Annotated in this window: 52 protein-coding genes, 3 tRNA genes and 1 rRNA gene (1 of these 56 cut by a window edge); 36 read left to right on the top strand and 20 right to left on the bottom strand. The window is 73.9% G+C overall.

Going from position 1 to position 56,413, the window contains the following annotated elements; all coding sequences use genetic code 11:
- Positions 1-3: 3 nt before the first annotated feature.
- From rrf to KZX45_RS15975, 5 genes are all read left to right on the top strand, one after another.
- Positions 4-120: ribosomal RNA gene (gene rrf, locus KZX45_RS15995) — 5S ribosomal RNA — on the top strand.
- Between the two features lie 482 nt (positions 121-602).
- Positions 603-2,312 (top strand): dihydroxy-acid dehydratase, encoded by a 1,710-nt coding sequence (gene ilvD, locus KZX45_RS15990; RefSeq protein ID WP_248258747.1) that lies wholly within the window; start codon positions 603-605, stop codon positions 2,310-2,312.
- Between the two features lie 419 nt (positions 2,313-2,731).
- Positions 2,732-3,913: a DUF1611 domain-containing protein gene (locus KZX45_RS15985; protein WP_248258746.1), complete on the top strand. Its 1,182-nt coding sequence runs from the start codon at positions 2,732-2,734 to the stop codon at positions 3,911-3,913.
- Positions 3,910-5,634, top strand: a complete 1,725-nt coding sequence (locus KZX45_RS15980; RefSeq protein WP_248258745.1) for an ABC transporter ATP-binding protein — start codon at positions 3,910-3,912, stop codon at positions 5,632-5,634. The genes KZX45_RS15985 and KZX45_RS15980 overlap by 4 nt, the downstream gene beginning before the upstream one ends.
- Positions 5,631-5,834: a DUF4177 domain-containing protein gene (locus KZX45_RS15975; protein ID WP_248258744.1), complete on the top strand. Its 204-nt coding sequence runs from the start codon at positions 5,631-5,633 to the stop codon at positions 5,832-5,834. The genes KZX45_RS15980 and KZX45_RS15975 overlap by 4 nt, the downstream gene beginning before the upstream one ends.
- Before the next feature lie 148 nt (positions 5,835-5,982).
- On the opposite strand, the gene KZX45_RS15970 is transcribed toward KZX45_RS15975, so the two are convergent.
- Positions 5,983-7,554 (bottom strand): aspartate:alanine exchanger family transporter, encoded by a 1,572-nt coding sequence (locus KZX45_RS15970; protein ID WP_248258743.1) that lies wholly within the window; start codon positions 7,552-7,554, stop codon positions 5,983-5,985.
- A gap of 237 nt (positions 7,555-7,791) precedes the next feature.
- Here KZX45_RS15970 and KZX45_RS15965 point away from each other — a divergent pair, with 237 nt between their 5' ends.
- The 10 genes from KZX45_RS15965 (at position 7,792) to KZX45_RS15920 (ending at position 20,981) form a co-directional block, all read left to right on the top strand.
- Entirely contained in the window at positions 7,792-8,463 is a 672-nt protein-coding gene (locus tag KZX45_RS15965) for a 4a-hydroxytetrahydrobiopterin dehydratase (protein ID WP_248258742.1), read from the top strand.
- 284 nt (positions 8,464-8,747) lie between these two features.
- The gene (locus tag KZX45_RS15960; protein WP_248258741.1) at positions 8,748-10,595 is read left to right on the top strand and encodes an acetolactate synthase large subunit; all 1,848 of its coding nucleotides are present in this window, start codon (positions 8,748-8,750) and stop codon (positions 10,593-10,595) included.
- A 10-nt stretch (positions 10,596-10,605) separates the two neighbouring features.
- Positions 10,606-11,133, top strand: coding sequence for an acetolactate synthase small subunit (gene ilvN / locus KZX45_RS15955; protein ID WP_248258740.1), 528 nt, complete (start codon positions 10,606-10,608; stop codon positions 11,131-11,133).
- 21 nt (positions 11,134-11,154) lie between these two features.
- Positions 11,155-12,222 carry a ketol-acid reductoisomerase gene (ilvC, locus tag KZX45_RS15950; RefSeq protein ID WP_282453802.1) on the top strand — a complete coding sequence of 356 codons (1,068 nt, stop codon included), beginning with the start codon at positions 11,155-11,157 and terminating at the stop codon, positions 12,220-12,222.
- A 187-nt stretch (positions 12,223-12,409) separates the two neighbouring features.
- Entirely contained in the window at positions 12,410-13,969 is a 1,560-nt protein-coding gene (locus KZX45_RS15945; protein ID WP_248258738.1) for an HD domain-containing phosphohydrolase, read from the top strand.
- A gap of 55 nt (positions 13,970-14,024) precedes the next feature.
- Positions 14,025-15,224, top strand: coding sequence for an MFS transporter (locus tag KZX45_RS15940; RefSeq protein ID WP_248258737.1), 1,200 nt, complete (start codon positions 14,025-14,027; stop codon positions 15,222-15,224).
- Positions 15,225-15,362: 138 nt separating this feature from the next.
- Positions 15,363-16,424 carry a 3-isopropylmalate dehydrogenase gene (locus KZX45_RS15935; protein WP_248258736.1) on the top strand — a complete coding sequence of 354 codons (1,062 nt, stop codon included), beginning with the start codon at positions 15,363-15,365 and terminating at the stop codon, positions 16,422-16,424.
- Between the two features lie 119 nt (positions 16,425-16,543).
- Positions 16,544-17,701 carry a branched-chain amino acid aminotransferase gene (locus KZX45_RS15930; protein WP_248258735.1) on the top strand — a complete coding sequence of 386 codons (1,158 nt, stop codon included), beginning with the start codon at positions 16,544-16,546 and terminating at the stop codon, positions 17,699-17,701.
- 426 nt (positions 17,702-18,127) lie between these two features.
- Positions 18,128-19,780: a citramalate synthase gene (gene cimA / locus KZX45_RS15925; RefSeq protein WP_282453783.1), complete on the top strand. Its 1,653-nt coding sequence runs from the start codon at positions 18,128-18,130 to the stop codon at positions 19,778-19,780.
- A gap of 151 nt (positions 19,781-19,931) precedes the next feature.
- Positions 19,932-20,981 carry a lipoate--protein ligase family protein gene (locus tag KZX45_RS15920; RefSeq protein WP_248258734.1) on the top strand — a complete coding sequence of 350 codons (1,050 nt, stop codon included), beginning with the start codon at positions 19,932-19,934 and terminating at the stop codon, positions 20,979-20,981.
- 3 nt (positions 20,982-20,984) lie between these two features.
- Here the strand turns inward: KZX45_RS15920 and KZX45_RS15915 are convergent, their stop codons facing one another.
- Positions 20,985-21,788 (bottom strand): YggS family pyridoxal phosphate enzyme, encoded by an 804-nt coding sequence (locus KZX45_RS15915; RefSeq protein WP_248258733.1) that lies wholly within the window; start codon positions 21,786-21,788, stop codon positions 20,985-20,987.
- 32 nt (positions 21,789-21,820) lie between these two features.
- Entirely contained in the window at positions 21,821-22,669 is an 849-nt protein-coding gene (locus tag KZX45_RS15910; RefSeq protein WP_248258732.1) for an endonuclease/exonuclease/phosphatase family protein, read from the bottom strand.
- A 59-nt stretch (positions 22,670-22,728) separates the two neighbouring features.
- Between KZX45_RS15910 and KZX45_RS15905 the strand changes: the two genes are divergently transcribed.
- The gene (locus KZX45_RS15905; protein ID WP_248258731.1) at positions 22,729-23,451 is read left to right on the top strand and encodes a hypothetical protein; all 723 of its coding nucleotides are present in this window, start codon (positions 22,729-22,731) and stop codon (positions 23,449-23,451) included.
- Between the two features lie 25 nt (positions 23,452-23,476).
- Here KZX45_RS15905 and KZX45_RS15900 read toward each other — a convergent pair whose 3' ends face one another.
- Positions 23,477-24,688, bottom strand: coding sequence for a TIGR04053 family radical SAM/SPASM domain-containing protein (locus tag KZX45_RS15900; RefSeq protein ID WP_248258730.1), 1,212 nt, complete (start codon positions 24,686-24,688; stop codon positions 23,477-23,479).
- Positions 24,689-24,809: 121 nt separating this feature from the next.
- Between KZX45_RS15900 and KZX45_RS15895 the strand changes: the two genes are divergently transcribed.
- From KZX45_RS15895 to KZX45_RS15880, 4 genes are all read left to right on the top strand, one after another.
- The gene (locus KZX45_RS15895) at positions 24,810-25,391 is read left to right on the top strand and encodes an HhH-GPD-type base excision DNA repair protein (protein ID WP_248258729.1); all 582 of its coding nucleotides are present in this window, start codon (positions 24,810-24,812) and stop codon (positions 25,389-25,391) included.
- Between the two features lie 83 nt (positions 25,392-25,474).
- Entirely contained in the window at positions 25,475-26,017 is a 543-nt protein-coding gene (locus KZX45_RS15890) for a universal stress protein (protein ID WP_248258728.1), read from the top strand.
- The gene (locus KZX45_RS15885; protein ID WP_248258727.1) at positions 26,008-26,466 is read left to right on the top strand and encodes a CrcB family protein; all 459 of its coding nucleotides are present in this window, start codon (positions 26,008-26,010) and stop codon (positions 26,464-26,466) included. Before KZX45_RS15890 ends, KZX45_RS15885 begins: the two co-directional genes overlap by 10 nt.
- Complete coding sequence (locus KZX45_RS15880) at positions 26,463-26,828, top strand: CrcB family protein (protein ID WP_248258726.1); 366 nt, start codon at positions 26,463-26,465, stop codon at positions 26,826-26,828. The genes KZX45_RS15885 and KZX45_RS15880 overlap by 4 nt, the downstream gene beginning before the upstream one ends.
- Positions 26,829-26,892: 64 nt before the next feature.
- On the opposite strand, the gene KZX45_RS15875 is transcribed toward KZX45_RS15880, so the two are convergent.
- The 5 genes from KZX45_RS15875 to KZX45_RS15855 are packed head-to-tail and all read right to left on the bottom strand — an operon-like array spanning position 26,893 to position 32,487.
- On the bottom strand, positions 26,893-27,657 hold the full coding sequence (locus KZX45_RS15875) for an ABC transporter permease (RefSeq protein ID WP_248258725.1): 765 nt from the start codon (positions 27,655-27,657) through the stop codon (positions 26,893-26,895).
- Positions 27,626-28,603 (bottom strand): ABC transporter ATP-binding protein, encoded by a 978-nt coding sequence (locus KZX45_RS15870; RefSeq protein WP_248258724.1) that lies wholly within the window; start codon positions 28,601-28,603, stop codon positions 27,626-27,628. The genes KZX45_RS15875 and KZX45_RS15870 overlap by 32 nt, the downstream gene beginning before the upstream one ends.
- 40 nt (positions 28,604-28,643) lie before the next feature.
- Positions 28,644-29,342, bottom strand: coding sequence for a pentapeptide repeat-containing protein (locus tag KZX45_RS15865; protein WP_248258723.1), 699 nt, complete (start codon positions 29,340-29,342; stop codon positions 28,644-28,646).
- Entirely contained in the window at positions 29,339-29,833 is a 495-nt protein-coding gene (gene ybaK / locus KZX45_RS15860; RefSeq protein WP_248258722.1) for a Cys-tRNA(Pro) deacylase, read from the bottom strand. Before ybaK ends, KZX45_RS15865 begins: the two co-directional genes overlap by 4 nt.
- Entirely contained in the window at positions 29,830-32,487 is a 2,658-nt protein-coding gene (locus tag KZX45_RS15855; RefSeq protein ID WP_248258721.1) for an RNA helicase, read from the bottom strand. The genes ybaK and KZX45_RS15855 overlap by 4 nt, the downstream gene beginning before the upstream one ends.
- A gap of 130 nt (positions 32,488-32,617) precedes the next feature.
- Between KZX45_RS15855 and KZX45_RS15850 the strand changes: the two genes are divergently transcribed.
- The 3 genes from KZX45_RS15850 (at position 32,618) to KZX45_RS15840 (ending at position 36,281) form a co-directional block, all read left to right on the top strand.
- A complete protein-coding gene (locus KZX45_RS15850) occupies positions 32,618-34,084 on the top strand; it encodes a sodium:alanine symporter family protein (RefSeq protein ID WP_248258720.1) in 1,467 nt (488 codons plus the stop codon).
- A gap of 185 nt (positions 34,085-34,269) precedes the next feature.
- Positions 34,270-35,724: a sodium:alanine symporter family protein gene (locus KZX45_RS15845; RefSeq protein WP_248258719.1), complete on the top strand. Its 1,455-nt coding sequence runs from the start codon at positions 34,270-34,272 to the stop codon at positions 35,722-35,724.
- Positions 35,721-36,281 carry a DUF1697 domain-containing protein gene (locus KZX45_RS15840; RefSeq protein WP_248258718.1) on the top strand — a complete coding sequence of 187 codons (561 nt, stop codon included), beginning with the start codon at positions 35,721-35,723 and terminating at the stop codon, positions 36,279-36,281. Before KZX45_RS15845 ends, KZX45_RS15840 begins: the two co-directional genes overlap by 4 nt.
- A 19-nt stretch (positions 36,282-36,300) precedes the next feature.
- Here the strand turns inward: KZX45_RS15840 and KZX45_RS15835 are convergent, their stop codons facing one another.
- The 3 genes from KZX45_RS15835 to KZX45_RS15825 all read right to left on the bottom strand — a co-directional run bounded on the left by KZX45_RS15835 (position 36,301) and on the right by KZX45_RS15825 (position 39,408).
- Positions 36,301-37,458, bottom strand: a complete 1,158-nt coding sequence (locus KZX45_RS15835) for a heparan-alpha-glucosaminide N-acetyltransferase domain-containing protein (protein ID WP_248258717.1) — start codon at positions 37,456-37,458, stop codon at positions 36,301-36,303.
- On the bottom strand, positions 37,455-38,786 hold the full coding sequence (locus tag KZX45_RS15830) for an APC family permease (protein ID WP_248258716.1): 1,332 nt from the start codon (positions 38,784-38,786) through the stop codon (positions 37,455-37,457). Before KZX45_RS15830 ends, KZX45_RS15835 begins: the two co-directional genes overlap by 4 nt.
- 73 nt (positions 38,787-38,859) lie before the next feature.
- Positions 38,860-39,408, bottom strand: coding sequence for a hypothetical protein (locus KZX45_RS15825; RefSeq protein ID WP_248258715.1), 549 nt, complete (start codon positions 39,406-39,408; stop codon positions 38,860-38,862).
- Positions 39,409-39,659: 251 nt separating this feature from the next.
- Here KZX45_RS15825 and KZX45_RS15820 point away from each other — a divergent pair, with 251 nt between their 5' ends.
- Positions 39,660-40,472 (top strand): alpha/beta fold hydrolase, encoded by an 813-nt coding sequence (locus KZX45_RS15820; RefSeq protein WP_248258714.1) that lies wholly within the window; start codon positions 39,660-39,662, stop codon positions 40,470-40,472.
- A gap of 47 nt (positions 40,473-40,519) precedes the next feature.
- On the opposite strand, the gene KZX45_RS15815 is transcribed toward KZX45_RS15820, so the two are convergent.
- Entirely contained in the window at positions 40,520-41,530 is a 1,011-nt protein-coding gene (locus tag KZX45_RS15815; RefSeq protein WP_248258713.1) for a 3-methyladenine DNA glycosylase, read from the bottom strand.
- Between the two features lie 42 nt (positions 41,531-41,572).
- On the opposite strand from KZX45_RS15815, the gene KZX45_RS15810 reads away from it, so the two are divergent.
- Positions 41,573-42,346: a fumarylacetoacetate hydrolase family protein gene (locus tag KZX45_RS15810; protein ID WP_248258712.1), complete on the top strand. Its 774-nt coding sequence runs from the start codon at positions 41,573-41,575 to the stop codon at positions 42,344-42,346.
- A gap of 23 nt (positions 42,347-42,369) precedes the next feature.
- Here KZX45_RS15810 and KZX45_RS15805 read toward each other — a convergent pair whose 3' ends face one another.
- Complete coding sequence (locus tag KZX45_RS15805; protein ID WP_248258711.1) at positions 42,370-43,536, bottom strand: MalY/PatB family protein; 1,167 nt, start codon at positions 43,534-43,536, stop codon at positions 42,370-42,372.
- Between the two features lie 139 nt (positions 43,537-43,675).
- Here KZX45_RS15805 and gltX point away from each other — a divergent pair, with 139 nt between their 5' ends.
- Positions 43,676-45,202, top strand: coding sequence for a glutamate--tRNA ligase (gltX, locus tag KZX45_RS15800; RefSeq protein WP_248258710.1), 1,527 nt, complete (start codon positions 43,676-43,678; stop codon positions 45,200-45,202).
- A gap of 42 nt (positions 45,203-45,244) precedes the next feature.
- Here the strand turns inward: gltX and KZX45_RS15795 are convergent, their stop codons facing one another.
- Together KZX45_RS15795 and KZX45_RS15790 are read right to left on the bottom strand one after the other, a co-directional pair.
- On the bottom strand, positions 45,245-45,853 hold the full coding sequence (locus tag KZX45_RS15795) for a hypothetical protein (RefSeq protein ID WP_248258709.1): 609 nt from the start codon (positions 45,851-45,853) through the stop codon (positions 45,245-45,247).
- 128 nt (positions 45,854-45,981) lie between these two features.
- A complete protein-coding gene (locus KZX45_RS15790; protein WP_248258708.1) occupies positions 45,982-46,602 on the bottom strand; it encodes a hypothetical protein in 621 nt (206 codons plus the stop codon).
- A gap of 206 nt (positions 46,603-46,808) precedes the next feature.
- Here KZX45_RS15790 and KZX45_RS15785 point away from each other — a divergent pair.
- Together KZX45_RS15785 and KZX45_RS15780 are read left to right on the top strand one after the other, a co-directional pair.
- Positions 46,809-46,880: transfer RNA gene (locus KZX45_RS15785), tRNA-Gln, on the top strand.
- Between the two features lie 48 nt (positions 46,881-46,928).
- Positions 46,929-47,001 (top strand) — tRNA-Glu (locus KZX45_RS15780).
- Between the two features lie 90 nt (positions 47,002-47,091).
- Here the strand turns inward: KZX45_RS15780 and KZX45_RS15775 are convergent.
- Complete coding sequence (locus tag KZX45_RS15775; protein ID WP_248258707.1) at positions 47,092-47,574, bottom strand: SRPBCC family protein; 483 nt, start codon at positions 47,572-47,574, stop codon at positions 47,092-47,094.
- A gap of 231 nt (positions 47,575-47,805) precedes the next feature.
- Between KZX45_RS15775 and KZX45_RS15770 the strand changes: the two genes are divergently transcribed.
- Positions 47,806-47,881 (top strand) — tRNA-Glu (locus KZX45_RS15770).
- 220 nt (positions 47,882-48,101) lie between these two features.
- On the opposite strand, the gene KZX45_RS15765 is transcribed toward KZX45_RS15770, so the two are convergent.
- A complete protein-coding gene (locus tag KZX45_RS15765; protein WP_248258706.1) occupies positions 48,102-48,824 on the bottom strand; it encodes an IclR family transcriptional regulator in 723 nt (240 codons plus the stop codon).
- Positions 48,825-48,906: 82 nt separating this feature from the next.
- Between KZX45_RS15765 and leuC the strand changes: the two genes are divergently transcribed.
- The 4 genes from leuC to KZX45_RS15745 all read left to right on the top strand — a co-directional run bounded on the left by leuC (position 48,907) and on the right by KZX45_RS15745 (position 53,170).
- Positions 48,907-50,334, top strand: coding sequence for a 3-isopropylmalate dehydratase large subunit (gene leuC, locus KZX45_RS15760; protein WP_248258705.1), 1,428 nt, complete (start codon positions 48,907-48,909; stop codon positions 50,332-50,334).
- Positions 50,335-50,348: 14 nt separating this feature from the next.
- The gene (leuD, locus tag KZX45_RS15755) at positions 50,349-51,032 is read left to right on the top strand and encodes a 3-isopropylmalate dehydratase small subunit (protein WP_248258704.1); all 684 of its coding nucleotides are present in this window, start codon (positions 50,349-50,351) and stop codon (positions 51,030-51,032) included.
- Positions 51,033-51,219: 187 nt separating this feature from the next.
- Positions 51,220-52,557, top strand: coding sequence for a UDP-N-acetylglucosamine 1-carboxyvinyltransferase (gene murA / locus KZX45_RS15750; protein WP_248258703.1), 1,338 nt, complete (start codon positions 51,220-51,222; stop codon positions 52,555-52,557).
- Between the two features lie 106 nt (positions 52,558-52,663).
- A complete protein-coding gene (locus tag KZX45_RS15745; protein ID WP_248258702.1) occupies positions 52,664-53,170 on the top strand; it encodes a DinB family protein in 507 nt (168 codons plus the stop codon).
- Here the strand turns inward: KZX45_RS15745 and KZX45_RS15740 are convergent.
- Positions 53,167-53,412 (bottom strand): hypothetical protein, encoded by a 246-nt coding sequence (locus KZX45_RS15740; protein WP_248258701.1) that lies wholly within the window; start codon positions 53,410-53,412, stop codon positions 53,167-53,169. The genes KZX45_RS15745 and KZX45_RS15740 overlap by 4 nt on opposite strands.
- A 136-nt stretch (positions 53,413-53,548) precedes the next feature.
- Here KZX45_RS15740 and KZX45_RS15735 point away from each other — a divergent pair, with 136 nt between their 5' ends.
- The 3 genes from KZX45_RS15735 (at position 53,549) to KZX45_RS15725 (ending at position 55,815) form a co-directional block, all read left to right on the top strand.
- Positions 53,549-54,409: a lysophospholipid acyltransferase family protein gene (locus tag KZX45_RS15735; protein ID WP_248258700.1), complete on the top strand. Its 861-nt coding sequence runs from the start codon at positions 53,549-53,551 to the stop codon at positions 54,407-54,409.
- Positions 54,410-54,495: 86 nt separating this feature from the next.
- A complete protein-coding gene (locus tag KZX45_RS15730) occupies positions 54,496-55,494 on the top strand; it encodes an NAD(P)H-dependent glycerol-3-phosphate dehydrogenase (protein ID WP_308221753.1) in 999 nt (332 codons plus the stop codon).
- Between the two features lie 111 nt (positions 55,495-55,605).
- Positions 55,606-55,815 carry a dodecin gene (locus tag KZX45_RS15725; RefSeq protein WP_248258699.1) on the top strand — a complete coding sequence of 70 codons (210 nt, stop codon included), beginning with the start codon at positions 55,606-55,608 and terminating at the stop codon, positions 55,813-55,815.
- A gap of 60 nt (positions 55,816-55,875) precedes the next feature.
- Here KZX45_RS15725 and KZX45_RS15720 read toward each other — a convergent pair whose 3' ends face one another.
- Positions 55,876-56,413 carry the 3' portion of a hypothetical protein gene (locus tag KZX45_RS15720; protein WP_248258698.1) on the bottom strand. 155 nt of this gene lie beyond the right edge of the window, so 538 of the gene's 693 nt are visible here — the last part of the coding sequence; its start codon lies beyond the right edge, outside the window — the gene reads right to left on this strand; its stop codon occupies positions 55,876-55,878.

Here is a 56,413-nt window from a genome sequence, read left to right as displayed (position 1 = left end):
AGTTACGGCGGTCATAGCGAGGGGGAAACGCCCGGTCCCATTCCGAACCCGGAAGCTAAGCCCCTCAGCGCCGATGGTACTGCACGGGAGACTGTGTGGGAGAGTAGGACACCGCCGAACACCCATTAAAGGAATGGCCCCCACCACCGGTGGGGGCTATTCCTGCATTCCCGGACGGGGCGAGCCGGGCTGGGCATTTCTTGCTGCGCGGCTCGCGTGCACCGTTCGGGCGGCAGGCCACTTGTCAGCACCTTCCGGGCCGATTCTTCGACGGTGCGGCCCCACGTCCTGCGGTTCTTCCTCGCGCGGCCGGCACGGGGAGTCTCGCAGGCACGGGCGATCGTCGGCACGAGCATTCGCCGGCAGATCGTTTTCCGCTGGGCAGGAGGCTTTCTCCGCATTCGCCGGCGGATGACATTCTGCGCCCAGACCAGGCCCGTTTTGAACGCCGCGACCGCCACATGCTCGAGGGTCCACCATGACGATCTTCGGGGGACAGAGACGGTGCCCGCTGGCCGATCGATCTTTTCCTGATTCTGCGGCCGTCCCGCAGTTCGGCCCGGTGAGGTGGCCGGGAACGGACGGGTCCTAGACTCGAGCGCATGAGCACTGATGCCATGTCCGGCCCGGACATCAAGCCCCGCAGCCGCACCGTCACCGACGGCCTCGAAGCGACCGCCGCCCGCGGGATGCTCCGCGCCGTCGGCATGGGCGACGAGGACTTCGCCAAACCGCAGATCGGCATCGCCAGCTCGTGGAACGAGATCACCCCCTGCAACCTCTCGCTCGACCGGCTCGCACAGGCCGCCAAGGAAGGTGTCCACGCCGGCGGCGGCTACCCGCTGCAGTTCGGGACGATCTCGGTCTCGGACGGCATCTCCATGGGTCACGAGGGGATGCACTTCTCGCTCGTCTCCCGCGACGTCATCGCGGACTCGGTCGAGACCGTGATGATGGCGGAGCGGCTCGACGGCTCGATCCTGCTCGCCGGGTGCGACAAGTCGCTGCCGGGGATGCTCATGGCCGCGGCCCGGCTGGACCTGGCGAGCGTGTTCATCTATGCCGGCACCATCATGCCCGGCTGGGTGAAGCTCTCCGACGGCACCGAGAAGGACGTCACCATCATCGATGCGTTCGAGGCCGTCGGCGCGTGTTCCCGCGGCCTCATGAGCCGGGAGGACCTCGACCGCATCGAGCGGGCCATCTGCCCGGGCGAGGGCGCCTGCGGCGGGTACTACACCGCGAACACCATGGCTACCGTGGCCGAGGCGATCGGGATGTCGGTGCCGGGTTCAGCGTCCCCGCCGTCGGCGGACCGTCGCCGCGACGCCGATGCGCGCCGCGCCGGTGAGGCCGTTGTCGAGATGCTGCGGCTGGGGATCACCGCTCGCGACATCATGACGAAGGACGCGTTCGAGAATGCGATCGCCGTCGTGCAGGCCTTCGGTGGGTCGACCAATGCGGTGCTCCACCTGCTCGCGATCGCCCACGAGGCGGACGTCGATCTCACGCTCGAGGACTTCTCCCGTATCGGCGCGAAGGTTCCGCACATCGCTGACCTGAAGCCGTACGGCAAGTACGTCATGAACGACGTGGACCGCGTGGGTGGCATCCAGGTGGTCATGAAGCAGCTCCTCGAGGCCGGCCTGCTCCACGGGGACTGCATGACCGTGACGGGGAAGACCGTCGCCGAGAATCTTGAGAAGCTCAACCCGCCGGCCCCGGACGGGCGTGTGCTGCGTCCCGCATCCGAGCCGGTGGCCGAGACGGGCGGCATCACGATCCTGCACGGCAGCCTCGCCCCCGAGGGCGCCGTCGTGAAGTCGGCCGGGTTCGAGTCTGACGTCTTCGAGGGGACCGCCCGCGTGTTCGACCGGGAGCGGGCCGCGATGGACGCGCTCGAGGACGGCACGATCACCCACGGCGACGTCGTCGTGATCCGTTACGAGGGGCCCAAGGGCGGCCCCGGGATGCGCGAGATGCTCGCCATCACGGGTGCCATCAAGGGCGCGGGCCTCGGTAAGGACGTCCTGCTCATGACCGACGGGCGGTTCTCCGGCGGAACCACCGGGCTGTGCGTCGGTCACATCGCGCCCGAGGCCGTTGACGGCGGCCCCATCGCTTTCGTCCAGGACGGCGACCGGATCCGTCTCGACGTGGCGGCGGGCCGGCTGGACCTGCTCGTCGACGAGGAGGAGCTTGCCCGACGCGGAGCGGGGTGGGCGCCGCTCCCGCCCAAGTTCACCCGCGGTGTGCTGGGCAAGTACACCAAGCTGGTGCAGTCCGCCTCCCGCGGCGCGATCCTCGAGTAGAGCGAGCTGAAAGATTGGAACGGAAGGCCCGCCCCTGAGGGGGCGGGCCGTCCGTCCCCTTGCGCCTGCCCGCCGAGCTGACCGACTCCGGCACGGCGGGCTGCCAGCGCCGGCGGCCCGCCTAGGGGTGAGTCACCCGACGAGGGAGCGGCCCGCCTAGGGGTGAGTCACCCGACGAGGGGGCAGCCCGCGGATAGAGGTGGCCACCGACGAGGCGGCCCGCCGGGGCGGGTGGGCCGCCCGACGGGCGAGTCACTCGTGGCCCCGTCGGCGGGTGAACGTGAGGTGTCCAGGCGATGAGGGTCCTCTCATGGCGCCATCATCTGCTCTTCACCGGCCCTGCCTAACGTCTTTCCGGACAGCACCGGCCGCAATCCGCCGTCGGGAGAGCTGTCGACGTCGGCTCGGAGGGAACCACCATGACTGTCACCGCCTCGACCACCCCGTTCACGGGCAGCCCGTTCGCCGGCGACGAACCGGGCCTCTCATCTGAACCGGGGGCCGCAGCCCTGCCTCCAGGGGGCGCACGCCAGGAGATCCCGGAGCTGAGGCTCAGGTGGGCGAAGAAGGCCTACACCACCCGGTACCTCGCGGAGCGCCTGGCTGCGGACGCGCGAGGCTACGGCCTGCTCACCGGCGCGGAGGTCCGGCCCTCGGCCGGCGACGTCGTGCTGGCGCGGGTGGTCCGGCTCGGCCAGCACAAGCGGCTCGAGGGCCCCGGGAGCCGGCGCCAGACCCTCTTCGTCGGTGACGAGGTCCTGGTCGCCTACGGGCACCGCTACGCCCCTGACCAGTTCGAGGCCGAGGTCCCCGACGATCTGCGGCACACGCACCTCGTGGCGGCCGGCGGCCTCACCGGCGTGGTCACGGGACAGCACGCGCGCATGGAGGACGCCACGACCCTCGAGCCGCTCGGGCTCCTCGCCGACGACCAGGGTGTCGTCACCCTCGGCCGGCTCGCGCCGCAGCGGCTGCTCCCCGACGTCCCGGGCGCCCCGCACGGGCGCTTCCCGACCGGACGGCCCACTGTCATCGCCGTGCTCGGCACGTCCATGAACTCCGGCAAGTCCACGACGCTCGCCTGCCTCGTGCGCGGGCTGGTCTCGTCCGGCCTGGCCGTCGCCGCGGGCAAGGTGACTGGCACCGGCGCCGGGGGAGACCCGCGCCTCTTCGCCGACGCCGGAGCATCCGCGGTCCTCGACTTCACCGACTTCGGCCTCCCCTCCACCTTCCGCCTCGACCACGGCCGGGTGCGCGCGCTCCTTGCCTCGCTCGTCCACGCCCTTGCCGCCACGGGGCCCGACGTCGTCGTCGTGGAGATAGCCGACGGCATCTACCAGGCCGAGACGGGGCGACTGCTCCGCGACCCGCTCTTCCGAGCCGTCGTGGACCGGGTGGTCTTCGCCGCGGGTGACGCTCTCGGCGCGACCGCGGGCGTCGGGCTCCTGCGGGCGGCGGGGATCGACGTCGCCGCCGTCAGCGGCGTCCTGACCTCCTCGCCCCTGGCCACGCGCGAGGCGACGGCGGCCGTCGACGTGGCCGTGCTGCCGACCTTCGACCTGACCGAGCCGGAGGCCGCGACCGCACTCCTCCCGCGATGACCGCGGGTCGGGGAGACGGGTTCCCGCCGCTGTGGCACGGACGCCGGCGCCGTCGGCTGCTCGGGCTCGTGGCCACCGGGGCGGGGCAGGCGGCGTGCGCCGTCACGACGGCCCTGGCGCTGTCCGCGCTCCTTGCGACGGACAGCGAGCGGGAGCGGCTCACCATGACCGTGGTGCTCTTCGTGGCCGCGGTCGGTGTCGGGGTGCTGCGGGCCCAGGAGAAGGTCCGGGCCGAGCGGCTCAGCCAGGACTACGTGCGCGAGCTGCGCCGCGGTCTGCTCGGCGCCGCGCTGACCACGCACCGGGGACCGGGGCTGGGCATCACGGTCGCCCGGACGACGAACGACCTCTCCGCCGTCCGCAACTGGGTGGCGCTCGGCATCACGCCGCTGGTGGTCGGGGTGCCCACGATCCTCGGCGCCACGGTGGCCCTGGCGGTCCTCGACCCGGCGCTCGCCGTCGCGGTCGCCGCGCCGATGCTCGTGCTGGGCGCCGCGCTGGCCGCACTCGCCGGGCCGGCGTTCCAGCGCTCGCACGAGCTGCGCCGTCGTCGGGGCCGTCTCGCCACCGCGGTGTCCGAGACGGTCACGGCCGCCCGGACGATCCGCGCCGCCGGCGGGGAACGGCGCGAGCTGCGGCAGCTCGACAAGCTCAGCGCCGCCGTCGCCGAGGCCGCCGTGGAGCGGTCGCGGGTGGCCGGGGCGCTTCGCGGTGCCGCGGCACTCGCCTCCGCGCTCGCGCTCGCCGCCGTGGCCGCCGTCGGCGCCTGGTTCGAGACGTCGGGGGCCGCCGTCGCCGGGGCGCTGACGATCGTCGGGCTGGTCGCCGGTCCGGTGACCGACCTGGGCAGGGTGGTGGAGTACCGCCAGGCGTTCCTGGCCGCCCGCCGCATCCTCGCGCCGGTGCTTGCCGACGGCAGGGCGCACCGGGCCCGGGAGCTTCGCCTGCGGCGCCGGTACGGCCCGCACCCGCCGGTGACGGCGCGGACCCGGAGCCAGCACGGCGTGGTCCACGTCGGTGACCTGGTCGTGCGCGGCGTCCGGGCGCCCGAGCTGGTCGCCCTGCCGGGCTCGCGGGTCCTGGTGCGCAGCTCCGACGCCGGCCGGGAGGACGAGACGCTGGCCGTCGTGGCAGGAGTGATGCGCATCCCGGAGGCGTGGGTGCGCGTCTCGGGCTATCCGCTCGAGGGGCTGCCGGCCACGCAGCGCCGGCTGCTCGTCGGGACCGCGGCCAGCACGGACGTCCTCGAGCGCGGGACGCTCGCGCGGGCGGTGCGCTACCGCGCCCCGGAGAGCACGGCGCCGGTGGGCGAGGTGCTCGAGTCGGTGGGCCTGGCGGCCCGGGTCGCGGCGCTCGAGCGCGGTGAGCGGACCGTGCTGCGCCGTGGGGGCGAGCCGTTGACGGCCAGCGAGCGCATGCGGGTGCTGCTGGCCCGGGCGATCTACGGGGAGCCGGCGCTGGTGGTCCTGGACCGGGTGGACACGCGGCTGGGCCAGGGAGGCCGCGAGGTGGTCGACCGGCTCTGGCGCGACTACCCGGGCGTGATCGTGGCAGCGAGCGACGAGCCCGACGCGCTGCCGGGCGCCGTGACCGTCTGGGACCTCGACGGCTCCGCGGCCGCCGGCGGCCGGCCGGTGCTCGCCCGGCCGGGCGCGGGCGCGGGAACCCCGGGCCCCGTCGTTCGTTCCACCGGTGGAGAGCGACAGAGGGAGAACGCATGAGCTACGAGTACAAGGTGGTCCAGCTCCGCGAGGGGATGATCGGCGGGAAGATCTCGGCCGACAAGCTCGAGAAGCTTCTCAACGACCACGCCCGCCAGGGGTGGCAGCTCAAGGCCATCACCTCGACCGACGTCAAGGGACGCGTGGGGCCGGGCGGTGTGGAGGGCCTCCTCGTGACCTTCGAGCGACCGGCGGGCTGAGGCGGCGGCGCCCGCCGAGGGGCAGCACGGCCGGCTGAGGAGGGGCGGTCACCCGGCTGAGGAGGGGCGGTCACCCGGCTGAGGAGGGGCGGTCAGGCGCGCAGGGGGCGCGTGACCGCCCCGGCCGCCGCACGAGCAGCCGAGGACCTCACGCCCCGCCGAGCACCTGGGCCAGCAGGATCTTGACGACCATCGCCGTCGGGTAGACGAGCGCGTAACCCAGGGCGACCCGCGGGTCGTGACCGGTGCTGCCGTTGGCGAAGGCCAGCAGGGCTGGCTGCGTCTGCGCGCCCGCGATGATCCCCGACAGGCGGGTACCGCCGCTCCGGAAGCCCCACCGCATCACCGCGTACAGGCCGACCCCCACCACACACGTCACGGCCGCGCCGAGCACCAGGATCGTCACGACGTCCCCGGAGGCGAACGCGTTCAGGATCTGGCCCCCGGCGTTGGCCCCGGCGTAGGCGAGGAAGACCAGCAGGCCGATCTCCGAGAGCACCGCGGTCGCCGTCTGGGGCAGCGACGTGACCACCGGCCCGACCCGGCCCACCCGGCCCATGACCAGCCCGACGAGCAGCGTGCCGGCGGCCGCGCCGATCGAGAAGGAGTCACCGCCCGGGACCGGGATCGGCAGCTCGCCCAGCAGCAGCCCGGCGACGAGCCCGAGACCGAGGGCGGCGGGGTTGATGTCCGACAGCCCGCGCGCGGAGTCGCCGAGGTACGCCGTCACCTCGCCGATCCGCTCGCGCGGCGCGACGACCCGGACCCGGTCGCCCAGCTGGAGCGGCATGCTCGGCACCGCCACCTGGTCGACGTCCCCGCGCCGCACCCGCACCACGGTCGCCTGGAACTTCTCCTCCAGGCCCAGCTGCGCGACCGTCCGCCCCGCGTGCGCCAGGGTCGAGATGGTGATCCGCCGGTTGTCGAGCCGGCTGCGGTCGGCGACGAGGTCGTGCGAGGAGAGGTGGCCGAGCTCCGCGACCGCAGCCTCGACCACCGGGGCGGGACCGACCACCGTCACGACGTCGCCGCGCGCGAGAACGTCGCCCGCGCCGACGGGCTCGGCCGGTCCCTCCTCCGTGTGCCGGATGCGGGAGAACCGGAGCTCCTCGCCGTGCCGGTGCTGGATCTCCGCCACGGTCGGCCGGTCGTCGCGGTCCACCCGCACCGTCCGGTCGACGACGGGGGAGGGGGCGTCCGTGTCCTCCCCCCGGTAGCGCAGCGCGAGCGAGGAGATCACGAGCATCCCGAGCACGCCGAAGAGGTAGGCCACGGAGTACCCGACGGTCGCCTCCGGGGTTCCGCCGGCGGCGGCGAGGGCCGGGGTGTTCGTCAGTGCGCCCGCGAAGGTGCCCGCCACGGTCTCGCGCCCGAGCCCGAGCGCGTTCCCGAGCCCGACGGCGGTGCCCGCCCCCGCCACCAGCGCGAGGGCGACGGCGAGCATCAGCGGCCAGGCGGTGCGCAGCGAGTGGAAGAAGTTCGGGCCCGAGGAGATGCCGGTGACGAACGCGAAGAGGGCCAGGCCGAGCGAGCCGACGACCGGGGGGATGGCGAGTGCGACACCGTTGCTCGCCCCCCACGCGCCGAGACCGATGGCGGTGAACAGGACCGCCGCGGCCCCCAGGGAGACGCCGCGGACGCTCACGCGGCCGACCAGCGCCCCGACACCGATGACGAGGAAGAGCAGGACGAGCGGCTGGGCGGCGAGCGTCTCGAGCATGGGTTGGCTCCCTGGGCCGTGCGGTGAACGCGGCGGTCACCGACCGCGTCGGTACGACGGTATCCGGCGGTTCGTCCGGTGCGCCGGGCCGGACGTCACGGGTGCGGTGTCGGCTGGGTCACCGGGCCTGTGCTCGTCCCGCCGTTGCCCGGCGCCGGCGGCGCAGCCGGAGTGAGGGGGGCGCGAACGACTCGCGCGCCCCTCGACGGTCCATCGCGCGCGTGCCAGGCTGCACACATGAAGGTGCTCAGGGACGAGGACGTCCAGTCGCGCCCGGGTCTGCAGGACTGGCGGGTGCTGGCGGGCCGGCTGCACGCGACGTTCCGGTCGGGCTCGATGACCCGCGGCATCGAGCTGGTCCGGCGCATCGGCGAGGTGGCCGAGGAGATGAACCACCACCCGGACGTCGACCTGCGGTACTACCGCGTGCACGTCGCGCTCACCACGCACGCCGCGCACGGGCTCACCGAGCGGGACGTCTCCCTCGCCGGGCGCATCGGCGCCGCCGCGGCGGAGCTCGGGATGCCGGCCGAGCCCGGCCGTCCGCGTGCCGTGGAGATCGCCGTCGACGCGCTCGACATCCCCGCGGTGCTGCCGTTCTGGCAGGCGGTCCTGGGCTACCGCACGAGGGTGGGTCCGGAGCAGGACGAGGCCGGCGCCGTCGACCTGGAGGATCCCGACGCGCGCTCGCCCGGCCTGTGGTTCCAGCAGATGGATCTGCCCCGCCCCGGGCGGGGGCGCATCCACGTCGACGTCCACCTGCCGCACGACGAGGCGGAGGCGCGCGTGCGGGCGGCGCTCCAGGCGGGCGGGCACCTCGTCAGCGACGTCTACGCGCCGTCGTGGTGGGTGCTCGCGGACGCCGAGGGCAACGAGGCCTGCGTGCGCACGTGGCAGGGTCGCGACTGACCGTCGCTCCGCCCGGCGGGTGAGGCGACGGTGGGGCGCCGGACGTCCCACTGGGCGGATCCGTGCTCCACGATGTGAGACGAGCGACCTCGGGCGTGACGCGCGCCGCACGCCGGGCTATGGTGAGGACCATGCAGTTCCGGACCGTAGTACTTACCCAGCGCGTCGCAGCCCGCTGACGGGACCTGCTGCGCGCACCCCCTCGACATCCCCGCCCGGGACGAGGGGTTTTTTCATGCCCGGCACCGCACCAGCACCGCACCACCCGACCCAGGAGGCACAAGATGGCCAAGGCACCGCACCCGGCGCCCCCTCGCCCCGCCGCGCCGGCGGCCCCTGCTGTCCGGGCGGCGCCGGCCGTAGCGCCACGGGCGACCGTCACCGAGCGCTCGACGGGCGCGCGCAACATCGTCCGCGCGCTCGAGGAGCAGGGCGTCGACACCATCTTCGGCATGCCGGGCGGTGCGATCCTGCCCACCTACGACCCGCTGTTCGACTCCACGAAGCTCCGCCACATCCTCGTGCGCCACGAGCAGGGAGCCGGCCACGCCGCAACCGGCTACGCCGCCGCCACCGGCCGCGTGGGCGTGTGCATGGCGACCTCCGGCCCGGGCGCGACGAACCTCATCACGCCGCTGGCGGACGCCCACATGGACTCCGTCCCGCTGGTCGCGATCACCGGGCAGGTCGGCGCGTCCATGATCGGCACCGACGCCTTCCAGGAGGCGGACATCGTGGGCGCGACGATGCCCGTGACGAAGCACTCCTTCCTCGTGACGGACGCCGACGAGATCCCGGCCCGCATCGCCGAGGCGTTCCACATCGCCTCCACCGGCCGGCCCGGTCCCGTCCTCGTCGACATCGCGAAGTCGGCCCAGCAGGCGGCGTCCCAGTTCGTCTGGCCTCCCGAGATGGACCTGCCCGGCTACCACCCGGTCACCAAGCCCCACGCCCGCCAGGTGCGCGAGGCCGCCCGCCTGCTCGCCACGGCGCGCAAGCCCGTCCTCTACGTCGGCGGCGGCGCCATCCGCGCGAACGCGGCCCGCGAGCTGGCGGAGCTGGTCAACGTCTCGGGTGCCGCCGTCGTCACCACGCTCATGGCCCGCGGCGCGGTCCCCGACTCCCACCCGCAGAACCTGGGCATGCCGGGGATGCACGGCACGGTGCCCGCGGTGGCCGCGCTCCAGCAGGCGGACCTGATCGTCGCGCTCGGCGCCCGCTTCGACGACCGTGTGACGGGCAGGCTCGACAGCTTCGCGCCCAGGGCGACGATCGTCCACGCGGACATCGACCCCGCCGAGATCTCGAAGAACCGCACGGCGGACGTGCCGATCGTCGGCGACCTGAAGGAGGTCGTCGCCGACCTGACCGTCGAGCTCCGGGCGGCCCACGCGCAGCACGGGCTGCCGGACCTGGAGAAGTGGTGGAAGCAGCTCGACGAGCTGCGCCACACCTACCCGCTCGGGTGGGCGCCGACCGAGGACGGCCTCATGGCCCCGCAGCACGTCATCTCCCGGCTCGGAGAGATCTCGGGGCCCGAGAGCGTCTACGTCTCCGGCGTCGGCCAGCACCAGATGTGGGCGGCGCAGTTCATCAGCTACGAGCACCCCCGGACGTGGCTGAACTCCGGCGGCCTGGGGACCATGGGCTACGCGGTCCCTGCCGCGATGGGCGCCAAGGTCGGCCGCCCCGACGCCACCGTGTGGGCCATCGACGGCGACGGCTGCTTCCAGATGACCAACCAGGAGCTGGCCACCTGCGCCCTGGAGGAGATCCCGATCAAGGTCGCCCTGATCAACAACTCCTCCCTCGGCATGGTGCGCCAGTGGCAGACCCTGTTCTACGAGGGCCGCTACTCCCACACGGACCTGCACACCGGTCACGAGACCAAGCACATCCCCGACTTCGTCAAGCTCGCCGAGGCCTACGGCTGCGTCGGCCTGCGCTGCACCTCCACCGCCGACGTCGACGCCACGATCAAGCGGGCCATGGAGATCGACGATCAGCCCGTCGTCGTCGACTTCGTGGTCAGCCGGGACGCGATGGTCTGGCCGATGGTGGCGGCCGGCGTGAGCAACGACGACATCCAGTACGCGCACGGGATCACCCCGGCGTGGGACCGCGACGAGTGAGGAGCAGCAGATGAGCACCAGGCACACCCTGTCCGTGCTGGTGGAGAACAAGCCGGGCGTCCTCACGCGCGTGGCCGCCCTCTTCGCCCGCCGCGCCTTCAACATCCACTCCCTGGCCGTGGGGCCGACCGAGCACCCGGAGATCTCCCGCATCACCGTGGTCGTGGACGCCGCCGAGCTGCCGCTGGAGCAGGTGACCAAGCAGCTCAACAAGCTGGTGAACGTTCTCAAGATCGTCGAGCTCGAGCCCGACGTCTCCGTCCAGCGCGAGCTGCTGCTGGTCAAGGTGCGCGCCGACGACGCCTCCCGGACCGCCGTCCTCCAGGTCGTCGAGCTCTTCCGGGCGCACGTCGTCGACGTCGCCCCGGACGCCGTGACCATCGAGGCCACCGGGTCCGAGAACAAGGTCCGCGCCCTGCTCACGGCCCTCGAGCCGCACGGCGTGCGTGAGATCGTCCAGTCCGGCGCCGTCGCCATCGCGCGCGGCTCTCGCTCGATGACGGACCGTGCCGTCGAGCGCAGCGTCCGGCCGGCCTGACCCGACGGCGCCCCAGAAGTCCTGACGAACACCCGTAAGTCCAACCGAAGGAGAACTACCGTGGCCGAGCTTTTCTACGACGACGACGCCGACCTGTCCGTCATCCAGTCCAAGAAGGTCGCCATCATCGGCTACGGCAGCCAGGGGCACGCGCACGCGCTGAACCTGCGCGACTCCGGCGTCGACGTCGTCGTCGGCCTGCGCGAGGGCTCCACCTCCCGCGCCAAGGCCGAGGAGGAGGGCCTGAAGGTCGCCACCGTGGCCGACGCCGTCAAGGAGGCGGACGTGGTCATGATCCTCGCCCCGGACCAGGCCCAGCGCGGCCTCTTCGCCGACGAGATCGAGCCCAACCTCAAGGACGACGCCGCGATCTTCTTCGCGCACGGGTTCAACATCCGCTTCGGCTACATCAAGCCCTCCGCCGGGCACGACGTCGCCATGGTCGCCCCCAAGGGTCCGGGCCACACCGTGCGCCGCGAGTACGAGGCCGGCCGCGGCGTGCCGGTGATCGTCGCCGTGGAGCAGGACGCCTCGGGCCACGCCTGGGAGGTCGCGCTGAGCTACGCCAAGGCGATCGGCGGACTGCGCGCGGCGGGCATCAGGACCACCTTCACCGAGGAGACCGAGACCGACCTCTTCGGCGAGCAGGCCGTGCTGTGCGGCGGCGTCTCGGCGCTCATCCAGAACGGCTTCGAGGTCCTCACCGAGGCGGGCTACCAGCCCGAGATCGCCTACTTCGAGGTGCTCCACGAGATGAAGCTGATCGTCGACCTCATCTGGGAGGGCGGCATCTCCAAGCAGCGCTGGTCCGTCTCCGACACCGCGGAGTACGGCGACTACGTCTCCGGCCCGCGCGTCATCACTCCCGAGGTGAAGGAGAACATGAAGAAGGTTCTCGCCGACGTCCAGTCCGGCGCCTTCGCCGAACGGTTCATCAAGGACCAGGACGCCGGCGCGCCGGAGTTCAAGGAGCTGCGCGCCAAGGGTGAGAACCACCCGATCGAGACCACCGGCCGCGAGCTGCGCAAGCTGTTCGCCTGGACCGACTCCCGCGACGCGGACTACGTCGAGGGCCACGTCGGCCGCTGACGACCTCGTGCGACGGTGAGGACCCTGCCCGGGTCCTCACCGTCGCGGCGTCTCCGGCGTCGACGGCGCGTTCATCGGCACTGCCCACGCCGATCCCCGGTGAGCGCCCCCGATGACCCCGCGGCGTAGGGCCCTCCCCGGACCGCGGACCGTTGCGGTGGGCGCCGGCGCCTGTCATCGTGACGGCGTGATCCGACTCCTGGGGATCCTCGGCGGCCTCTCCGGCGCGATGGACCTGGGGACCGGTGCTCCGCCGGACGAGTCTCTCGTCCGCTGCGTGGTGGCGGTCCGGCTGGCCCGTGCCGTCGGCTGCCCGGACGATGACGTCCGCACGGTCCTGTACGCCTCGCTCCTCGAGCACCTCGGCTGCACCGCCGCCTCGGTGGAGGCCGCGCACCTCTTCGGTGACGACATCTCCGTCGTCCGCTACAGCTTCGTCGCGGACCTGACCCGCCCGGGCGACGTCTTGCGCACCTTCGTGCCGGGCGTGGCCGCCGCGTCCGGGCGGGGGCGGGGACGGACCCTGCTCTCGGCGGTGCGGGCCGCGCGCGACGACGGCCCACCGCGGGCGACGTGCGAGGTCGCCAGCGACGCCGCCCGGCGTCTCGACCTCGGCGACGGCGTCGTCCGGGCGCTCGCGCACGTCACCGGCCAGTGGGACGGGAAGGGCTACCCGGCGGTGGCGGGGGAGGACATCCCGCTGGCGACGCGGATCGTTCACGTCGCAGGGGCCGCCGTGCTGCTGGCGCTGCTCATGGACCCACGGTCAGCTCTCGCCGAGCTGCGGCGGCGTGCGGGGACGCTGCTCGACCCCCGCCTGGTCGAGGCGTGCACGGCGGAGCTGCTCGGGAGCGCCGTCGACGACGGCGGGGCGGGGGCCGGCGGGGCGGGCGCCGTCGGGGCGGGGGCCGTCGGAACGGGCGACGGCGGGACTGCGGACCCCCTCGACGTCGTGCTCGGTCTCGAGCCGGACCCGGTGCGCCACGTCGACGACCGCGCGTTCGCGGACGTCGCCCGTACCTTCGGCGATCTCGTGGACCTCAAGAGCCCGCGACTGCACGGCCACTCCGCCGCGGTGGCCGGTCTCGCCGCCGACGCGGCGGGCCACCTGCGGCCGGCCGACGCCGGGCGGCTGCGGCTCGCCGGGCACCTCCACGACCTCGGCCGCATCGCCGTCTCGGGCCGCATCTGGAACAAGGTCGGCCCGCTCACCCGGGCCGAGGACGACCAGGCGCGTCTGCACCCCTACTTCACGGAGCGGATCCTGGCGCGTGCGCCCGCACTGGCGGGCGTCGCCACGATCGCGGCAGCGCACCACGAACGGTGCGACGGGAGCGGCTACCACCGCGGGCTGCGCGCGGCGGACCTCTCCCTCGAGGCGCGGATCCTCGCCGCCGCGGACGCGTACCGCACGCGCGTCGAGGCGGGCGGGGAGGACGCCGCCGACCACCTCGCGGCGCAGGCCCGGTCGGGCCGGCTGGACCCGGACGCCGTCGCGGCGGTCCTGCAGGCGGCCGGGCGGCGCACCGCGCGCGTCGGAGGGGTCGCCGGCCTCACCGAGCGTCAGGTCGAGGTGCTCCGCCTGGTGGCCCAGGGCCGGACCAACCGGGACATCGCCGACCTGCTCGTCATCTCCCCGCGGACCGCCGAGCACCACGTCCAGGACATCTACGTCCGCATCGGTGCCAGCACGCGGGCGGCCGCGGCGCTGTTCGCCATGGAGCACGGACTCCTCGAGCGCCGCTGAACCCGTGCGTAGATCTACCCATGTACGCCCGGCCGCCCGCGCCGACAATGGCCGCATGGACATCGAGTCCGGGCGGACCGCACAGAGACAGCGGCTGTTCACGAGGCCGTTCGTCCTGCTCTCCCTGGCCGAGCTCGCCTACTTCAGCGCCACCGGCGTCGCCATCTACACCCTCCCCGTCTACGTCACCGGACCGGTCGGCTCCGACGCCGCGGGCGTCGGGCTGGCCTTCGGCGCCTTCGCCGTCGTCGCGCTGATGCTGCGGCCCCTCGCCGGCCGCGTGGCCGACGTCCGGGGCCGACGTCCGATCATGGTCGCCGGCGCGCTGCTCTGTGCCGTGTGCCTGGCGCTCACGGCCCAGGCGGCGACGCTGGGCGGTGTCGTCGCGCTGCGCCTCCTGCTGGGCGCGGCCGAGGCCGCCTTCTTCGTCGCCGCCGTCGCGGCGCTCGTGGACCTGGCGCCGCAGAGCCGGATGGGGGAGGCCCTGAGCTACAACTCTCTCGGCCTCTACCTCGGGCTCACCGCCGGTCCGCCGCTGGGCGAGCTCCTGGTGCGGACCGTGGGGTTCGCCGCCGCCTGGGTGGGGGCGGCGGTGCTGGCCGCTGGTGCGGCGGCGCTCGTGCTGGGTATCGGCGAGACGCGACCGCCCGGTCCGCTCGGGCAGGGCGCCCGTCACCTCATCCACCGGGCATCGCTCCCGGTGGGGCTGGCGTTCCTGGCCTCCACCGTCGCCATGGGCGGGTTCTTCGCGTTCGCAGCGCTCCACGCCGCCGATGTGCGCCTGACCACCACCAGCCTGCCCCTGCTCACCTACGGCGCCGTGGTCGTCGTCGTCCGGATTGCCTGCGCGCGGGTGCCGGACCGCGTCCCGCCGCTCCCGCTCGGCGCCTGCGCGATCCTGACGATGGCCGTCGGACTGACCGTGCTGGCGCTGTGGACCTCCCCGGCCGGCGCTGTGATCGGAGCGGGGGTCATGGGGCTTGGCATCGCGTTCAGCACGCCCGCCCTCTTCGCTGCCGCCTTCGCGAGGGCCAGCGCGGACGCGCGGGGCGCCGCCTCCGGCACGCTCAGTGCGTTCCTCGACCTGGGGATCGGCGGTGGACCGATCCTGCTCGGCCTGGTCGCGCGGTCGAGCGGCATCCCGGCGGCGTTCAGCGTCGCCGCGGGGGTCGCGCTCCTGGGCGGCGTGCGGGCGATCGTGCTGGCTGTGCGGGAGCGGCAGAGCGCCGCCGGCGCGGCGGCGGTCGCCGCGTGACGGGGGACCTCCGGGATGCGGGGATTGCTCCCGTGCGGGGCGGGAGCCGCCGGAGGAGCGGACCCACGCAGCCTTGGCCATGTTCGGATCGTGAGATCCGGGTCCCGCTCAGTGGACGGACCGAGTAGTTTCGCCTTCATGACGCGCACGATCAAGCTGGCAGTGGTGGCGGGCGACGGGATCGGCCCGGAGGTGGTCGCCGAGGGCCTCAAGGTGCTCGACACCGTCCTCGCCGGCTCGGGTGTCGCGGTGGAGCGCACCGCCTTCGACCTCGGCGCCCAGCGCTGGCACCGGACCGGGGAGACCCTCACCGACGAGGACCTCGCCGCGATCCGTCAGCACGACGCCATCCTGCTCGGCGCGATCGGTGACCCGTCCGTCCCGTCCGGCGTCCTCGAGCGAGGCCTCCTCCTCAAGCTCCGGTTCGCCCTGGACCACTACGTCAACCTTCGCCCCTCGCGCCTGTACCCCGGCGTCCCGACCCCGCTGGCGAACCCCGGCGACGTGGACTTCGTCGTCGTCCGGGAAGGCACCGAGGGCCCCTACGTCGGCAACGGCGGCGCGATCCGCGTCGGCACCCCGCACGAGGTGGCCAACGAGGTCTCGGTCAACACCGCGTTCGGCGTCGAGCGCGTCGTGCGGGACGCGTTCGCCCGCGCCCAGGCCCGCCCGCGCAAGAAGCTCACGCTCGTGCACAAGCACAACGTCCTCGTGCACGCCGGGCACCTCTGGCGGCGCACGGTCGAGGCCGTCGGGGCCGAGTACCCGGAGGTCAGCGTCGACTACGCGCACGTCGACGCCGCGACCATCTACCTGGTGACCGACCCGTCCCGGTTCGACGTCATCGTCACCGACAACCTCTTCGGCGACATCCTCACCGACCTCGCGGCGGCCATCACCGGCGGCATCGGGCTGGCCGCCTCCGGCAACGTCAACCCCGAGCGCACCACCCCGTCGATGTTCGAGCCGGTGCACGGGTCCGCGCCGGACATCGCCGGCCAGGCGAAGGCCGACCCCACCGCCACGGTGCTCTCGGTCTCCCTCATGCTCGAGCACCTCGGCCTGACCGAGGAGGCGCGCCGCGTCGCCGACGCGGTCGCCGCCGACATCGCCGAGCGCGACGGCACGCCGCGCTCCACCAGCGCGGTGGGCGACGCCCTCGCGGCGCGGGTAGCCTCCGGCGCCCGAGTATCGGGCTGACCGAGAGCAGCGTCCCGCCGCCCCGCGCGGCCCCGTCACGAGCCCGTCGGCCCTCCCGCCGACGGGCCGTCGGCGATACCGTCGTCCCCAGCACTCGCACCCGAGAAGGGTTGTCCCCCATGAGCACCTCGTCCGACCAGCTCTCCACGCTGACCGGGCCCACCGCGGCCGAACTGCCGGCCGCGGCCGACCTCGCCCCCCGCTTCCCCCTGACCGTCAACGCCGCGCCGGCGGGCGAGGACGCCTTCAGCGCCGTGATGGACAACCTCAGCTTCGGGGTCTCCTTCACCGACCACATGGCCCGCGCCACCTGGACCCCGCGCGAGGGGTGGCACGGCCACCGGGTGGAGGCGTTCGGCCCGCTCACTCTCTCGCCCGCCGCCGCCGTCCTGCACTACGGCCAGGAGATCTTCGAGGGGCTCAAGGCGTACCGGCACGCGGACGGGTCCGTGTGGACCTTCCGGCCCGGCTTCAACGCCGCCCGCTTCAACGCCTCCGCGCGGCGCCTGGCCATGCCGGAGCTGCCCGAGGAGGACTTCGTCGCCTCCCTCGCCGCACTGGTCGCGGCCGACGCCCGCTGGGTCCCGTCGGTCCCCGGCTCGAGCCTGTACCTGCGCCCGTTCGCGATCGCGACCGAGCCCTTCCTCGGTGTGCGCTCCGCCCACCAGGTGGAGTACCTCCTCATCGCCTCGCCCGTGGGTCCGTACTTCGCTCACGGCTTCGAGCCGGTCGCGATCTGGGTGGCGGAGGACTACCACCGCGTGGGGCCGGGCGGCATGGGTGCGGCCAAGACCGGCGGAAACTACGCCGCGTCCCTGCTGCCGCAGCAGGAGGCCTACGAGAAGGGCTTCGAGCAGGTCTGCTTCCTCGACGCCGCCACAGGCACCAAGCTCGAGGAGCTCGGGGGCATGAACGTCTTCGTCGTCGGGGCCGACGGCGCCGTGCGCACCCCGTCGCTGACGGGGACCATCCTCGAGGGCGGCACCCGCGGCGCCATCCTGCAGCTGCTGCGCGAGTCCGGGCGCAAGGTCAGCGAGGAGACGATCAACCTCACCGAGCTGCTGGAGCAGATCCGCTCCGGCGAGGTCTCCGAGATGTTCGCCTGCGGGACCGCCGCAGTCATCACGCCGATCGGCCGGCTCGCGGGCAGCGGCTTCGACGTCACCGTGGCCGACGGACGGCCCGGTGCGGTCACCAGCGGCCTCTACGGCGAGCTGACCGACATCCAGTACGGGCTCCGGCCCGACACCCACGACTGGATGTACCGGCTAGCCTGACCGGGCCGCCGGTGCCTCGCGCCGAGAACGCCCTCCGTGCCCGTCCGCACCAGCCGACGGGCACGGAGGGCGTTCTCGCCGGGCCTGCGGCTCGTGGGCCGACTCGACCCGCAGGGACGGGCGGTCGGCGCGGACCGCATGGTGGTGGTCCGCATCCTGAGCGCATGGTCCGCGCTCCGGCCGGTGTGGCACACTGTGAGGCGTGACGCAGTCCCAGCTCATTATCGGCTAGCGCATCAGGCACACCCGCCCGATGCGCATACCTCCCGTACCCCGGGAGGTTTTTTGTTGCCGGGACCACCACCTCCGGCAGCGCCGGTCAGGAAGGTCCTGGACGGCAACCGGTACCGGCACCACCCACGTCGGGGAGCAGGGGCACGTCGGATCCACGGCCGTGCCCGCACGGCCTCTCGCGAGGAGCACCGTATGACCAGCACCACCGGGCCCACCGCCGTCACCGACCCGGGCGTCCCGCGGCGCCCAGGCGCGCCGGCGGCCAGCGTCCAGGTCTACGACACGACGCTGCGCGACGGCGCCCAGCAGGAGGGGATGAACCTCTCCGTGGCGGACAAGCTCGCCATCGCGGCCCTGCTCGACGAGCTGGGCGTGGGCTACATCGAGGGCGGCTGGCCGGGCGCGATCCCCAAGGACACCGAGTTCTTCGCCCGTGCGGCGAAGGAGCTCGACCTGCGCCACGCGCGCCTGGCGGCGTTCGGGTCCACCTGCAAACCCGGCGCCCAGCCGCACGAGGACGCGCAGGTCCAGGCGCTGGTCGAGTCCGAGGCGCCGGTGGTCACGCTCGTGGCCAAGTCGGACATCCGCCACGTCGAGCGCGCGCTGCGCACCGACGGCCAGGAGAACCTGCGGATGATCGCGGCGACGGTGCGCTACCTGGTGGGCCTGGGCCGCGAGGTGATCCTGGACGCCGAGCACTTCTTCGACGGCTACCGCTACGACAAGGCCTACGCCCTCAGCTGCGTGCGCACCGCGTTCGAGGCCGGCGCCGAGACGGTGGTGCTGTGCGACACCAACGGCGGCATGCTGCCGGACCAGGTGGCCGAGGTCGTCGGCGAGGTCCGCGCCGCCACGTCAGGCCGGCTCGGGATGCACGCCCACAACGACTCCGGCTGCGCCGTCGCCAACACCCTCGCGGCCGTCGCGGCCGGCGCCGGGCACCTCCAGGGGACGGTGAACGGCTACGGGGAGCGCACCGGGAACGCCGACCTGCTCACCTGCGTGGCCAACCTCGCGCTCAAGCGAGGCACCCAGGGGCTCGCGGGGGAGGGCCTGACCGAGGCCAGCCGCATCGCCCACGCAATCTCCGAGATCACCAACATCAGCCCCTACGGGCGCCAGCCCTACGTGGGTGCGTCGGCGTTCGCGCACAAGGCCGGCCTGCACGCCTCCGCCATCCGTGTCGACCCGGACCTCTACCAGCACATCGACCCGGTCGCCGTGGGCAACGACATGCGCATGCTCGTCTCGGAGATGGCCGGACGGGCCTCCATCGAGCTCAAGGGCCGCGAGCTCGGCTTCGACCTGACCGGCCAGTCCGAGCTGCTGACCCGCGTGACCACCCGCGTGAAGGACGCCGAGGCCGCCGGCTACACCTACGACGCCGCGGACGCCTCCTTCGAGCTGCTGCTGCGCGCAGAGATCGACGGCGGACGCGCCCCCCGCTTCTTCGACGTCGAGAGCTGGCGCACCTTCGTCGAGCACCGCCCCGGCGACGGGCAGATCGACTCCGAGGCCACGGTCAAGCTGCGCACCGGGCACGGCCGGATGATCAGCACCGGCGAGGGGAACGGCCCCGTCAACGCCCTCGACCACGCGCTCCGCGCCGCCCTGGTCGGCACCTACCCGGAGATCGAGGACTTCGAGCTCATCGACTACAAGGTGCGCATCCTCGACAGCCAGCAGGGCACCGACGCCATCATCCGGGTGCTCATCGAGACCTCCGACGGCGTGCAGAGCTGGTCCACCGTGGGCGTGGGGACCAACATCATCGAGGCCAGCTGGGAGGCACTGACCGAGTCGGTGGTGTGGGGCCTGCTCCACCACGGCGTCGAGCCGCGCTGAGGCGTAGGGCCCCGGCGGCCTTCGTCGGGGCCCGCCGCCGTCGTCGGGGGACCGCCCGCCGTCGTCGGGGGACCGCCGCGGCCGTCGTCGTCGGCGGAGGAGTGACGGACCCCATGCCGGTCCCGCGCCGGGCGGGATCTAGGGTGGATCCATGCACGGTGAGTACAAGGTTCCCGGCGGCAAGCTGGTCGCGGTCGACGTCGACGTCGAAGACGGGCGTCTCGCCCGGGCCCGGCTCTCCGGGGACTTCTTCCTCGAGCCGGACGACGCGCTGGAGGATCTCAACGCCGCGCTGACCGGCATGCCGGAGACCGCCACCGCCGCCCAGCTCGCACGGGCCATCGAGGATGCCGTCGACCACACCGTCAGCCTCGTGGGGTTCACCCCCGAGTCCGTCGGGATCGCGGTGCGCCGGGCGCTGGGCCACGCGACGAGCTGGCGGGACCACACCTTCGACGTCATCCACGGCGAGCCGGTGCACCCGGCGCTGAACGTCGCGCTCGACCAGGTGATCCCCGAGGAGGTGGCGGCGGGCCGGCGTGGGCCGACCATGCGCATCTGGGAGTGGAACGCCCCGCTCGTCGTCATCGGCTCCTTCCAGTCCGTGCGCAACGAGGTCGACACCGAGGCCCTCGAGCGCCACGGCATGACCGTGGTGCGCCGGATCTCCGGCGGCGGCGCCATGTTCATGGAGCCGGGCAACTGCATCACGTACTCGCTCGTCGTCCCCGAGTCGCTGGTCGAGGGACTGAGCTTCGAGCAGTCCTACGCCTTCCTCGACGACTGGGTGCTCGGCGCGCTCGCGGACGTGGGCGTCAGGGCGCGGTACGTGCCGCTGAACGACATCGCCTCGGAGCACGGCAAGATCGGCGGCGCGGCGCAGAAGCGCTTCGCCTCCGGCGTGGTGCTGCACCACGTGACGATGAGCTACGACATCGACGCGGACAAGATGCTCGACGTCCTGCGCATCGGCCGCGAGAAGCTCTCCGACAAGGGCATCCGCAGCGCCAACAAGCGCGTGGACCCGATGCGCTCGCAGACGGGCATGGCCCGGGCGGACATCGTCGCCGCGTTCATCGCGCACTTCCGCGACCGGTACGACACGCGGCTGTCGGACTACCGGCCCGAGGAGCTCGCCCGCGCGGAGGAGCTGATGGCGACGAAGTTCCTCTCCGAGGAGTGGACCTACCGGGTGCCGTGACCCTCAGGCCGGCGGGCGGGCCCCGAACACGGCCGTGCCCACACGCACCATCGTCGCCCCGGCGGCGACGGCGAGCTCGAGGTCGCCGCTCATCCCCATGCTGAGCTCGCGGGCCGTGCCGGTGCCGGGCGCGCCCGTGGCCAGCACGCGGTCGCGCACCGCGGCCAGCGCCTCGTACGAGGCGCGGACGACGTCGCCGTCTGGGGAGTTGGCGCCGATCGTCATGAACCCGCGCAGCCGCAGGTGCGGCAGCGCGGCGACGGCGGTGGCGAGCTCCGTGGCCCGGGCCGGCTCCACGCCCGCCTTCGTGGTCTCGCCGGAGGTGTTCACCTGCACCATGACGTCGAGCGGGGCCGTGCCGCCCGGGGCGCGCGGCCCCTCGGGCGCGGCTGCGCCGTAGTGATCTGGCCCGCCGGGTGCGGCTGCGCCGTCGCCCCCGGCCGCCCGGCGGCGCGCGACGGCGGCGTCGAGTCGCTCGGCCAGACGCAGCGTGTCGACGGTCTGGACGCACGTGGCCCAGCGGAGCACCTGCCCCACCTTGTTGGACTGCAGGTGCCCGATGAAGTGCATCTCGTGCGCGGGGACGCCGGCCTCGGCGAGGGCGGGCCCGGTGGCGAGCAGCTCCTGCGCCCGGTTGTGGCCGAGCAGGTCGGCGCCGGCGTCCAGGGCAGCCCGGATCGCCGCCACCGGCTGCGTCTTCACCGCGAGCAGCAGGCGGACCTCCGCCGGCTCCCGCCCGACGACGCGGGCGGCGTCGGCGATCCGGCGCCGCACGGCGGCGAGGTTCTCGGCGATCTGCTGGTCCACGGGGTCCGACCCTACCCAGGTGCGGCCCGTGCCTACGCCGACCGCGCGGCCCCGGCCTCCACCCGGGCGGGCGTGCGGGTGCCGGACCGCGGTCTGCCGTCGGACGGCGTCTCCGTCCGGCCGAGCTCGATGCCGACCGTGAGGGCGCGGTGGTCGGACATGCCCAGGTTGTGGGAGCGGCCGGGCTCGGTGGTGCGGACGTCGCCGTCGACCAGGATGTGGTCGAGCTGCTCGGCGGGCTCGGTGAGCGGGAAGGTGGCGGCGGTGACCAGCGGCCGCAGGCCGCTGTGCCGGGAGGGCTCCCCGCCGGCGAGGTTCAGGTCGCCCATCAGGACGAAGGGGCGTGTCATGTCCCGGGTCGCCTTGACGATGTGGCGCAGCTGGGCGACGTTCCAGTCGGGCACGAACGTCAGGTGGGTGCCGACCACGGCGACGGGCCCCCGCTCGGTCACCACCAGCGCGGCCAGGGCGGTGCGCGCCTCGTCCTTGACCAGCACGGGGCGCGTGCGGCCCGGGAACGTCACCGGGACCCGCTGGTGGGGGCTCGGCAGCGCGAGGACCTTCCACTTCGCCACGGGGAACCGGCTGAGCAGGGCGATGCCGTAGGCGGACGACTCCGGCTGCTCCTCGCCGGTGGCGGCCGTCCAGAGCTCCGGCAGGCCGTGCATGGTGGCGACGAACCGGTGGTCGACGGCGCCCATCGCCTCGGCCGCGACCGAGGTGAGGTCCGCGCCGTGCGAGCGAGGCTGGTCCCGGTCCACCTCCTGGAGGGCGAGCACGTCGGCGTCGAGGGTCCGCACGGCGTCGGCGAAGCGGTCCAGGTCGACGCGGTCGTCCGTGAGCGACCGGCCGTGGAGGATGTTGAAGGTCGCGATACGCATCGGGGCCGATTCTGCCGGTCCTGATGCGAGGGCGCGCGCCGTCGTGTAAACCCGAACGCATGGACGACAGCGACCGCCAGGATCTCCACGAGGGCATGCGCATCGTCGGCGCCGCCCTCTCCGGTGCGGGCATCCCGTTCGCGCTCGCGGGCGGGTTCGCCGCGTGGGTGCACGGCGCGCCGCAGTCCGAGCACGACGCCGACTTCGTCATCCGCGAGCAGGACCGCTCGAGCGCCTGGGAGGCGCTGTCGGAGACGGAGCTGCGCGTCGTGGACCCGGTGGAGAACTGGCTCTTCAAGGCCTACAAGGGCGAGGCCCTGGTCGACATCATCTTCCGGCTGGACGGCGAGCCTGTCCCGGACGCGATCTTCGAGCGCGCCGATTCCTTCGACGTCTTCGGCGTGCCCATGCCGGTGATGCAGGCCACCGACATCCTCTCGGAGAAGATGCGGGTGCTCACCGAGCAGCGGTGCAACTTCTCCGACCTGCTCCCCGTGGCCCGCGCGCTCCGAGAGCAGGTCGACTGGGCGGAGGTGGCAACGCGGATCGAGGGCAACCCGTACGCGGAGGCGTTCCTCTTCCTGCTCGACCAGCTGGAGGTCGTCGAGCACCCGGCGCGCACCGGCGTGCTCGGCCGGGGGAGGGCCGACGGCGGGCGGCGGACGCGGGAGGACGACGGCGGGCCGGGGCTGGCCCGCCGCGGCGACGACGTGGGGCAGCTCCGGCCGCACGGCGCCGGAGCCGGGTCCGGCGAGGAGACGGCCGAGTCGCGCATCGCGTGACCGGCCCGGGTGCCCGCGCCGCGTCTCACCGCGCGGGGAGGGCGCCGACCTCCTCCGGGTAGGGGAAGGTGCCGGGCACGTAGGCGCACCACGGCTCCTCCGCGAACATGTCCCCGGTGACGCCGTACGCGCGGGAGCGGGAGCCGCCGCAGATGCGGCGGTACTCGCAGGCGCCGCACTTCCCGGTGAGCCGGTCCGGGTCGCGCAGCGCGGTGAAGAGCGGGGACGAGCGGTAGATCTCGGTGAGCGGCGTGACGCGCACGTTGCCCGCCGCCACCGGCAGGAACCCGCTCGGGTGGACCGTGCCGAGGTGGGAGACGAACACGAAGCCGTTGGCGGAGGAGACGTTGATCGGTGCGCGCCGCTCCCGGTCGCCGGCGTCGAGCAGGCCGAGACGTGATCCCCGCACGCGCAACCAGCGGTAGAGCGGGCCGAGGTGCATGACCTCCTCGTGGTCGACGCCGCGCCGCTCGAGGGCCGCCCGCTGGAGCGCCACCCGGCGGAAGTGGTGCCCCTCGGTGGTCTTGACCGGTACGGCGTGGCCGATGTCGTAGAAGAAGTTCAGGACGTCCTCGACCTCCTGCGCGGTGAGCGACCCGAGATCGGCGCCGCGCCCGGTCGGCACGAGGAGGAAGCCGCTCCACGTCATCGCGCCCTCCCGGCGCACCAGGGCGGCGATGTCGGCGAGCTGGTGCACGTCGTGCCGGGCGACGGTCGTGTTGACCTGGACCTTCATGCCCAGCTCGCGGGCGGCGCGCCAGCCCGCGACGGTCCGGTCGAAGGTGTGCGGCACCCGGCGGAAGCCGTCGTGCGTCGTGGCGTCGGCGCCGTCCAGCGAGAGCGAGAGGACGTTGACCCCGGCCTCGTGGAGGCCGGCGAGCGCGTCCCGCGTGAGCCTGGCCGTCCCCGACGGCGAGACGGCGACGGCGAGCCCGAGCGCGCGTCCTCGCCGCACGATCTCCTCGAGGTCCTCCCGCTCGAAGCAGTCGCCGCCGGTGACGACGAAGATCGGGTAGGGCCGCCCGAACGCGACCACCTGCTCCATCAGCGCGGTCGCCTCGTCGGTGCTCAGCTCGCGCGCATGGCGACCGGGGGCTGCCTCGGCGCGGCAGTGGCGGCACGCCAGGGCGCACGCCCGGGTGGCCTCCCAGATGACGATCAACGGACGCTGGGCCGGGTCGTGCCGCTGCGTCCGCACGGTGGCGGCCGGGCGGGCACGGAGGGTGGGGGCGCTCACGGTCAGACCCTCACCCCCGGCCCCGGCGCGGGCAGGGGACCTTGGTCCCGGCCGCACGGAAGAGCCGCGGGGTTGCCCCGCCGCCGCACCGCGGGGCGGTGCCGCCTGGCAGACTGCGGGCATGAGCCACGACCTGCACATCACCGGCGACGACGCCGCGGACGCGCTCCTCTCGCGGGACCCGTTCGCCCTCCTGGTCGGGATGCTGCTCGACCAGCAGGTGGCGATGGAGACCGCCTTCGCCGGCCCCGGCAAGCTGGCCGACCGACTCGGCGGGCTCGACGTGCGCCGCCTCGCCACGATGAACCCGGACGAGCTGACCGAGGTGTGCCGGCAACCTCCGGCCGTGCACCGCTACCCGGGGTCGATGGCCGGGCGCATCCAGGCGCTCAGCGCGGCCCTCGTCGAGGAGTACGACGGCGACGCCGCCGCCATCTGGACCCGCGGCGACCCGGACGGCAGCGAGGTGCTCCGCCGGCTCAAGGCCCTGCCGGGCTTCGGCGAGCAGAAGGCGAAGATCTTCCTCGCGCTCCTGGGCAAGCAGTACGGCCTCGCTGCGCCGGGCTGGCGGGAGGCCGCCGGCGCGTACGGCGAGGAGGGGTCGTTCCGCTCCGTCGCCGACATCGTCGACGCCGACTCCCTCGCTCGCGTGCGCGAGAACAAGAAGGCCGCGAAGGCGGCCGCCAGGGCAGCGAAGCAGTAGCGCGTGGACGCTCGACGGGTCGGGGTCGTTCGACAGGCCAAGAACGCTCGGCCGGAGGAGGACGCCCGCGGGAGGAGGTCTCGATGAGGCAGGTGCCGCAGCCCGCCGTGTCGCGCATGGTGGACATGGCCGGGCACCCGGCGGTCGTCGGCGTCGTCCCCGGGCAGCCGGATCTCGTGGCCCTGACGGCGGCGTCCTGGGCACGCGCGGTCGGCGCCCCGGCGCTCTACCTCGCCTACGTCGACACCTCGCGCTACGTCGTCGAGGAGCTCGACGACGGCAGCGTGCGCCACGCGCCGATCGACCCGGACACCGCCGACGACCGGTGGCGCGAGATCCACGCCGAGCTGCGGGAGCAGCTCACCGCGGCCCTCGCCGACGCGGAGGTGCCGTGGCACCTCGTCTACCTCGCCGGCCGCCCCGACCGGGCGCTCACCCACCTCGCCCGCGCGGTGGACGCGGCCGTGATCGTCGTCGGCACGCGCGCGCCTGGCAGCACCGCCCGGATGCGCGAGTTCCTGGAGGGCTCGGTCGCGGTGCACCTGGCCCACCACCAGCACCGGCCCGTGCTGACCGTCCCGCTCAGCGTGGTGGACTGGAAGGACCTCGGGGCGCCGTGGCGGTGAGCCGTCCGGCGGCGCGCCGCCGCCGCTCCTCCCTGCCCCGGCTCGCCGTGCTGGTGGCCCTCGGGGGGACGGCCGGCACCGCCGCCCGCGCGCACCTGGAGGCTGCGCTGCCCGCGCAGGCCGGGGCGTGGCCCTGGACGACGTTCCTCATCAACGTCGCCGGGTCGTTTCTCCTCGGGGTGCTCCTCGAGTCGCTGCTGCGCGGCGGGGAGGACACAAGCTGGCGCCGCGCCGTCCGCGTGGGGTGCGGCACCGGGCTCGTCGGCGGGTTCACGACCTACAGCACCTTCATCCTCGAGGTCGAGCGGCTCCTGCAGGGCGGTCACGCGACGGTCGGGGTGCTGTACGCCCTGGTCAGCGTCGTCGCCGGGCTCGCCGCCGCCGGGATCGGCGTCGCGATCGCCGAGGCACGGTCCCGGTCCCACGAGCCGCGCCGGGCGGGTGCATGATCGCCCTGCTGACCGCCCTGGCCGGCGGGCTCGGTGCCGCGGCCCGGTTCGTGCTCGACACCCTCGTCGCCCGCCACAACCGGCTCTCCGTCCCGCTCGGCACGGTCCTGGTCAACGTCACCTCGTGCTTCCTGCTGGGGCTGCTCACGGGCCTCGTCCTGAGCCGCCCCGGGCTCGGCGACGTCGGGACGGTCCTGGGCGTCGGCTTCCTCGGCGGGTACTCCACGTTCAGCACGGCGAGCGTCGAGGGCGTGCGCCTGCTGCGCCAGCGGCGGCTCGTCCAGGCCGCGGCGCACACCGGGGGCATGCTCGTGCTCGGCCTCGCCGCGTCGCTCCTCGGCGTCGCCCTGGGCGTCCGCTGACGCGTCCGGCCCTGGGCGTCCGCTGACGCGTCCGGCCCTGGGCGTCCGCGGTCGTCGGTGCGGCTCAGAGCTCCGTGCGGCGCAGGCACCAGGCGGCGACCGCCAGCGAGGCGATCAGGGACAGCACGACGCTGATCACCGGGCCCGGTGCGGCCAGGACCCCGTCGGTCAGTACCGGGCCGGTGAGCCGCGCGACGCTCCAGGGCAGGACGCCGAAGGCGCCGGGCACCGTCGCCACCAGCAGGTCGGTGCCGACGATGCCCGCGAGCGGGACGGCGACCACGACGGCCCGCGACCAGGTGAGGGCGCTCAGGGCGAGGACCAGGGCGACGTGGAAGAGCACCAGAAGAGCCACCATGGCGACGGCGCCGGCCCATCGCTCGACCGGCCACACCGCGCCGCGGGCGAGCGTGAGCTGGACGAGGACACCGACCCACGGCAGCAGCACGAGCGAGACGAGCAGCCCCCCGGCCTGTCCGACGAACTTCGCGGCGAGCAACGCCTCCCGCGTCACGGGCTTGGACATTGTCCACTCCAGCACCCCGGCGCGCCGCTCGTCGATGAGCACACCCTGGCACAGGACGACCGCACCGACCGAGGCGAGCATGCCCGCCATGCCGGCGAACTGGACGGCGCTCTCCTCGACGCTCGCCTCCACCGTGCCGGTCAGCGACTCCAGGCGCGGGACGATCCACAGCACCAGGGCGAGCAGGGCGTTCGTCAGCACCGTCCAGAGGATCGCCTGGGTCCACCACCGTCGGGTGGACCACCAGGACCCTGCCTCGCGCCGCGCCTGGTTACCGAGTCCCGGCAGCACCGACGTGCTCATGCCGACCACTCCCCACCACGTCCAGGAACACGTCCTCGAGCTCGGACCGGCGCCGGCCGAACCCCACCACGTCCACCGCGTCCAGCCGGAGGACGAGCCGCAGGAGGTGCCGCCGCGCGGCGGCGTCGTCGGAAACCCGTACCGTCACGACGGAGCGGTCGCCGTCGGGGCGGTGCTCGACGGCCGCCACCCACGGCTGCGCGCCGAGCACGGCAGCCGCGAGACCCACCGGGCCGGTGAGCTCCAGGACGTACTCGATGCCGTCGTCGCCGGCGAGCAGCTCCTCCATCGGGGACTGCAGCACGCGCCGCCCGTCCTTGAGTATCGCGACCTCGTCGCTGACCCGCTGGACGTCGTCGAGGATGTGGGTGGAGTAGAAGACGGTCGCCGACTCCCTCAGCCGGCGCATGATGTCCAGGACGTCGCGGCGCCCCAGAGGGTCCAGGGCGGCGGCGGGCTCGTCCAGGATGAGCAGCTCGGGACGGTGGATCTGGGCCTGCGCGATGCCCAGGCGCTGCCGCTGGCCACCCGAGAGCTCTCCAGAGCGGCTGTCCGCCTTGGCGGTGAGGCCGACCAGGTCCAGGCTGTCGGTGATCTCGTCCTCGACCCGGGAGTCCGGGTCGCGGGGGTAGAACCCCCGGGCGTAGCGCAGGACCTCGCGCGCGGTCAGCTCGTCGTGGAACCGCGGCTGCTGCGGGAGGTACCCCACCCGCCGGCGGACCTCCAGGCTCTCCCGGACGACGTCGAGCCCCATGACCCGGGCGGTGCCCTCGCTGGGGGTCGCCAGCCCCATCAGCAGGCGCATCAGGGTCGTCTTGCCCGCACCGTTGGGCCCGAGGAAGCCGAACAGCGAACGTTGTGGCACCTCCAGCTCGAGGCCGTCGAGCGCGACGACCGAGCCGTAGCGCTTGGCCAGCCCCCGGCAGGAGATGGCGAGCTCACCCACACACCCAGCATCACCACGCAGGCCGGCGGAACCAAGAGACCTAGGGCCTGCCCCAGGGCCCGCTCTCGGAGATCCGCACCCCGGCCGCCCGGGCCAGCGCCGGCAGGAGCTCGTACGCGTCGGCCTCGCTCACGCTCGCGCCGCGCAGGCCCTCCACACCGGCGATCCCGCGGAGCCGGCAGTCCGTGAGGTGCACCCGCTCGCAGCGCACCCGCGACAGCTGCGCGCCGGTGAGGTCGCAGTCCTCGAGCAGCACGTCCGTCAGGGCGGCGCCGGTCAGGTCCGCCTCGGTGAGGTCGCAGCCACGGAGCACCACGTGCTGCAGCGTGGCCTCGCGCCAGCTCGTCAACGAGGCCCGGACGCCGTCGAGGCGCACCGCCCGCAGCCGCGCCCGCGGCAGCTGGGCGCCGGTCAGGCGCACCTCGGCGAGCCGGCACCGCACCATCGAGAGCCCCTCGGCGTGCAGGTTCGCCAGGTCGGCGCCGTCGAGGCGGCAGTCCACGAGGGCCGTGTGGCGCCAGGTGCCGCCGACGGCGCGGAGCCGGTCGAGCGCCGAACCCTCGAGCTGGATCTCGTCGAGCTCGGCGCCCGCCAGGTCCGCCCCGGCCAGGTCCACGCCGGCGAGGGTGTCGCCCGCCAGGCCGCCGGCGAAGGGCACCAGATGCCTGGCGACGTCGGGCTCGGGCACCCGCGGGCCAGGCGCCCCGGCCGGGCGGCGCGTGCCGCCGTCGCCGCTCACGCCCGCCCCACCGGGGCGACCACGGCACCGGTGAGCGCGACGAGGTCAGCGGGGGCCAGCGCGACGTCGAGCCCGCGGCGCCCGGCGCTGACCAGCACGCTGGGGTGGTCGAGCGCCGCGGCGTCGACGACGGTCCGCAGCCGCGTGCGCTGGCCCAGCGGCGAGATCCCGCCCACCACGTAGCCGGTGGCCCGTTCCGCCGCGGCCGGGTCGGCGAGGTCGGCGCGCCGGCCACCGACCGCCGTCGCCAGGGCCTTGAGGTCGAGCCGCCCCGCCACCGGGACGACGGCGACCGTGAGGGTCCCGTCGACGACGGCGACGAGCGTCTTCAGCACGCGCGCCGGGTCGACCCCCAGCGCCTCGGCGGCCTCCCGGCCGTACTCCCCGGCGCGCGGGTCGTGCTCGTAGGCCAGCACCTCGTGGGCCACGCCCGACTCGGCGAGCACCCGCAGCGCCGGGGTGCCCGCGGGGCGCTTCTTCCGCGCGGTCACCGCGGGCCGACCGTGAGCACCCTCACCACCGCGCGGTCCGCGGCGTCGGAGGCGTCGAGGTCGACGAGCGCGGTCAGGCCCCAGTCGTGGTCGCCGGCCGGGTCGTCGAACGTCTGGCGCACCAGCCAGGCGCGCGCCGGCAGCACCACGTCGGCGCCGGCGGTCCGGCCGGCGAGGTCGGGCAGGTCGGCGTCGGTGGGGTTCTCGACCACGTGGACGAGGCTGGCGGCGCGGGCCTCCGGCCCGGTGCCGAGCCAGTCGTACTCGGCCCAGTACGGCGCCATGGCCGCCTCCCAGCGGGCGGCGTCCCAGCCGGCCTCGCCGTCCAGCCCGCCGAGCGCGTCGTACGCCTCGCGGGCCAGGAGGTCGACCCGGCGGAAGAGGACGTTGCGCACCGCCACCCGGAAGGCGTGCCGGTTGCGGGTGACGGGCAGCTCGCCGTCGGGCCCCTCGCCGAAGCGGCGCTCGCCCGGCGGCTCCTCGTCGGGGATGACCATGGCGCCTACGGCCGCGGCTGCCCCCGCGGCCAGCGCCTCCCACTCGTCCAGCAGCGAGGAGTCCACGGAGCGCACCAGGTCGCCCAGCCAGTCGATGATCGCGACGACCTCCTCGGTCCGCGCGGATGCCGGCACCACCTGCCGCATCGCCCGGTAGGTGTCCGTGAGGTAGCGCAGCACCACCCCCTCGGACCGGGCCAGCTGGTAGCGCGAGACCAGCTCGGAGAACGTCATGGCCTGCTCGACCATCTCGCGCACCACCGACTTGGGCCTGAGCTCGTAGTCGGCGACCCACGGGTTGGTCTGCCGGTAGGTGGCCAGCGCAGCCTCGAGCACGTCGGCCAGCGGGCGCGGCCAGCTGACGTCCTCGAGCAGCGCCAGGCGCTCGTCGTACTCGATGCCCTCGGCCTTCATGGCGCCGACCGCCTCCCCGCGCAGGGCGCGCTGCTGGGCGTAGAGCACCGGGCGCGGGTCCTCCTGCGTGGCCTCGATGACGGAGACGACGTCGAGCGCGAAGTCCGGGTGCTCCGCGTCGAGCAGGTCGATCGCGGCCAGGGCGAAGGGGGAGAGCGGGGCGTTGAGCGCGAAGTCGCGCGGCAGGTCGACCGTGAGCCGCACGTACGGCTCGCCGGGGTGGGCGCGTCGCCACGCGGCGTCGGCGTGCTCGACCACGCCGCCGGCGCGCAGCGAGCGGTAGATCTCGATCGCCCGGCGCAGGTGCGGGTTGCGGTCCCGCTCCGGCTCGTGGTTGTCGGTGACCAGCCGGTACATGGCCGTGACCGGGTCGCCCTCGCGCGCGAGCACGGAGAGCACCATCGTGTGCGAGACGTGGAACTGGCTGGTCAGCGGCTCCGGGGCGGCGTCCCGCAGCCGCTCGAAGGTCTTGTCGGTCCAGTTGACGGCGCCGGCCGGGGCCTTCTTCCGCACGATCTTGCGACGCTTGCGCTCGTCGTCGCCCGCCTTCGCCAGGGCCTTGGCGTTCTCGATGACGTGCTCGGGCGCCTGGACGATCACCTCGCCGGTGGTGTCGAACCCGGCACGCCCGGCGCGCCCCGCGATCTGGTGGAACTCCCGCGCGCTGAGGTGACGCATCCGCTCGCCGTCGAACTTCGTCAGCGAGGTGATCACGACGGTGCGGATCGGGACGTTGATCCCCACGCCGAGGGTGTCGGTGCCGCAGATCACCCCGAGCAGGCCGCCCTGGGTGAGGCGCTCGACCAGGCGCCGGTAGCGGGGCAGCATGCCGGCGTGGTGCACGCCGATCCCGTGCCGCAGCAGCCGCGAGAGGATCTGGCCGAAGCCGGGGCCGAACCGGAAGTCGCCCAGGGCGTCGGCGATGCGGTCGCGCTGCTCGCGGGTGGCCACCTGCACCGAGGTGAGGGACTGGGCCCGCTCCACGGCGTCCTTCTGCGCGAAGTGCACCACGTAGACGGGGGAGCGGTGGGTGGAGACGAGCTCGAGGAGCAGGTCCTGGATCGGCTCGACGGAGTAGGTGAACGTCAGAGGGACGGGCCGCTCGGCGTCGTCGACCACCGCGACGTCGCGGCCGGTGCGGCGGTTCAGGTCCTCGACGAAGAACGAGACGTCGCCGAGGGTGGCGCTCATCAGCAGGAACTGGGCTCGGGGCAGCTCCAGCAGGGGGACCTGCCAGGCCCAGCCGCGCTGGGGGTCGGCGTAGAAGTGGAACTCGTCCATGCACACGACGGCGTCGGCGTCCGCGCCCGCGCCGCCGTTGCGCAGCGCCTGGTTGGCGAGGATCTCGGCGGTGCAGCAGATGATGGGAGCGTCGGGGTTGATCGCGGAGTCGCCGGTGACCATGCCGACGTTCGCGGAGCCGAACAGGTCGACGAGGTCGAAGAACTTCTCGGAGACCAGTGCCTTGAGCGGCGCGGTGTAGTAGCCGGTCCGGCCGGTCGCCAGCGCGGTGAACAGGGCGCCGACGGCGACGAGCGACTTCCCCGAACCGGTCGGGGTGGCGAGGATAACGTGCGAGCCGGAGACCAGCTCCATCACCGCCTCCTCCTGGTGGGGGTAGAGCGTGATGCCGGTGGCGGCGGCCCACCTCTCGTAGGCGGCGTAGATGGCGTCGGGGTCGCTGGTGGCGCCGGCGTCCTCGAGGTCGTCGAGGGCGAGGTTGAGGGTCGCGGCGGGCAGCATCCCCCGATCCTCTCACTGCCGCACCGCCCGACGGGCGGCCCACCGGTTCACCGGTGACGCGGCGCGTGTGAGGATGCTGCGCGGCGGTCACGCACCGGTGGCCGTCGCGCCACCGCGAACGGGACCTGAGATGACCGAGCTGATCACCGCCGTCAACGACGCGATGTACCTCTACGTCCTCGTCGGCCTCCTCGTCGCCGTCGGGGTCTGGATGACCTGGCGGACGCGGGCGGTGCAGGTGCGGCTGTTCGGCCAGATGCTCCGCTACGTCGGGCGCTCGCGGCGCGGCGCCGACGGCGGGATCTCGTCCTTCCAGGCGTTCGCGATCGGGATGGCCACGCGGATCGGCATCGGGAACATCACCGGCGTCGCCCTCGCCCTGGTCCTCGGCGGGCCCGGCGCGATCTTCTGGATGTGGATCGTCTCCCTCGTCGGGATGGCGACCTCCTTCGCCGAGGCGACGCTCGCGCAGCTGTTCAAGGTCCGGGCCCTCGACGGCACCTTCCGCGGTGGCCCGGCGTACTACATCAGCCGGGGGCTGGGCTCGCGGCGCTGGGGCACCGTCTTCGCCTGGCTGCTCGTGCTGTCCATGGTCGTGGCCATGCCCATGGTCCAGGCCAACACCATCGCGGTGACCGTCGAGTCCTCCCACGGCGTCGGGACGTGGATCAGCGCGCTCGTCCTGGTGGTGATCACCGCCCTCGTCGTCTTCGGCGGCGTCAAGCTCGTGGCGCGGGTCGCCGAGGTGATGACCCCGCTGATGGCGCTGGGCTACGTGGCGACGGCGGTCGCGGTGGTGGCGCTCAACCTCGAGGCCCTCCCGCAGTTCTTCGCCGACATCTTCGCCGGGGCGTTCGGGCTGCGCGCCGGGCTGGCCGGCGTGGGCGGCGGCGTCGTCGCCGCGATCCTCAACGGGGTGCGCCGCGGCCTGTTCTCCAACGAGGCGGGCATGGGGACCGGGCCCAACGCCGCCGCGACCGCCACCGTGGCGCACCCGGTGCAGCAGGGGCTGATCCAGTCGCTGGGCGTCTTCGTCGACACGATCCTGATCTGCACCTCGACCGCGTTCATCATCCTGGCCGGCGGCGCCTCGGTGTACGTCCCGGGCGTCACCGGCGTCGACGCCGCGGGCAGCCTGACGACGACGGCGGTCACCTCCCAGCTGGGGGAGTGGATGGCCTGGCCGATGACGGTCATGATCTTCTTCTTCGGCTTCTCCTCCATCCTGGGCGCCTTCGCGTACGCCGAGATCAACCTGCTCTTCCTCCGCGCCGGCGCGGGCGCCTACCGGGTGCTGCGCGCGACGGTCGTGGCCACCACCGGCATCGGCTCGCTCCTCGCCCTGCAGACGGTGTGGGCGCTGATGGACACCGCGATGGCCCTGATCACCGTGGTCAACCTCGTCGCCCTCGTGCGGCTCACCGGGTGGGTGGTGGTGGCGCTGCGCGACTACGAGCGCCAGGTGGCCGCAGGCGCCGGGCGCCCGGGCGGGGCGGGCGCGGGCGGGCCGGTCTTCGTCGTCGGAGATCTGCCCGACGCGCCGGGGGAGCTGCCCGGTGACGTGTGGGCGCGTCCCTCGGGCGCCGTCCGCCGCTGACGGGGCCGCACCGCCGAGCGAGCTGCACCGCTCAGAGCCGGCCGGGCGGCGACGGGCGCACGCCGGCCGGGATGTGGACCACCCGACCTGCGTTCCGTGGCGGGCGGGGGTACCGTTCCCCGGTCCAGACCGTGCGAGGCCGGCCCGAGGGCGGGTCCGGCGCCGCCGAGCCGAGGAGAACCCCGATGGATGCTGTCGTCGGCGCCGTCAACGACGTCCTGTACACGTACGTGCTGATCTTCCTGCTGGTCGGTGCGGGGATCTACTTCACCGTGCGCTCGCGCGCCCTGCAGGTGCGTCACTTCGGCCTGATGGTGCGCAGGGTGTTCGGCTCGCGGAAGGGGGCCCAGGGCGGCATCTCCTCCTTCCAGGCGTTCGCCATCGGGCTCGCCTCGCGGGTGGGGACCGGCAACATCGCCGGCGTCGCCATCGCCCTGACGCTCGGCGGCCCGGGCGCGATCTTCTGGATGTGGGTGGTCGCCCTCGTCGGCATGGCCACGGCGTTCATGGAGGCGACGCTCGCCCAGATGTACAAGGTCCGCTGGCACGACGGCACGTTCCGCGGCGGGCCCGCCTTCTACATCCAGCGCGGCCTCGGCTCGCGCGGCTGGGGCATCGTCTTCGCCGTCTGCCTGATCTTCGCGTTCGGGCTCGCCTTCAACATGGTGCAGGCCAACACGATCGCCGGGACGCTCGAGGGGTCGCACGGCTGGCCGACGTGGGTGACCGCGCTGGTGCTGGTCGCGCTCGCGGCGCCGGTGATCCTCGGCGGCATCCGGTCCGTGGCCAGGGTGACCGAGTGGATGGCGCCGGTCATGGCGTTCTTCTACGTGCTGATGGCGCTCGTCGTCGTCGCGCTGAACCTCCCCGAGATCCCGGGCGTCGTGGCGGACATCGTGCGGGGCGCGTTCGGCCTCGACGAGGCGCTGGCGGGCACCGCCGGCGGGATGCTCGCGTCGCTGCTCAACGGCGTCAAGCGCGGTCTGTTCTCCAACGAGGCCGGCATGGGGTCGGCCCCCAACGCCGCGGCCACGGCCACCGTCGCGCACCCCGCGCAGCAGGGCTTCATCCAGTCCCTGGGCGTCTTCGTCGACACCATGGTGGTCTGCTCCGCCACCGCGTTCATGATCCTGCTCGCCGGACCCGCCGTGTACACTCCCGGCGTGACGGGCGACGACCGCGGGGCCGTGCTCACCCAGACCGCCGTCGCCGAGTCGCTCGGCACGTGGACGACCATCCCCATGACGGCGCTGATCTTCGTCTTCGCCTTCTCCTCCGTGCTGGGCAACTTCACCTACGCGGAGGTCAACACCGACTTCATCAGGCCCGGGCGGGCCACGAACCTGGGGATCCGCCTGCTCGTGGTGGCCGCGGTCGCCGTCGGCGCGCTGCTGGAGCTCAGCACCGTCTGGGCGCTCGCGGACGTCGCCATGGGGCTGATGGCCACCGTCAACCTGGTGGCCCTGTTCCTCCTCGGCCGGTGGGCGCTGGGCGCGCTGCGCGACTACGAGCGCCAGGCCGCCGCCGGGGTGGACCCGACGTTCGTCGGCGTCGGCAACCCCGACCTGCCCGGCGACCTTCCCACCGACGTCTGGCTCGAGGGGGAGCGGCGCCCGGTGCGCGAGCGCCTCCAGCCGTGACCACCTTCGTCGCCCTCCTGCGGGGGATCAACGTCGGCGGGCACAACAGGATCGCGATGGCGGACCTGCGCGACGTCGTGGCCGACCTGGGGCACCGGGACGTCGCCACGTACGTCGGCAGCGGCAACGTCGTCCTCACCTCCGACCGCACGGACGGGGAGCAGCTGGGCAGCGAGCTCGCCGACGCGGTGCGCGAACGGCTCGGCGTCGCACCAGCGGTGCTCGTCCGCCCAGCCGCGGAGCTCGAGGAGGTCGTCGCGGCCAACCCCTACCCGGGCGAGCCGGACCCCAAGAAGGTCCACGCCGTCTTCCTCCCCGCCCCGCCGGACGACGACGCCCGCCGGGCCCTGGCGACGGCGCTCGCGCGCGCCGCCGACCGGGGCAGCCGCGACGAGGCACAGGTGGTCGGCCGCGTGCTCTACCTGCACACGCCCGACGGCTTCGGCCGCTCCGTGCTCGCGGACCTGCTCGCGCGCGGGGCGGGGAGCTCCGGGACCGCCCGGAACTGGGCCACGGTGACCAAGCTGCTCGAGATGTGCCGCACGCTCGGCGGTTGACGACGCCGAGCCGGTCCGTTCAGCGCGGCGGCGGCCCGAGCACGCCGGCGACGGCGGAGCGCACCAGCCGCTCGAGCGGCCCACGGCCGAGGAACCGTCGCCACAGCCAGGCCGCGGCGAGGGCGACCCCCACGAACCAGAGCAGCACCGCGTTCGACTCCGGGTACCAGACCACGGCGTTGCCCAGCAGGAAGATCGCCACGATGTGGAAGGAGTACACGCTCAGGCTGGTCGCCCCGGTGGCGGCGACAGGGGAGAGCACCGCGGCTCCTGCCCGCCCGGCCGCCGTGGCCGGGCTCGTGAGGAGCAGGCACACCCCGATGACGGCGAGCGAGGTGCCGGAGTTCCCGACCACCTCCAGCGTGGAGTACTCGTGCGCCCCCGCGCTGGCCAGACGGACCGCCAGCGGCGGGGCGTCGGCGCCCAGCGCGTCCAGGACCACCCGGGAGGTGCCCCACGCCGCCGCGGCCAGGACGGTCCCCGATCCGACCAGCGCGAGCTGGACGCGAGACGACGACAGGTGCGACCGGCCCACGATCATGCCCAGCAGGATGTACGCGAGGAACACGAGCGCCGGGTAGGCGCCCGTGGCGAAGACGTCCATGGGCAGCTCCACGGGGTCGTCCAGACCGGTGAGCCGCGACGCGACGCTGAGCCCGCCGGCCCGCAGCGGTGTGGTGAGGAGGAAGATCACCGTGGGGGAGACGACGGCGGCGGTCACCGCCCCGAGCAGCAGCACCCGCCGGTCGGCACCCAGGAAGGGCAGCGCGAGCACGAACATCGCCGCGTACGCCGGCAGGATGACCAGCACCGGGGTGGCGAGGATGACCAGCACGACCCCGATGACCAGGAGCACCCCCGCGCGCACCAGGGTGGCGAGCCGGGCACGGACGAGCGTCAGGCCCGCGGGCGGCACGTCGCGTCCGTTCGAGAGCGCGAGCGAGACGCCGGCGAGGAGCGCGAAGAGGGCCGCGGAACGCCCGTCGGCGACGACGAACCAGGCCGGGTCGTGCCGGCCGGCCGGCCCGTCGTCGCCCAGGTGCGCGACGAACATGCCCAGGACGGCGAGCCCACGCGCGACGTCGATCCCGACGAGCCGGGGCCCGCGCGGGCGGGTGGGCGCGCCGGCGGGGGCGGCCCCGGCCACGGGCGGGCCGTGCGGTTGCGGTGCGGTCACCCGTCGAGCGTAGGACCAGCGGGCGCGGCCCTGCCCGGGCGGCGCACCAGCCGGTACCCGAGCCCCACGGCCAGCACCCCCAGCGCGGCGGCCAGCGAGGCGGCCGGCAGGGTCAGCACCAGGGCCACGCAGCCGACGGCGCCGAGCACCTGCACCCACCGCGGGTAGAGCCGGTGGTCCGGGCCCTGGGTGAACGCCGAGAGGTTGGCGACGGCGTAGTACAGCAGCACGCCGACGGAGCTGAACCCGATGAGCTCGCGCAGGTCCGCCACCAGTACGGCGACCACCACGACGGCGGCGACCGCCGCCTCGGCGCGGTGCGGGACGTGGAAGCGCGGGTGCACGGCGGCCAGGACTCCGGGGAGATCGTGGTTCCGGGCCATCGCCAGGGTGGTGCGCCCCACCCCGGCGAGCAGCGCCAGCAGCGCGCCGAGCGAGGCGGCGGCCGCCCCCACCCGGACCACGGGCACGGCCCAGTCCCAGGAGCCGGCCGCGACGGCGTCGGCCAGCGGGGCGCCGGAGCGGGCGAGGCCCTCGGGCCCGAGGACGCTCAGCACCGTCACGGCCACCACGGCGTAAAGGGTGGCGACGCCGAGGAGGGTCGCGACGATGGCCCGCGGGATGGTGGCGCGCGGCTCGCGGACCTCCTCGCCGAGGGTGGCGATGCGGGCGTAGCCGGCGAGGGCGAAGAAGATCAGGCCGGCGGACTGGAGGACGTCGAGCGGGCCGACGGCGGAGGGCGCGCCGGGCGCCGTCGTCCCGCCGCCGCCGCCCGGGGTCCCGGCGGCGCCGGGGCCGGCGCCGCCCTCGAGCAGCGGCCCCGTCGCGCCGCCGAGCCACGCGCCCGCGAGCGCGAGCGCGATCGCCACGAGCACCACCGCAAGGATGACCCGGGCCAGCCCGGCCGTGCGCGTGACGCCACGCCAGCTCACCGCGGTCAGCGCCACCACGGCGGCGGCCGCGACCGGGCGCTGCCACGGCCCCGGGACGGTGTAGGCCGCGAACGTCGTCGCCATCGCCGCGCACGAGGCGGTCTTGCCGATCACGAAGGACCACCCGGCGGAGAAGCCCGACCACGGTCCCAGCCGCTCCCGGCCGTAGACGTAGGCACCGCCCGAGGTGGGGTACGTGGCAGCGAGCTGCGCCGTCGACGTGGCGTTGCACAGTGCGACGACGACGGCGACGGCCAGGCCGGCCAGCAGCCACGGGCCGGCCGCCCGGGACGCGGGCGCGAACACGGCGAAGACGCCGGCGCCGATCATCGACGAGGCGCCGATGACGACCGCGTCGCGCAGGTCCAGGCGGCGGGCGAGGGGTGCTGAGGTCACGGCGTGCAGGTTAACCACGGGCGGTGACCGGAAGGTGTCCGGGGGCGCCGCCCGGGGTAGCCCCTGCCTCGGTCTACCAGCGGTGGGCGACGTCGATCACGAGGCGCGAGCCGGTGCCCGGGCCGTCGAGGACGAACACCCGGAACGGCAGCCGGGCGCGGACGCCGAGGCCGATCGTGGTCTGCCCCTCGAAGGTCCCTGCCCACGCCAGCTGCCGGAAGGTGCGGTAGCCGGTGACGTTGCGCAGCTCGCGGGGGTTCGCCGGGCGGTAGGTGGCGCGGCCCGCGTCGTCGTATGCCGGGACCCGCGCGACCACGTTGAGCTTGGCCCCGCCGCGCAGCGGCACCACGAAGCCCGAGCCCTCCTGGTAGACCTGGCTGACGTAGCGGACGTCGTACCCCCGCACGTCGCCGCGCACGTCGAGCACCATCCGGTCGAAGCACGCGTGCCGGCCGGTGCGCACGTTCGTCAGCGTGGCGTCCATGGACATCGTCGGCACGCTCTTGGCGAGCGAGCCCCAGCGGATCCCGCAGTACGGGCCGGCGGCCTGCGCGGAGGACACCGGGCCGACGAGCACGAGACCGAGAACCAGCATCAGCACCACACGCAAGAGACGCTTCATCGCACTCTCCGATCAGGGGATCCCCCCGGGTAGCACAGGAGGGTACGCCGGTGACGTGGCGGCGCCCAGATCTCGTCGGCCGCGAATCGGTCACGATGCCGGTGCCCGCACGGCGGGTTCCCGTGCCTGCTCGCCCCGGCAGGCGTGTGAGATGTCAGGTGGTCGCGCCCCGAGCAAGCGGGTGAGAGATCATTCGCTGACCCCACTGGTCTGCTGTGTCGGCCGAGGGCTCTTCCTGGAAGGCTCGACCTGTGCTCACCGCTGCCGGGATCGCCTACGACCGCGCCGGCCCGCCCTCGGACGTGCCGGTGGTGCTCCTCCACGCCGGCATCGCCGATCGGCGCATGTGGGACCAGCAATGGGCGGCGCTGACCGCCGAACGCGACGCCGTGCGCCTGGACCTACGCGGGTTCGGTGGGTCCACCTCGCGCCCGCACGCAGCGCTCAGCCCCGTCGAGGACGTGATCGGCGCACTCGACGACCTCCACATCACCCGGTGCCACCTCGTCGGCGCCTCGTTCGGTGCGGGTGTGGCTGTCGAGGTCACGCTCGCCCGGCCCGCCCTCGTGGCCTCCCTGCTGCTCAGCGCGCCCGGCGGATCGCTCATCGCCGACGCCACGGCGGACCTGCGGGCGTTCGTCGAGGTCGAGCGGACCGCGCTGGCCGACGAGGACCTGGCTGCCGCGGTCGAGGCGAACCTCGCGTGGTGGGTCGACGGTCCCCACCGGGACGCCTCCGACGTCGAGCCGGGCGTCCGGGCACGGGTGCGCGACATGCAGCGGCTGGCCCTCGAGATCACGGCCCGCTGGGGCGAGATCGAGGAGCGCGAGCTGGACCCGCCGGCGCTCGACCGGCTCGATGAGGTCACGGTGCCCACCATGGTGCTCGTCGGGGCGCTGGACCTCGACGCCATCCACGACGCGGCGAGCCGCGTGACCGCGGGGATCCCCGACGCCCGTCCCGTCGTCTGGCCCGACGTCGCCCACCTGCCGTCCATGGAGCGCGCGGACGACTTCCTCGATCTGCTGCGCGACTGGCTGCGCGGACAGCTCGGCGCGCCATGAGCACCCCTCGCTGGACACCTCGCTGAGCGAGTGACGTCTCACCGAGCTCATGACGTCCCACCGCGAGGGGGCGGGGCCGCGGCGAGGAGCGTGCTCGTCACCTCGAGCAGCCGGGCGCGGAGGGGCGCGGCACGCTCGGCGAACTCCCGCTGCCGGGCGACGTACTCGGCGCGTCCGCCGGGGGTCTCGATCGCCACCGGGGCGTGACCGAGGGAGGTGACGTCGTAGGGGGAGGCGCGCATGTCCAGGACCCGGATGTCCCGGGCCAGCTCGAAACAGTCGAGCAGCAGCTCGCCGGGGCACGCCGGACCGAGCTTCAGCGCCGCCTTGAGCAGATCCATGTTCGCGTGCAGGCACCCGGGCTGCTCGAGGTCGGGCTGGGTGGCGCGCTCAGGCTGCAGGCGGTTCAGCGGGCGGGCGGCCGGGGTGAAGAACCGGAACGCGTCGAAGTGCGAGCAGCGGACCGGGTGCGCCTCGACCACCGCGTCCGTGCCCGCCTGGCCGAGGCGGAGCGGCAGCGGGTGACGGTGCTCGCGCTGCCGGTAGACCATCGCCCACTCGTGCAGCCCCAGGCACCCCAGGTGCGCGGGCCGCGCCGCGGTCCGCCGCAGCAGCTCGTCCAGCCACCGCACCCCCTCGCCCCGGTCCGAGAGGAAGGCCCCGACGTCGAGGACGACGGCTCGCGAGCCGTCGGCTCCGGGAGCGGCCGCGCCGTCGTCGGGCTGCTCGGCTCGGGCGGCGCCGTCGTCGCCCGCGCCGTCGTCGCCGAGGCGCGTGGTGTGCCAGCGCCATTCCGACCGCACGGCGAGGGCCACGCGGACGTCGGGGTCGTCGTCGGCCAGGAGGGCGACGCCGACGCCCGGGTGCCAGCGGGCGAGCTGGGCCGGTCGGACGGGGTAGTACTCGAAGAGGAAGTCCTCGACGGGGTGCTTCTCGTGCCGGGACCGGCGCTCGCGCCGGGCGGCGGTGAGCGCGTCCGCCCGGGCGGCGTGCGCGGACGCCCGGGCCGTCCACTCGGCCGGCGCGAGGGCGCGCGGGGGAGCGGTCGGTGCGAGCACGCCCACCAGGGTAGGAGGTCGCGCAGCACTAGGGTGGGGCCCATGCGCATCGCACGGTTCACCACGGGAGAGAACCCGCACTACGGCATCCTCGACGAGGAGACCGACGAGCTCGTGGTCCTGCGGGGCGACCCGATCTACGGGGATCTGGACACCACCGGCAGGCGCGTCCCGCTCGACGACGTCCGGCTGCTCTCCCCGGTGATCCCGCGCTCGAAGGTCATCGGCATCGGCCGGAACTACGCCGACCACGCCGCGGAGATGGGCAACGAGGTCCCGGCGGAGCCCCTGGTGTTCCTCAAGCCGAACACGTCGGTCATCGGGCCGGACGACCCGATCGTGCTGCCGGCCTACAGCCAGAACGTCCACCACGAGGCCGAGCTCGCCGTCGTCATCTCGCGCCTGTGCAAGTTCGTGCCGGCGGAGAAGGCGAACGACGTCATCTTCGGGTACACGGCCGCCAACGACGTCACCGCCCGCGACGTCCAGGCCACCGACGGGCAGTGGACCCGGGCGAAGGGGTTCGACACCTCCTGCCCGATGGGCCCGTACATCGCCCTGGACCTCGACGTCTCCGACGTGGCAGTGCGCGCCCGCGTCGACGGCGAGGTGCGCCAGGACGGCCGCACCTCCCAGCTCGTCCACAAGGTGCCCGAGCTGATCGCCTACGTCTCGTCGATCTTCACCCTGCTCCCGGGCGACGTCATCCTCACCGGCACCCCGGCCGGGGTGGGACCGATCGACGTCGGCCAGCGCGTCGAGGTCGAGATCGAGGGCATCGGGTCCTTCTCCAACCCCGTGGTGCGCCGGGACTGAGCCGCGCGACGAGCGCGGGACCGTCAGACCCTGACGCGTGCCAGCGCCTCGCCCATCTGCTCGACCGCCCGGCGCAGGATCGGGCGCGGCGTCGCCATGATGATGCGCACGAACCCCTCGCCGGCCTGCCCGCACGCGATCCCGTCGGTCAGGGCCACCTGCGCCTCACGTCGGAAGAACGCCGCCGCCGAGCCCTCGATCGCCAGGCCGCGGCAGTCCAGCCAGGCGATGTAGGTGCCCTCCGTGCGGGTGAGCACGGCTCCCGGAAGGTGTTCGGCGACGAGCTGCGCCAGCAGGTCGCGGTTGCCCCGCACATACTCGACGACCTCCCCGAGCCAGCCGCCGTCGTCCGTGTAGACGGCGGTCGCGGCGCGGGCGCCGAGCAGTCCGACGGCGTCCGAGACGTCGTCGGCGTAGGGCGCGAAGGCGGCCGCGTCGGCGTCGTTGGAGAGGATCATCTGGCCGCACTTGAGCCCGGGGACGTTCCAGCCCTTCGACGCCGCGACGGCGGTGACCGTGTGGCCCGCGGTGCGCTCGTCGAGGGAGGCGTACGGGACGTGCTCGACGTCGTCGAGCAGGATCGGGGCGTGGATCTCGTCGGCGAACACCCGGCCGCCGTGGCGCTCGACCACCTCGGCGACGGCGAGCAGCTCGTCCCGGGTCAGCACGCGGCCCACCGGGTTCCAGGGGTTGCACAGCACGAGCAGCCCGGCGCCCGCGGCGAACGCGGCGTCGATGCCGGCGAGGTCGAGGGAGTAGCGGCCGTCCTCGTCGACCAGGCTCGGGACCTCGATCACCTCGCGGTCCGCCGCCGGCGCCACGGTGAGGAACGGCATGTAGGCGGGCGTCGGCACGATGACCGCCGAGCCGGGCGCGGTGAAGCGGCGGATGGTCTCCCGCATGACGGAGAGGACGTCGGGCAGGAGGTGCACGCGCTCGGCGGGCACCCGCCAGCCGGTGGTGCGCAGCAGCCAGTCGGCGGTGGCCTGGCGGGCGGCGCGCCGCTCGGCCCCGGGGAGGTAGCCCAGCGCGCCCGCGTCCGCCGCGGCGCGCACGACGTCCTGGACGACGGGCGGGACGCCGAAGTCCATCTCGGCGACGAACGCGCCGATGCAGTCCGGGAAGCGGGTCCACTTCGTCCCGCCCGCCGCCCGCAGCTGGTCGATGGTGATCTCGTCGAAGTTCTGCACCGCTGTCGCCTCTCGTCGGGTTCTGCCCGACGACGCTACCCGGCACCGCCCACGTCCGCCGGGGCGGGCCGGTGGGCGGGCGCCGTCCGCGGCGGCCGGGCCCGGCCGCCGCGGGGCGCGCGGCTACGCTGGGGCCATCATGACCGAGAACCTCGCCACCGCCCCGACGGGCTCCGCCGTCCGGGTGCGCTTCTGCCCCTCGCCCACCGGTACCCCGCACGTGGGGCTGATCCGCACCGCCCTGTTCAACTGGGCGCAGGCCCGTCACGTGGGCGGCACGTTCGTGTTCCGCATCGAGGACACCGACCCGGAGCGCGACTCCGAGGAGAGCTACCAGCAGATCCTCGAGGCGCTGCGCTGGCTCGGCCTGGAGTGGGACGAGGGCGTGGAGGTGGGAGGCCCGTACGGCCCCTACCGGCAGTCCGAGCGCATGGACGTCTACCGCGACGTGGCGCAGAAGCTGCTCGACGCCGGCTACGCCTACGAGTCGTACTCCACGCCGGAGGAGATCGAGGCGCGGCACCGGGCCGCGGGCCGCGACCCCAAGCTCGGCTACGACGGCTTCGACCGCGACCTCACGGACGAGCAGAAGGCCGCCTTCCGCGCCGAGGGGCGCGCGCCCGTGCTCAGGGTCCGCATGCCCGAGACGGACGTCACCTTCACCGACGTCGTCCGCGGCGAGGTGACGTTCAGGGCCGGCTCCATCCCGGACTTCGTCATCGTCCGCGCCAACGGCTTCCCGCTCTACACCCTGACCAACCCGGTCGACGACGCGCTGATGAAGATCACGCACGTCCTCCGCGGGGAGGACCTGCTCTCCTCGACGCCGCGCCAGGTGGTGCTCTACCAGGCTCTCCTCGACCTCGGCGTCGCGGACGTCATGCCCGTCTTCGGGCACCTGCCGTACGTGATGGGGGAGGGCAACCGCAAGCTCTCCAAGCGCGACCCCGAGTCCAACCTCTTCCTCCACCGCGAGCGCGGCTTCACCCCGGAGGGCCTGCTCAACTACCTCGCCCTGCTGGGCTGGGGCATCTCCGCGGACAACGACATCTTCTCCAAGGAGGAGATGGTCGCCGCGTTCGACGTGGCCGACGTCAACCCCAACCCGGCGAGGTTCGACCTCAAGAAGGCCGAGGCGATCAACGCGACCCACGTGCGCATGCTCGCCGCCGAGGACTTCCGTGGGCGTCTCGTGCCCTACCTGCACGCCGCCGGTCTCGTGCCCGCGGCCTCCTACGACGAGCTCGGGCAGCGCGAGCAGGAGCTGCTGGTGCGCGCCGCGCCCCTCGTCCAGGAGCGCATGACCCTGCTCGGCGAGGTCGTGGGCATGCTCGGTTTCCTGTTCCGCTCCGACGGCGAGCTCGTGGTCGAGGAGGACGCGCTCAAGGCGCTGCGCCCCGAGGCGGCGGACGTGCTCGACGCCGCCGTGGCGGCGCTGGAGCCCCTGACCGAGTTCGCGACCGAGCCGGTGGAGGCCGCCCTGCGCGCGGCGATCGTGGACGGGATGGGCATCAAGCCCAAGTTCGCCTTCGGCCCGCTGCGCACCGCCGTCACCGGCCGCCGGGTCTCCCCGCCGCTGTTCGAGTCGATGGAGCTCCTGGGCCGCGAGTCCAGCCTGGCGCGGCTGCGCTCCCTGCGCTCCCGGCTCGGGACCGCCGCGGGCTGACGACGCCGGAGGGCATGCCCGACGGCGTGCCTGCCGCACCGCTCAGCGGACCGTCGGGTCCCAGCGCCACGTCGAGAGGCGCCCGTAGCCGGCGAGCTCCTCGCGGCCGGTCTGCCAGAGCAGGCGGTCCTGGAACGTCCCGACCTCGGGCGTGCCCGGGAAGAGACGGACGAGCACGCCCTCGCACAGGTCCTCGGGCAGGTCGGCGACCTCGTCGTCGAGGGCGCTGAGCACGTCCCAGGCGTGGAGGACGATCTCGCACACCCCCATCGCGGCGAACCCGCCCGGGTCCGAGACCCCGGTCGGGTGCCACGCGCGGGTGGTGTGCGGGCGCACCTGCACCTGCGCGGCGAGCAGCTCGGCCATGGCCTCGATGCTGGCGGCCAGTCCGGCGACGCCGGCGCCCCGGTCCACCCGCAGGACGATGTCCGACCGGCCGTCGTTGCCGACGATCGGCAGATACCTCTCCTCGACCCGGCCGGCCACCTGGAGGGCGAACGCCAGCAGGTCGTCCAGGACGTGCTCGGCCGTGTCCCAGCAGGACCAGTCCAGCCCGCGGGCGGTCTGGTCGTAGTCGAACTCGTCGTCAGGACGGGCGCGAAGCTCGGTGGCGAACCACTGGGCGGCGTGCCGGACGTCGTCGGGGTCCATGCCGTGAATCCAACCACCGAATCGTGGTCGCCACACCGGTCGGTGCGGTGTCCTGTCCGATACCGGGCCGGCGGGACGAGGCCTGGGGGGCGAGGACGCCGATGAGCCGCGTTCTGGAGGAGCGGGCGCTAGAAGGTGGTCGCGGTGGTGCCGTGCAGGGTGGTGCCCGCGACGAAGGCGTCCCAGGCGGCCTCGTCCAGGGTCCCCGTCGGGCAGATGTGGACGATCCCCACCAGGACCTGGTCCGCGGAGGAGGCCCGCAGCAGCATCTTCACGTCGAGCTCCTGCGAACCCGACCTGGCGCTCAGGGTGACCTCGCGGGCCGCCAGCGCACCGGCGTCGGAGGGGATCGCGGAGTCATCCCGCCCGGTCTCCGCCACCTCGCCGAGCGCCGAGGTGGCGTTCTCGATCGCGGTGTCGGTGTAGGTCGAGTCGTCGATCCCGGCGTCGGGGATGACCTCGTGGGTGAGTTGGTAGATGCACGCCAGGTCGGTGTTCTCCAGCTGGACAACGGTGTCGGTGGGCGGCTCCTCCGAGAGCACGTAGCCGTCCGTCTCGGGGTGGTCCCAGGTGACGGTGGCCGGCTCGGCGGCGGCGGTGGCCGGCGCGGTGGCCGGGGCGGTCGTCGTGGGGGAGGCCGTCCCGTCCTCGTCGCCCCCGCCGGAGCAGCCCGCGAGCGTGGCGACGGCGAGCGCGCCGGACGCCGCGACCGCGAGGACGCGGGCGGGGCGGAGGGTGGTGCGAAGCATCAGAGGTTCCCCAGGAGAGTCGGTGTGCCGGACGAACATATCGGACCCGCAGGGCGGCCGACCGGGCGCGTCCACCCGGTGGCGAGCCGCCGTGATTACCGTCACGAAGGCCGTTCCGGGTTTGGAGCACGCCTCGCGCTCGGGTAATGTTCTTCGACGGTACGACCCCCACGCCGCCGCAGGGCGGAGCGGAGGTTATACCCCCTTGGGGTATGGTGTAATTGGCAGCACGACTGGTTCTGGTCCAGTTAGTCTAGGTTCGAGTCCTGGTACCCCAGCGAGCGGCATCGCGTCCTTCGCGAGACCGTGGCGCCGCGAGGTGCCGAGCCCCCATCGTTTAGTGGCCTAGGACACCGCCCTCTCACGGCGGCGGCGCCGGTTCGAATCCGGCTGGGGGTACGTCCGGAAGGCCCCGCACCTCGGTGCGGGGCCTTGCTCTCGTCCGGGACGGCACTCGGTCGGCGTGCCACGGTCCGGGGCGTACCAGGGTCAGGACCGAGGTCGCTCGGGTTGCCGCCGGTCCGGTGCCGCCACCAGGCCCAGTGCCGGCGCCCGGCGCAGCTCGCCGGCGAGCAGCCGGCGGCCCACGACGGCCAGGACCGCCTCGAGCAGGGCGGCTCGTGGGCGTCGGGCCCGGCGGTCGCGGACCACTCTCAGCCGACTGCCGCCGCCCGGCCCCGGCGCCGCCCGAAGCTCCCAGGTGCCCCCCGGGTGCCAGAAGTTCGAGTCCTGCAGCGTGGCCGTGACGACGCCCGGCTCGGACCAGTCGTACCGCTCGCGTGCCCAGATGCCGCCGAGGACGTCACTGCCCTCGGTCACGTCGGCCCACCCGTCCCCGACCCCATGGACCCGGTAGGTGCGGGGGTCGATCGCGGGCCACAGGTCCGGCCGCCGGTTCCCGAAGTCCGTCAGGTGGGCGAGGACGGTCTCCGGCGGAAGCGGGGAGTCCACCTCGAACGTGATGCGTGCCATCGTTCCTCCCTCCTCGGTCGTCGACGCACCTCCGTAGGTGGTCGACGGGACGAGGGTGCGCCCGCGGGGCCGGCGGGCGCATCGGTAGCCCTACCTATCCCGGGCGGGCGACGCGCCGGCGCCCGTGGTCGACGTCACAGCGGCCGGGAGCGCTCTCGACTCGATCGCCGGGGGGCCCTCTGGTAATGTCTCCGGAGGTCGCCGCGAGGAGACCGAGAACTGAACAGACTTGCCCCCATCGTTTAGTGGCCTAGGACACCGCCCTCTCACGGCGGCGGCGCCGGTTCGAATCCGGCTGGGGGTACCACAGAGAGGCTCTCACCCGTCACGGGTGGGAGCCTTTCGCATTTAGGACCGACGGCGCGCCGGCTCAGGGATCCGCTGCGACACCGTGCGGCCCGGGGGTGGTGGCCGGCGGCGGGTGGTCGGCGCTGCAGAGAGCCGACGACGGCGGCTGGTCGGCGGTCCGGGAGACGACGCAGCCCGGCCCCTGCGGGGCCGGGCTGTCGCGACGTCCTTGCGAGGTTCTAGTCTTCCTCGGTGCGCTTGAGCACCTCGGTGAGCCGGTTGGCGGCGGCCACGACGGCGGCCGCGTGCAGCCGCCCGGGCTGGCGGCCCATGCGCTCGATCGGGCCCGAGACGGAGACGGCGGCGAGGACGCGGCCCGAGGGGCCGCGCACCGGTGCGGAGATGGAGGCCACGCCCGGCTCCCGCTCGGCCACGGACTGCGCCCACCCGCGGCGGCGCACCGCCGAGAGCATCGTGGCGGTGAAGTTCGCGCCGTGCAGGCCGCGGTGGAGGCGGTCCGGCTCCTCCCACGCGAGCAGCACCTGGGCGGCGGAGCCGGCCAGCATGCTCAGGGTCGCGCCCACCGGGATGGAGTCGCGCAGGCCCATGGGCCGCTCCGCGGCGGCCACGCAGATGCGCTGGTCGCCCTGGCGGCGGAAGAGCTGGGCGCTCTCGTTCGTGTGGTCGCGCAGCGCCGTCAGGACCGGCCCGGCCGCGGCCAGCAGGCGGTCCTCGCCGGCCGCGGAGGCGAGCTCCGCCAGACGCGGGCCGAGGATGAACCGTCCCTGCATGTCGCGCGCGACGAGACGGTGGTGCTCGAGCGCGACGGCGAGGCGGTGCGCCGTCGGGCGTGCGAGGTGGGTGGCGCTCACGAGCTGGGCGAGGGTGGCAGGCCCGGCCTCTAGCGCACCGAGAACCGTGGCGGCCTTGTCAAGGACGCCGACTCCGCTAGAGTTGTCCATGGGTCGATATTGACATCTCAGTGAGTGAGATGCAAGCACGCGATACTGCGCAGGGCCCCGAAACGATCCTAGGGAGAGAGCGATGAGCGGAACGCTGGCCGAGAAGGTCTGGGACGCGCACGTGGTGCGCAAGGGCACCGACGGTGCGCCGGACCTGCTCTACATCGACCTGCACCTGGTGCACGAGGTCACCAGCCCGCAGGCTTTCGAGGGCCTCCGGCTCGCGGACCGGCAGGTGCGCCGCCCGGACCTGACGATCGCGACGGAGGACCACAACACCCCGACGCTGGACATCGACCGGCCGATCGCCGACACGACCAGCCGCACCCAGATCCAGACGCTGCGCAACAACGCCGAGGAGTTCGGGATCCGCCTGCACTCCCTGGGCGACGCCGACCAGGGCATCGTGCACGTCGTCGGCCCCCAGCTGGGCCTGACGATGCCGGGCCTGACCGTGGTCTGCGGCGACTCCCACACCTCGACGCACGGCGCCTTCGGCGCGCTGGCGTTCGGCATCGGCACCTCCGAGGTCGAGCACGTGCTCGCCACCCAGACGCTCCCGCTCGCCCCGTTCCGGACGATGGCGATCAACGTCGAGGGCAAGCTCCGCGAGGGCACCACCGCGAAGGACATCATCCTGGCGATCATCGCCAAGATCGGCACCGGCGGCGGCCAGGGCTACGTCCTGGAGTACCGCGGCGAGGCCATCCGCAACCTCTCGATGGAGGCGCGGATGACCATCTGCAACATGTCCATCGAGGCTGGCGCCCGCGCCGGCATGATCGCCCCGGACGAGACGACCTTCGAGTACATCAAGGGACGCCCGCACGCCCCCGAGGGGGCCGACTGGGACGCCGCCGTGGAGTACTGGCGGACGCTGCGCAGCGACGACGACGCCGTCTTCGACGCCGAGGTCACCCTCGACGCCGACTCCCTCGAGCCGTTCGTCACGTGGGGCACGAACCCGGGCCAGGGCCTGCCGCTCTCCGCCCGGGTGCCGGACCCCGTCGACATCGCCGACGAATCCGCCCGCAAGGCCGCCGAGCGGGCGCTGGAGTACATGGCGCTGACGCCCGGCACGCCGCTGCGCGACATCGCCGTCGACACCGTCTTCATCGGCTCGTGCACCAACGGGCGCATCGAGGACCTGCGCGCGGTCGCGGAGATCATCAAGGGCCGGAAGAAGAACGACGACGTCCGCGTGCTGGTGGTCCCCGGCTCCGCGCGGGTCCGCCTGCAGGCCGAGGCCGAGGGCCTGGACAAGATCTTCCTCGACTTCGGGGCCGAGTGGCGCAACGCCGGGTGCTCGATGTGCCTGGGCATGAACCCCGACCAGCTCAAGCCGGGGGAGCGGGCCGCCTCGACGTCGAACCGCAACTTCGAGGGCCGGCAGGGCAAGGGAGGGCGCACCCACCTCGTCTCCCCGCTCGTCGCCGCCGCCACCGCGATCCGCGGCACCCTGTCCGCCCCGGCCGACCTCGCGCCCGCCGCCGAGCCCGTCAACGCCTGAGGAGCCAGAGAACCATGGAGAAGTTCACCCAGCACACCGGCGTCGGCGTCCCGCTGCGGCGCAGCAACGTCGACACCGACCAGATCATCCCGGCCGTCTACCTCAAGCGGGTGACCCGCACCGGGTTCGAGGACGCGCTGTTCGCCGCCTGGCGCGGGGACCCCGACTTCGTCCTCAACCGCCCCGAGTACGCCTCCGGGTCCGTCCTCGTCGCCGGCCCTGACTTCGGCACCGGCTCCTCCCGCGAGCACGCCGTGTGGGCGCTGAAGGACTACGGTTTCCGCGTCGTGCTCGCCCCGAAGTTCGCCGACATCTTCCGCGGCAACTCGGGCAAGCAGGGCCTCGTGGCCGGCGTCATCAGCCAGGAGGACGCCGAGATGCTCTGGAAGGTGCTCGAGAACGAGCCCGGCACCGAGGTGACGGTCGACCTGGTCGGCAAGACCGTCGTCGCCGGCGACGTCCACGCCACCTTCGAGATCGACGACTACACCCGCTGGCGCCTCCTCGAGGGCCTCGACGACATCGGTCTGACCCTGCAGAACGAGGCGGACATCACCGCGTTCGAGGCCACCCGGGAGCCGTGGCGCCCGCGCACGCTCCCCGCCAAGCACCTGCCGCCCGTGCACGTGATGGCCGCGCGCCCCGTGGGCGGCGACGGCGGCGGCCTGCCCGCCCACGCGGACGCCCCGCTGGCCTGAGCGCCCGACGACGTCGAGAACCGCGCCCCGCGGACCCCTGCCGGTCCGCGGGGCGCGGCTGTGTCCGAACCGACACCCGGGCCCCCTCCACGGGCCGGTGGAGCGCCACGTATCCTGATTCGACGGCGGACCACCCGGGTCCGCTTCGAAACGGGCCCCGTCAGTTCCCGGGGCTGGTGAGGTGTTTATGAGCGGGCTCCTGACTGTCGAGGGCGGCACGCCGCTGACCGGTGAGATCACCGTGCGCGGCGCGAAGAACTTCGTCTCCAAGGCGATGGTGGCCTCCCTGCTGGGCGAGGGACCGTCCGTGCTCGCGAACGTCCCCGTCATCCGGGACGTGGACGTCGTCGCCGACCTGCTGCGCCTGCACGGCGTGACGGTCGACCACGACCGCGACGCCGGCGTGCTGCACCTGGACCCCACCGACGTCGAGTCCGCGCACGTGGCCGACATCGACGCCTACGCCGGCTCGTCGCGGATCCCGATCCTCTTCTGCGGCCCGCTGCTGCACCGGCTGGGCGAGGCGTTCATCCCCGACCTGGGCGGCTGCCGCATCGGCGACCGGCCGATCGACTACCACCTGGACATCCTGCGCAGCTTCGGCGCCGTCGTCGACAAGCGCGTGCAGGGCATCCACATCTCGGCGCCCCGCGGCCTGCGCGGTACCAAGATCGAGCTGCCCTACCCGTCGGTCGGGGCGACCGAGCAGACGCTGCTCACCGCCGTGCGGGCCCAGGGCCTGACCGAGCTGCGCAACGCCGCGATCGAGCCCGAGATCACCGACCTCATCGCCGTCCTGCAGAAGATGGGCGCCATCATCTCGGTCGACACCGACCGAACCATCCGCATCGAGGGCGTGGACCGCCTCGGCGGCTACCGGCACACCGCGCTCGCCGACCGCATCGAGGCCGGCTCCTGGGCGTCGGCCGCGCTGGCCACCCACGGCGACGTCTTCGTCCGCGGCGCCTCCCAGCCCGAGATGATGACCTTCCTCAACACCTTCCGGAAGGTCGGCGGCGCGTTCGACGTGCGCGACGACGGCATCCGCTTCTGGCACCCGGGCAGCGACCTGAACTCGATCGTCCTCGAGACCGACGTGCACCCCGGCTTCATGACCGACTGGCAGCAGCCCCTCGTCGTGGCGCTGACCCAGGCCAAGGGGCTGTCGATCGTCCACGAGACCGTGTACGAGAACCGGTTCGGGTTCACCGACGCCCTGCGCGGCATGGGCGCCACGATCCAGATCTACCGCGAGTGCCTCGGCGGGCTGCCCTGCCGGTTCGGGCAGCGGAACTTCTACCACTCCGCCGTCGTCTCCGGCCCGACGCCGCTGCGCGCGGCCAACATCGAGGTCCCCGACCTGCGCGGCGGTTTCTCCCACCTCATCGCCGCCCTGGCGGCGGAGGGCACCTCGCAGGTGCGCGGCATCAGCATCATCAACCGCGGCTACGAGAACTTCATGGGCAAGCTCGAGGCGCTCTCCGCCAAGGTCACGCTGGCGGAGCTCTCCACCGCCGCCAGCTGACGCGAGTCCCGCGGTCTCCGGCCGGTCGACGATCCCGTCGGCCGGCCGTCGGCGTCCGGGTGCACGTTCGTTGGCCGGGACCGCGCCCCCACGGCACACTGGCGCCATGAACGTGGCCGAGCTGCTCATCGAGTCCTACTCCCGAGTGCCCGACGAGGCGGCCCGGATCCTCGCCGGGCTGGACGAGACGGCCCTGACCTACCGGCCCGACCCCGAGGCGAACTCCATCGCCTGGCTGGTCTGGCACCTGGCCCGCGGCCAGGACGCCCAGGTGGCCGCCTGCTCGGGGGAGGAGCAGGCCTGGACGGCGGACGGCTGGGCCGCGCGCATGGGTCTGCCGTTCGACCCCGCGGCCACCGGCTACGGCCAGTCCAGCGACGAGGTCGCCCAGGTGCGCGTCGGCGCCGAGGACCTGCTCGGCTACCTCGGCGACGTCCACCGGCGCACCGTGGAGTTCCTCGCGACCCTGGCCGAGGAGGACCTCGAGCGGGTGGTCGACGAGGCGTGGGACCCGCCCGTGACGCTCGGCGTGCGGCTCGTCAGCATCGTGGGTGACGACCTCCAGCACCTCGGGCAGGCCGCCTACGTGCGCGGCCTCGTCGAGCGCTCCTAGCCCACGTTCGCCCCGAGCAGCAGGTAGCTGACGGTGCCGACCGTGAGGCCGCCCCCGACCGGTACCGCCCAGTCCGCCCACCGCGACCCCGTCGAGCGGCCGACGAGGCCGAGCATCAGGACGGCCGGCCCCAGCAGCCAGCCGCTCCAGCCGAGGACCGCCAGAGCCAGCCCCAGCAGCGCGCACATGACCACGACCGGCACCAGCACCAAGCCGGGCAGCCGCCGCTCGTGGGTCTCCACGCCCAGCTCCCCTCGTCGTCGGGCGAGTCACTTCACCCTACGGCGAGGCCCGCGGAGAGTCGGGGCGAGTCGTGACGACTCGGCCACGGGGCTGGTCGGAGGGGGCTTCGACCCCGCGGAGACTACGATCGCGAACGTGCAGCCACGAAAGCAGTCCGGCGTCTACCGGTTCCTCGTCTCCCTGCTCCGCCCGGCGATGAGCCTGATGACCCGGCGGACCTGGCGCGGCGGGGAGCACCTGCCGCCCGCCGGGGGCTTCGTCGCCGTGGCGAACCACGCCAGCAACATGGACCCGCTGACCGTGGCGCACTTCCTCTACGACCACGGCGCGGCGCCGAAGTTCCTCGCGAAGTCCTCGCTCTTCGAGGTGCCCGTCCTCGGCAGGCTGCTCGCCGCTGCCGACCAGATCCCGGTCTACCGCGGCACCTCCCGCGCGGGCGACTCCCTCGTCGCGGCGGAGAAGGCGGTGCGCCGGGGCGAGTGCGTCGTGATCTTCCCCGAGGGCACGTTCACCCGGGACCCCGACCTGTGGCCGATGACCGGACGCACCGGTGCGGCCCGTCTCGCCCTGAGCACCCGGGTGCCCGTCGTACCCGTGACCCAGTGGGGCGCCCACCGCATCATGCCGCGCTACACCGCACGCTTCCGGCCCTTCCCACGCACGCCCGTCACCGTCGTCGCCGGGCCCCCGGTCGACCTGGCGGACCTGTACGGCCGGCCGGTGGACCAGGAGGTCCTCCGCGAGGCGACGGCGCGGATCATGGCGGCACTCACGGCCCAGCTCGCCGAGATCCGCGGCGAGGCACCGCCCGCGCGCGTGTACGACGCTCGCCGCGACGGCGACCCGCGGGCCGCCCACGACGCCGCCCGCGCGCAGCGGCGGGCCGCGCGCCGGGAACGCCGGGCGGCCCTGGACCGGCGGCTCGGCGCCCTCCGTGAGCGACTCGCCCCGCTGCGGGCCCGGAGGTCCGCCCGCCGGGCCGGGGGCCGCCCGTGACGTCGGCGGGGGCGCATCCCGAGGAGGGGCCGCTCGGGGAGGCGCCCGTCGAGGAGGCGGGCGGACCGACGACGGCGGAGCCGCCCGTGCGTGCGGCGGTCCTCGGCACCGGTGCGTGGGGCACCACGTTCGCGGCGATCATGGCCGACGCCGGCTGCGCCGTCCGCATGTGGGGCCGCAGCCCCGAGGTGGTCGGCGAGATCGCCGCCCACCGCCGGAACACGCGCAACCTGGCGGGGGTGGACCTCCCGCCGGGCATCAGCGCCACCACGGACCTGGCCACCGCGGTGGACGGCGCCCACGTCGTCGTCGTCGCCCTCCCGTCGCAGTCCGTGCGGGCGGTGCTGGCTCCCCTGGCGGGCACGCTGGCCGAGGAGAGCGTGGTCGTCTCCCTGATGAAGGGCGTCGAGCTGGGCACGCACCAGCGCATGAGCGAGGTCCTGGCCCAGTCGCTGGAGGTGGACCCCGGGCGCGTGGCGGTGGTGTCCGGCCCGAACCTGGCCAAGGAGATCGCGGCGCACCAGCCGGCCGGCGCGGTGGTGGCCGCCGCCCGGCACGACGTCGCCGAGCTCGTCGCCCGTGCCTGTGCCGCGCCGTACTTCCGGCCGTACACCCACACCGACGTCGTCGGTGTCGAGCTCGGCGGTGCCCTGAAGAACGTCATCGCGCTCGCCGTCGGCATGGCGCAGGGGCGCGGGTACGGGGACAACACCAAGGCGCTGATCATCACGCGCGGGCTGGCGGAGACGGCGCGGCTGGGGGCGGCGCTGGGCGCCGAGCCGGGCACGTTCGCGGGCCTGGCCGGCATGGGGGACCTCGTGGCTACCTGCGCCTCACCGCTGTCGCGCAACCACACGCTCGGCGCCCACATCGGCGCCGGCATGGGACTGGAGGAGGCGCTGGCTGCGACCGGCGGCACGGCGGAGGGCGTGAAGTCCTGCCGCTCGGTGCTCGACCTCGCCAACGCCCACGGCGTCGACATGCCGATCACGCAGGCGGTCGTCGCCGTGCTGCACGAGGGCTGGCCGGTGGCGGAGATGACGGCCGCGCTGCTCGCCCGTCCGCTCAAGCACGAGCGCGCCTGACCGGCCGGGCGGACCCCGGGGCCCGAGCCGGGGCCGGGGGCGTTCCTGTTGTCCGGTGACCGGGTCCACGACAGACTGGCGGCTCACGACCCTGACACGAAGGAGCGGACCATGACCGAGGACAACACGTACAAGATCGCGGAGATCGTCGGGACGTCGCCGAACGGCGTCGACGAGGCGATCCGCAACGGCCTGGCCCGCGCGGGCCGGACCCTGCACGGGCTGGACTGGTTCGAGGTCACCGAGGTCCGCGGCCACCTCGAGGAGGGCAAGGTCGCCCACTACCAGGTGGGCATGAAGGTCGGCTTCAAGCTCGACTGACCCAGAGCTCCCCGACGGTGAGTGCCCCGGCAGCCGGGGCGCCGCGCCGGTCCCGGCGGTTCAGCCGTTCGTGGTGCGCACGTCCACCACGAGCCGGGCCGGCTCGGTGAGGGTGAACACGCGGAACGGGGCCTCCTCGTCCAGCCCGATGAACGCCTGGTTCTGCCCCTCGAAGATGCCGGTGACGTGGACCTCCTCCACGAGGTCCGCGTCCTCGGCGTCGTAGGAGCCCTGCGCGACGCGGCCGGTCTCGTCGTCGCCCTCGGGGTAGCGCACCCCGGTGGCGATGACCTGGAGGGTGAAGTCGCCCTCGACGTCGACCACCTCGCCGCGTCCGTCCTCGACGGCCTCGTCGACGTACTCGACGCGCCAGCCGGGGGTGCCGGTGCCCTCGAAGTCGAAGACCACGCGCTCGTAGCCCTCGTGGCTGCCCACCCGCACCCCCGTGGGGAGGAGCTCGCCCCCGGCGGAGGGCCAGTCGGGATCGTTCTGCGGGTCGGTGCTGTAGTCGGCGGCGTCGGTCGGCGCGTCGGTCTCCTGCGCGGGCGCCGCCGTGGAGCCGTCGTCGTCGTCCTCCTGGCCGTCGTCGCCGGAGGCG

The sequence above is a fragment of the Georgenia sp. EYE_87 genome, assembly GCF_023148685.1.
Lineage (GTDB): Bacteria > Actinomycetota > Actinomycetes > Actinomycetales > Actinomycetaceae > Georgenia.
The sequence above is the reverse complement of the archived record's forward strand: the minus strand, read 5'-3'. Positions and strand labels throughout refer to the sequence as shown.

Coding starts and splice junctions, on each gene's coding strand:
- KZX45_RS15905 (WP_248258731.1), top strand. CDS start 22,729: ATGGACGACAGCGACCGCCAGGATCTCCACGAGGGCATGCGCATCGTC.
- KZX45_RS15895 (WP_248258729.1), top strand. CDS start 24,810: ATGAGCCACGACCTGCACATCACCGGCGACGACGCCGCGGACGCGCTC.
- KZX45_RS15920 (WP_248258734.1), top strand. CDS start 19,932: ATGCACGGTGAGTACAAGGTTCCCGGCGGCAAGCTGGTCGCGGTCGAC.
- KZX45_RS15970 (WP_248258743.1), bottom strand. CDS start 7,554: ATGCTCGAGACGCTCGCCGCCCAGCCGCTCGTCCTGCTCTTCCTCGTC.
- ilvN (WP_248258740.1), top strand. CDS start 10,606: ATGAGCACCAGGCACACCCTGTCCGTGCTGGTGGAGAACAAGCCGGGC.
- KZX45_RS15940 (WP_248258737.1), top strand. CDS start 14,025: ATGGACATCGAGTCCGGGCGGACCGCACAGAGACAGCGGCTGTTCACG.
- KZX45_RS15965 (WP_248258742.1), top strand. CDS start 7,792: ATGAAGGTGCTCAGGGACGAGGACGTCCAGTCGCGCCCGGGTCTGCAG.
- KZX45_RS15960 (WP_248258741.1), top strand. CDS start 8,748: ATGGCCAAGGCACCGCACCCGGCGCCCCCTCGCCCCGCCGCGCCGGCG.
- KZX45_RS15980 (WP_248258745.1), top strand. CDS start 3,910: ATGACCGCGGGTCGGGGAGACGGGTTCCCGCCGCTGTGGCACGGACGC.
- KZX45_RS15845 (WP_248258719.1), top strand. CDS start 34,270: ATGGATGCTGTCGTCGGCGCCGTCAACGACGTCCTGTACACGTACGTG.
- KZX45_RS15850 (WP_248258720.1), top strand. CDS start 32,618: ATGACCGAGCTGATCACCGCCGTCAACGACGCGATGTACCTCTACGTC.
- KZX45_RS15765 (WP_248258706.1), bottom strand. CDS start 48,824: ATGGACAACTCTAGCGGAGTCGGCGTCCTTGACAAGGCCGCCACGGTT.
- KZX45_RS15795 (WP_248258709.1), bottom strand. CDS start 45,853: ATGGACCCCGACGACGTCCGGCACGCCGCCCAGTGGTTCGCCACCGAG.
- KZX45_RS15725 (WP_248258699.1), top strand. CDS start 55,606: ATGACCGAGGACAACACGTACAAGATCGCGGAGATCGTCGGGACGTCG.
- KZX45_RS15855 (WP_248258721.1), bottom strand. CDS start 32,487: ATGCTGCCCGCCGCGACCCTCAACCTCGCCCTCGACGACCTCGAGGAC.
- KZX45_RS15790 (WP_248258708.1), bottom strand. CDS start 46,602: ATGCTTCGCACCACCCTCCGCCCCGCCCGCGTCCTCGCGGTCGCGGCG.
- murA (WP_248258703.1), top strand. CDS start 51,220: ATGAGCGGGCTCCTGACTGTCGAGGGCGGCACGCCGCTGACCGGTGAG.
- ilvD (WP_248258747.1), top strand. CDS start 603: ATGAGCACTGATGCCATGTCCGGCCCGGACATCAAGCCCCGCAGCCGC.
- KZX45_RS15910 (WP_248258732.1), bottom strand. CDS start 22,669: ATGCGTATCGCGACCTTCAACATCCTCCACGGCCGGTCGCTCACGGAC.
- KZX45_RS15875 (WP_248258725.1), bottom strand. CDS start 27,657: ATGAGCACGTCGGTGCTGCCGGGACTCGGTAACCAGGCGCGGCGCGAG.
- KZX45_RS15745 (WP_248258702.1), top strand. CDS start 52,664: ATGAACGTGGCCGAGCTGCTCATCGAGTCCTACTCCCGAGTGCCCGAC.
- leuD (WP_248258704.1), top strand. CDS start 50,349: ATGGAGAAGTTCACCCAGCACACCGGCGTCGGCGTCCCGCTGCGGCGC.
- KZX45_RS15890 (WP_248258728.1), top strand. CDS start 25,475: ATGAGGCAGGTGCCGCAGCCCGCCGTGTCGCGCATGGTGGACATGGCC.
- KZX45_RS15775 (WP_248258707.1), bottom strand. CDS start 47,574: ATGGCACGCATCACGTTCGAGGTGGACTCCCCGCTTCCGCCGGAGACC.
- KZX45_RS15880 (WP_248258726.1), top strand. CDS start 26,463: ATGATCGCCCTGCTGACCGCCCTGGCCGGCGGGCTCGGTGCCGCGGCC.
- KZX45_RS15975 (WP_248258744.1), top strand. CDS start 5,631: ATGAGCTACGAGTACAAGGTGGTCCAGCTCCGCGAGGGGATGATCGGC.
- cimA (WP_282453783.1), top strand. CDS start 18,128: ATGACCAGCACCACCGGGCCCACCGCCGTCACCGACCCGGGCGTCCCG.
- KZX45_RS15985 (WP_248258746.1), top strand. CDS start 2,732: ATGACTGTCACCGCCTCGACCACCCCGTTCACGGGCAGCCCGTTCGCC.
- KZX45_RS15810 (WP_248258712.1), top strand. CDS start 41,573: ATGCGCATCGCACGGTTCACCACGGGAGAGAACCCGCACTACGGCATC.
- leuC (WP_248258705.1), top strand. CDS start 48,907: ATGAGCGGAACGCTGGCCGAGAAGGTCTGGGACGCGCACGTGGTGCGC.
- gltX (WP_248258710.1), top strand. CDS start 43,676: ATGACCGAGAACCTCGCCACCGCCCCGACGGGCTCCGCCGTCCGGGTG.
- KZX45_RS15935 (WP_248258736.1), top strand. CDS start 15,363: ATGACGCGCACGATCAAGCTGGCAGTGGTGGCGGGCGACGGGATCGGC.
- KZX45_RS15825 (WP_248258715.1), bottom strand. CDS start 39,408: ATGAAGCGTCTCTTGCGTGTGGTGCTGATGCTGGTTCTCGGTCTCGTG.
- KZX45_RS15930 (WP_248258735.1), top strand. CDS start 16,544: ATGAGCACCTCGTCCGACCAGCTCTCCACGCTGACCGGGCCCACCGCG.